Below are 46,135 nucleotides of genomic sequence, written 5' to 3'. Positions count from 1 at the left end.
ACCGTTGCCGATTGGCATACTTACTTCGTCAAGGGCAGTCAGGCGGAAACGGAAGGGGTTTGGGTTCATAATTCTTGTCCGCCCAAAAGAGCTCCCGAATACCATGCAGGAACTGTATCTGAATCTAATTTTTTAAATGCAGCTGAGAAATGGCTAGGGGAAAACTATAAGTCATATCCAAATGGTCGATATGTATCACAAGATGGAATGCGACAGGTACGATATGGTCATCATGAAACAAATTCATCTACGCATCATGGTCATTTTGAATCATATGACAAACCCAATGGACGTGTAATAGAAAATAGTGTAGTAACAATTATTCAGGATTAGAAAATTATGAGTGTAAAAGAATTATTCAAAGTTATCTTAGATAAAAATAAAGATTTTCCTATTAGAACGATTCATCGCACTCCAATGGGGATACTTCCCAAACCTGTTGCTTTAAGTATTGGTCAATATGAAGATGACCAAGGATTTTATTTATTTTATTTGGATGAGACCGGTCAGGAACAAACGGATACTTATCATGACACATTAGATTCGGCATTTGAACAGGCGGAGTTTGAATTTGGAATCAGCAAAGAAGAATGGATGCAAAGTCCTTAGACGGCAAAATCAAGATGCCGCTTTATTTTTCAGACGGCATTTCCGTCAATAAAAAAGTCGGTATTGGAGTCCAAACCAGCCTATGCCTTGCCGGAATAGGGATGAAAGGTTTAAGAAAAAATGATTACAGTCGAACATTTAGAGCATTATTTGGGTGAAATCGAAAGCGGTATAAAATGCTTGGATCGACGTTATCATCTCAGCGTTTCCGTCTTCCCATCACAACCATATAAAGGGGTAACTACTTTTTCTACTTTAGGCTTGAATCGATATGACTTGAACTATAAGAGTAGGTTTGAATTAATTTTTACCTGTTCTGAAGAATGGAATAAAGAAAATATTGCAGCTTTTCTATCAGGAGTGGCTGAATATTTGATTGACAATAGACAACCTATTTTAAGAGGTGAAATTATTCAATTACCCAGAGTAATTATCGAAGGTAGCAAAATGGATGCACTGTATGTTTCCGCCCCATTTTATTTCGACAATGATTTTCAGGTCTGTTATGGCGAACACTACAATATCGTTTTCCCTTTGCTTGTCCCGTTGTATAAACAGGAAGCAGAATTGGTGGAAAAAAAGGGTTGGAATGCTTTTGAGCAGTTCTTGTTGGATAATGAAGTTGGCAACCTTTCGGATATGAATCGGAAACCGTTTGTTTGGTAAATACCTTCTTCAGACGACCTTTGAAAACAGGCTAAAAAGCATGGACTATAACCAAACTGTTTTATCTCACTTGCAAAAATTTTGGAAACATCATGATATTAAAGGATTTACTTGGACTTTAGGAAGGATTGTTGAAGAACTTCCCGATTTCCAAGTTTTCCAAGTGATTCCTAATCATGCAGATGAGCCCTGGGTTTATGTCAGCTCTGGGATAGGTTCATTTTTAGGACGGGAGTTTTTTATCGTCAGCCCATTTGAAACACCTGAACATATTGAGACCTTGGCAATGCTGGCATCGGCAAGTATGCATTATCCTGATCAATTCCAATTAGGAAAAACGGTCAATATCGGCAGACCGTGGGTTGAGCAATCATCCTTCTGGCATTTTCTGATTTCTCTGCCTTATCCTTATGGGCAAGAGTTGGAATATATGGATAATGTCCGATTTTTCTGGTTATTGCCGATTACTCATCAAGAGAGGCTTTTTCTAGATACTCATTCGGTAGAAGAATTGGAAACGAAATTCGATGAAGCGGGTATTGATTATTTAGATATAAATCGTGTGAGTACTGTCTGGCAGGCCGGATAAAAAACCGGCAATCAAAATGCCGTCTGAAACAGGTTTGGGCTTTTCAGACGGCATTTTTGTATTTAAAGCCGGGTAACGCTCAATACGCCTTTGACATCGCCGAGGCCGGCGAGGACGCGGGGGAGGTCGTTGACTTGTTTGACTTCGAGCGTGAACCTCATGCTGGCTTCCAAGTCGCGGGACTGGGTTTGCACGGCAGTAACGTTGAGTTTGTGGCGGGCGAGTGCGTCGGATACGTCGCGTAAAAGCCCTGAGCGGTCTTGGGCGCGGATTTCGATATCGACGGCGAATACTTGTCCTTCCTGCAACGCCGCCCAGCTTGCGTCCAACACTTTTTCAGGCGCGTGTTCGGCGAGGTGTCGGAAAGAGGGGCAGGTTTTGCGGTGCACTGAAATGCCGCGCTCGCGGGTAACGAAGCCGACAATATCATCAGGCGGCGCGGGTTTGCAGCATTTGGCAAGCGTGGTCATCAAGCCGTCTTCACCGTCGATGAGAACGCCGGTTTTGCCGCCTTTTTTGATTTTGGACTGTTTGACGATGGTGGTTGCGCTGACGGGTATGGGCGGCGGTTCGTTCAGCGTGCCGCAGGCTTTTTGGATGGCGCGGTTGGAAATTTCGCCCTGTCCGACGGCGGTGTAGAGGTCTTCGGGCTTTTTGTAGCCGAGGTTTTCGGCAAGCTCTTGCAGGTTGGGCTTGGGCGTGAGTTTGGCAAGCTGTTTGTCGAGTTGGACGCGGCCTTCTTCGCGCACGGTGTCGGCGTTTTGCTGGCGGATGTAGGCGCGGATTTTGCCGATGGCCTTGCCGGATTTGACCCAGCCTTCGTAAAGCCAGTTAACGGAAGGATGCCCTTCTTTGGCGGTAATGATTTCGACGCGCTGTCCGTTTTCAAGCTGGGTGGACAGCGGCACAATCTGCCCTTCGACTTTCGCCCCCCGGCAACGGTCGCCGATGCTGCTGTGTAAGGCGTAGGCGAAGTCGATGGGGGTCGCGCCTGTGGGCAGGGAAAGGACTTTGCCGTGCGGGGTCAAAACGTAAATCGTGTCGTTGAACAGCTCGGTTTTGAAGGCGGCGGCGAGGTCTTCCTTGCCGCTTTCCGCCATGTTTTCGCGCCAGTCCAAGAGTTGGCGCAACCAGGCGATTTTCTGTTCGTAGGCTGAATCGCCTTTGCCGCCCTCTTTGTAACGCCAGTGGGCGGCGACACCGAATTCGTTGAATTGGTGCATATCGAAGGTGCGGATTTGCACTTCCACGCCTTTGTCTTCGGGGCCGACAATGACGGTGTGCAAACTTTTATAGCCGTTGCCTTTCGGGTTGGCGATGTAGTCGTCGAACTCGCCGGGGATGGGCTGCCAGAGGCTGTGGACAATGCCCAGCGTGGTGTAACACTCGGGGACGGTATCGACCAGAATCCGCACGGCGCGGATGTCGAACAAGCCGTCGAAAGTGAGCTTTTTCTTCACCATTTTTTTGTAAATGGAGTAGATGTGTTTCGGACGGCCGGCGACTTCGAAGTGGATATTGTATTTTTTGAGTTCCGTACGCAGGATATTGAGGAAGTTTTCGATGTATTCGAGGCGTTCGGTGCGTTTTTCGTCCAAAAGCAGGGCAATTTCGCGGTATTTTTCGGGTTCTTGATGGCGGAAGCCCAAATCTTCGAGCTGCCATTTGAGCTGCCACACGCCCAAACGGTTGGCGAGCGGGGCGAAGATGTCGAGGGTTTCTTTGGCGACGGCGCGTTTTTCGGGGCTGTCGGGGGCGTTGCTTAAAAATTGCAGGGTGCGCGTACGCATCGCCAGTTTGATTAACACGACGCGGATGTCGGTAACCATCGCCAGCAGCATTTTCCGCATGGTTTCCGCTTGCTGGGCGCGTTCTTCCGGCGTGGCGAGGCTGTCCACCCGGGCGAAGTGGGTGAGTTTCTGCACTTCGTCCACACCTTTGACCAGCTCGGCGACGGTGCTGTTGCAGCGTTCGGAAACCAATAGATTCCAATCGGGGACGTAGCGTCCGATGTCGGCAAGCAGGGTGGCGGCGACGGCATCGGGCAGCAGGTCGAGTTCGTCGACCATTTGTGCCGCGCCGAGGAAGTGGTCGGACAACGGCTCGCCATACGGCGTGACGGCATCGGCGGGGTAATGTTCCTGCGCCAGTGAACGGGCGGCTAAGACAAGTTTTTTATCGTTGTCCGGCAGCGCGGCGCAGTAGCTGTCGAACCATTCGCGCAATTCTTGCGGGGTCGCGCTTTGCGTGTCTTGAATCGGGCTGATGGCGGTCATGATGGGGTCTTCCGTTCCGATAAAAACGAGTTTATTGTAACAGCTTATTTATTTACGGTGCATAGGCGGGAAGATAAACTTGTTTCGGGCGGCGCGGGGTGTTAAGGTAGCCGGTACCGACAGGTTGACGAGGAATATTTTGATGAAACTGTATATTTACGACCATTGCCCGTTTTGCGTGCGTGCGCGGATGGCTGCCGGTCTGTTTGGTGCTGACGTTGAAGAAGCCGTGCTGGCAAACGACGACGAGGCAACGCCGATTGGCATGATTGGCGCGAAACAAGTGCCCATCCTGCAAAAAGAGGACGGTTCGTTTATGGGCGAGAGTTTGGACATTGTGCGGCATTTCGACCGCGAAGGCCGTCTGAAAGACGAAGTCCGCCCCGAAATACAGGTTTGGATGGACAAAGTCGGCAGTTACAACAACAAGTTGGTTCAGCCGCGTACTGTTAAAATCGGTCTGCCCGAATTTGCAACGCCGGAAGCGGTGAAATATTTCACAGACAAAAAAGAGAAAAGCATCGGCAGCTTTTCCGCCAATTTGAATAAAACCGCCCGATACCTCGAACGGATAAACGCAGATTTGCAAGAGTTGGAGAATTTGATGGACGGTACTTCAGACGGCATCAACGGCGGAATCGGCATGGAGGATATTTTGGTTTTCCCCGTTTTAAGGAATCTGACCGTGGTGCGCGGAATCGAATGGCCTCAAAAGGTGATGGGTTATCTGATGACGATGAGTGAAAAATCAGGCGTGCCGCTTTATTTTGACAGGGCATTGTAAAACAGGAAAACGCAGCAGGCAGGGAAGCCTTGCTGCGTTTTCCTGTGGTTGGCAAATACGGCGGTAGTGCCCGAAAACCGCCAATTCAAATAAACCATCCGATGAGGGATTGAACCAGTATCATAACCAGCTGTACGACAGGGGTGACAAACATACCCAAACCCCCGGTCAGCAGAAGCAGCAGGATAATCCACGTCCCATAGGGTTCGATTTTGCGGAATAAGACAGAATATTTCGCCGGCAGGAAGGTGTCGATGAAAATGCCGCCGTCACCAGGCAGGATGGGAATGATGCTGATTGCAAACAGAATGGCGTTAATCAGGATGCCGTAATTTGCCATTTTTGCCAGCGGCATTTGGTATGCGTCGTCGATGAATGGGGCCAATACCCAAATCAGCCCCCACAAAAAGGCCATCGCCAGATTTGCCAGCGGACCGGATGCGGCAACATAACGCCAGGCAAGGCGCGGGTTGCGGAAGTTGCGCGAATCGATAGGGATAGGACGTGCCCAACCAAATAGAAACGGTGTGAACATCAAAGTAAATAGCGGCATGATGATTGTGCCGACCGGATCGATATGGGGCAGAGGGTTCAGCGTCAGCCTGCCGTATTGTTCGGCAGTGTTGTCTCCCCAGTAGCGCGCCGTATAGCCGCGTACCACCTCCCTGACGGTAATGGCAAGCAGTACGGGCAGGACGGCAAGCAAGAATACGCCCAAGTCAAAATTCCGAAACATGATTTTCCTTTAAAACAGGTGGTACGCAGCCGTAACCGGCTGCCGGATGAAAGCGGCAATATATCATTTAACCCGATTTTGTTGGAATGGGAAAACAGGTAGATCCGCTCCGTTTGTCTGCCGGCATCTGATAATTTGTCATAACATATTGTTTTAATATGGATTTTAATAATATGAAAACAGTATTCAGATAAAGGTAAATAATAAAAATAGGTTGCAAATAGGAATTGTTGCTATTATTATGCCCGAATTATGGATAAAGAACGAATTTTAACCCCCGCAGTCGTGTTTTCCGTCGCACTGCTGCATTTGGCAATGGTGGCATTGCTCTGGCAGGCGCACAAGCTGCCCGTGATAGAGTCAGGCAATGTTATTGAATTTGTCGATTTGGGCGACTTTGGCGGAGGGGACGGCGCACCCGAAGGCGCAGGCGCGCCTGCCGCGCCCGAACCGCAACCCGAGCCTGAGCAGCCCAAACCTGTCGAGCCGCCCAAACCGGTTTTGAAGCCGGTGGTTACAAAAAAGGCGGATGCAGATATTCAGCAGCCCAAGGAAAAGCCGAAACCCGAAGAAAAACCGAAGCCCGAACCCAAACCGGAAGCGAAGCCTGCCCCGAAACCGGCGGAAAAACCGGCAGAAAAGCCGTCTGAAAAACCTGCCGAACATTCCGGCAATGCTTCTGCCAAAGCCGGCAGCGAGCAGGGCAATGGGGAAGGTAAGGGAACCGGTACCAAAGGCGACGGAACAGGGCGCGGAGAAGGCAGCGGTAAAGGCAGCGGCGGAGCCAAAGGCGAACACGGGGAAGGAAGCGGCGGCAGCGGCGGCGGAACAGGAGCCGGCAGCAGCAAAGGCAACCCTTTACGCGCCAACGGCAGCATCCCGCGCCCGGCCTATCCCGCGCTTTCTATGGAAAATGACGAGCAGGGCACGGTTGTTTTGAGCGTTTTGGTTTCTCCGGGCGGTCATGTCGAGTCCGTCAAAGTGGTGAAAAGCAGCGGTTTTTCCCGTTTGGACAATGCGGCACGCAAGGCGGCGCAAAACGGGCATTTTCAAGCCAATGCCTGGACGGAGTTTAAAGTCCCCGTCAAGTTTGAATTGAATTAGGCGGTTGCCGCAGCGGTTTGCGGCAACTTGGATGTTTGATTGGTTTTTTCAGTGTTGGAATCATTATGAATTTGAAATTAGTGTTTGAATCGGGCGATCCCGTCCTGATCGGTGTGTTTGTGTTGATGCTGCTGATGAGTATCGTAACGTGGTGTCTGGTTGTCTTGCGCTGTATCAAGCTGTATCGGGCGCGCAAAGGGAATGCCGCCGTCAAACGGCATATGCGCGATACTTTGTCGCTGAACGACGCGGTCGAAAAAGTGCGCGCCGTCGATGCGCCTTTGTCCAAACTGGCGCAAGAGGCGTTGCAGTCTTACCGCAACTACCGCCGGAGCGAAGCGTCCGAACTGGCGCAGGCTCTGCCGTTGAACGAGTATTTGGTCATTCAAATCCGCAACAGTATGGCGCAGATTATGCGCCGGTTTGATTACGGGATGACCGCGCTTGCCTCCATTGGCGCGACCGCGCCGTTTATCGGGCTGTTCGGCACGGTTTGGGGGATTTACCACGCCCTGATCAATATCGGGCAAAGCGGGCAGATGAGCATTGCGGCGGTTGCCGGCCCGATTGGCGAGGCACTGGTGGCGACGGCGGCTGGCCTGTTCGTGGCGATTCCGGCGGTGTTGGCATACAACTTCCTCAATCGCGGCACGAAAATACTGGCTCAGGATTTGGATGCGATGGCGCACGATTTGCACGTCCGCCTGCTTAATCAAAAGGATAGCTGATTATGGCATTTGGTTCGATGAATTCCGGCGACGATTCTCCGATGTCCGACATCAACGTTACGCCGCTGGTGGACGTGATGCTGGTGTTGCTGATTGTGTTTATGATTACTATGCCGGTGCTGACGCATTCCATCCCTTTGGAACTGCCGACCGCGTCCGAGCAGGCAAACAAGCAGGACAAACAGCCTAAAGACCCCCTGCGCCTGACGATTGATGCGAACGGCGGCTATTATGTCGGCGGGGATTCTGCAAGCAAAGTGGAAATCGGGGAAGTGGAAAGCCGTCTGAAAGCCGCCAAGGATCAGAATGAAAACGTGATTGTGGCAATTGCGGCAGATAAGGCGGTGGAATACGATTATGTGAACAAAGCGTTGGAGGCTGCCCGTCAGGCAGGGATTACCAAAATCGGTTTTGTAACCGAAACCAAGGCGCAATAAAGTTTGACGTTTGAACGAATGCCGTCTGAAAGCCTTTCAGACGGCATTTTTGTATCGGCCGGTTTTATGGTTTGGCGGCTGCTTCTTCCAAACGGCTGCGGAAGTTTTCCAAATTTACGCCTGCCGCTTGGGCGCGGCGGATGATTTCGTCAACCGGCATACCTTCTGCCGCCCGGCGGAAGCCCCACAGCAGGGAGCAGCGCGTACCGGTCCGGCAATAGGCAAGGACGGGATATTCGGCTTGTCCGATGAGTTGTCGGAAGGTTTCGACATCGTGTTTTTGGATGTCGCGTGCGGTAACGGGTTGGTGATGGAATCCGGTAACTCCTGCTTGTTCCAACCACTGTTTGATTTGGGCGAAGTCGGGTTGCGATTCTTCTTCGCGGTCGGGGCGGTTGCAGACGACGGTTTTGATACCCAGTTGCGCGATTTGTTCCGCATCGGCTTTGGTCAGTTGAGGAGAAATATAGAGATGTTCGTCAAGTTTCAGAATGGCCATTTTGTTTCCTTTGCTTTGCGGTTGTTTTTCAGACGGCATTTTGTGTGCAATGCCGTCTGAAAGTTTAACCGAACAACCAGTTTTCCAACAGGTTCCGGTCTGTGATATGTAGGATGGCAGTATCCGCCGCCGCTGCCTGAACCGTCAAGACGGTTTGACGCAATATGCCGGCACGGAAGAAGTGGATATTGATTTTTGCATTGACGTAGTATCGGGCCCATTGTGCGGCAAAGTCGGTGCAGGCATAACCGTCTAAAGCAATGATTTTGTCTTGCGGGCATAGTGCCGCAGATTCCGCGCTGCCGCCGTTAAAGACATGGGTCAGGACGATGTGGTCGGCGTTTTGTTTGAAACGTGCGCCGAAATCGCCTGCCGGCGGGACGGGGCAGATGTGTTCCGCATATCCGCCGCCGTGTTGTCGGGGAAGCGGCAGGAAGGTCAGTCCCACGCCTGCGGTAGACAGGCATTCGGCAAGCGGCAAATCTTCGGTGCTGTATAACGCTTTTTGGAAAAAATCTTCCAAATCCAAGCCGGTTATTTCCTGACAGCGGATTTGCCAGTGTTTTTCCGGAATGCCTGCGTGCGTATCCCTCCACTCCCGATAGAGTTTGTCCATTACCGTATCGAGAGAATGTCTGCCGTTGCTTCGGTTGCGTATTATCAGATCAAGGCACAATGCGGCAAGCGCGCCTTTCTGGTAGTAGCTGACGATGGTGTTGGGGCTGTTTTCATCCGGTTTGTAAAATTTGTTCCACGCGGTAAAACTCGATTCTGCCAAGGTCTGCCTCAAATGGCCGCGGGTTTGTTGTACGCGCGTAATACCTTGTGCCAGCAGGTTTAAATAAGATTCGGGCGAGATAGTGTGGCTGCGTGCCAAAAACAAATCGTCGTAATAGGATGTAATGCCTTCGAATGCCCATAGTTGTTCGGTATAGTTTTCTTTGTCGAGGTCATAAGGGATGAACGCGGCAGGTTTGATGGATTTGACGTTCCATGCATGGAAATATTCGTGGGAAAAAAGTCCGAGCAATGTGGTGTAGGCATCGTCGGCATCGGTCATATCGAACAGCGGAAGGCTGTGGCGGTCGGCGAGCAGGGCGGTGCTGTCGGCGTGTTCCAAACCGCCGTAAATATGGTCGCCGACGTGGAGCAGGAACAAATATTTTTGAAACGGGGCAGGGGAGGAAAACACTGCCAGTTCGGTTTCGCAGATTTTTTTGATGTCCGAAACCAGCCTGTTGCGGTCGAAATCGGGATAGATGCCGCTTAAGGCAATCGTGTGCGGAATGCCTGCCGCTTCAAAATCTAAAAATTCAATCAAGCCCATCTCGACAGGTCGGTCAATCAATTCGGCATAAGATGCCGTCTGAAAGACAAACCTCCCTGTCTCCGGCAGTGTTGTGGCAATACGCCATTCGGGTGGAATGCCTGTCAATTCCAAGCGGTGCGGCAGCGTTTCCGCTCCTTCGACTTTCAAAAACAGGCACGCTCCGTCAAAAAAACCGCGTTCTGTTGTCAGGAAAGAACCTCGAACCGACAAATCGAATGCATATACGGTGTAGCGGATTTGCCACTCGCCGCGTACGGCGGCAGCGTGCCAGCGGTTTTTTGCAATTTGTTCGAGCGGCATGGACGTGCCGTTACAGGATGCATGGATAGAAGTGATGTGGCGGGAAAAATCCCGAATCAGATAGCTGCCCGGAACCCAGTTTGGCAGGCTTATTTCTATAGGAAAATCATCATTTTGTGTGAATGTCAGTAAGATGTGCCACTCATGGTCTAGAGGGGAGGGGGCAATTTCATAATTAATCATGGCTATTAAATATATCGTTAAATATTATTGATAAAATGTCTTTAAAATGCAGCTTAATCTACATCAATAAAGTGTTATAAAAAAGGAGGCTTGAAAAACAAAGCAATGTCAAACTGGTTGCAATTTATTATAACAATATGATTTATATATAATAAGAATGAATTTAAGAAAAATTTTCCTTTATGTTGCAAATGTAATTCCGCTTGGCGTAATAAGGCAGATATGTTAAATTTAGAAAAAATTACGCTTGCCCAAGTTGTACCTTAAGAGGTCGCAAAGGTGGGCAGGATAAAAAATTTTTATTCCCATAATTCATGGAGACTCTCATGGACACACAAACTTACAACTACAAAGTGGTGCGCCAGTTCGCCATCATGACTGTAGTTTGGGGTATCGTGGGCATGTTGGTCGGCGTTATCGTCGCAGCCCAACTGTTTGCTCCCGCCCTCGATTTGTCTAATATCGGACCTTGGTTCCACTTCGGCCGCCTGCGTCCGCTGCACACTAATGCGGTTATTTTCGCATTTGGCGGCTGCGGCCTGATCGGCACATCATACTACGTTGTCCAACGTACTTGTAATACCCGTCTTTTCGGCGGCTGGCTGCCGGCATTTACCTTTTGGGGTTGGCAGGCGGTAATCGTTGCTGCTGCCGTCAGCTTCCCTATGGGTTGGACCCAAGGTAAGGAATATGCCGAACTGGAATGGCCGATCGACATTCTGATTACTTTGGTTTGGGTTGCATACGCCATCGTATTCTTCGGTACGATTGCCAAACGCAAGGTGAAACACATTTACGTTGCCAACTGGTTCTACGGCGGTTTTATTTTGGCGGTCGCACTTTTGCACATCGTCAACAATATCAGCATCCCGGCAGGGTTGATGAAGTCATACCCTGTCTATTCCGGTGCGATTGATGCTATGGTTCAATGGTGGTACGGGCATAACGCCGTGGGCTTCTTCCTGACTGCCGGCTTCTTGGGTATGATGTACTATTTTGTCCCCAAACAAGCAGGCCGCCCTGTTTACTCCTACCGCCTGTCCGTCGTTCACTTTTGGGCGTTGATTTTCACCTATATGTGGGCGGGTCCGCACCATCTTCACTACACTGCGCTGCCTGACTGGACTCAATCTTTGGGTATGGTTCTGTCTTTGATTTTGTTCGCACCCTCTTGGGGCGGTATGATTAACGGCATCATGACCTTGTCCGGCGCGTGGGACAAACTGCGTACTGACCCGATTCTGAAATTCCTGATTGTATCCCTGTCCTTCTACGGTATGTCTACCTTTGAAGGCCCGATGATGTCGATTAAAACGGTCAACGCATTGAGCCACTATACAGACTGGACCGTTGCACACGTTCACGCCGGTGCTTTGGGTTGGGTAGGCTTTGTAACCATCGGTTCCGTCTATTACATGATTCCCCGTCTGTTCGGCAAAGAACAGATGCACAGCACCAAACTGGTAGAGGCGCATTTTTGGATTGCGACCATCGGCGTGGTTCTGTATATCGCCGCGATGTGGATTGCCGGTGTGATGCAGGGTTTGATGTGGGGCTCTTTGAACGATGACGGTACGCTGACCTACTCGTTTGTCGAATCCGTAAAACGCACTATGCCTTATTACATGATCCGTTTTGCAGGTGGTTTGCTGTATCTGAGCGGTATGTGCATTATGGCGTACAACGTGTACCGCACAGCCATCAGCGGTAAGGCGGTCGATGCTGAAATCCCTGCGGTTTCCCAAACACAGCATCACTAAAATACTAAGGAAGATAGGCTACCAAAATGAAATTACAACAATTGGCCGAAGAAAAAATCGGCATCCTGATTGTGTTTACCCTGCTTGTAGTCAGTGTCGGTCTGTTGATTGAAGTTGTGCCCTTAGCCTTTACTAAGGCGGCAACGCAGCCGGCACCGGGTGTGAAACCTTACAATGCCCTGCAGGTTGCAGGACGCGATATTTATATACGCGAAGGTTGTTATAACTGCCACTCGCAAATGATTCGCCCGTTCCGTGCGGAAACCGAACGTTATGGACACTACTCTGTTGCCGGGGAATCGGTTTACGATCACCCGTTCCAATGGGGTTCCAAACGTACCGGTCCTGATTTGGCCCGTGTGGGCGGCCGTTATTCCGACGAATGGCACCGCATCCACCTGCTGAATCCGCGTGATGTCGTACCCGAATCCAATATGCCGGCATTCCCGTGGCTTGCACGCAATAAAGTCGATGTCGATGCAACCGTTGCCAACATGAAGGCTTTGCGTAAGGTAGGGACTCCTTACAGTGATGAGGAAATTGCGAAAGCGCCCGAAGCCTTGGCAAACAAATCTGAGCTGGATGCTGTAGTCGCCTATCTGCAAGGATTGGGTCTGGCTTTGAAAAACGTAAGGTAACATCATGGATATTAACGGTATTCGCGCTCTTTTCACGGTATGGATCTTTATCTGCTTCCTGTTGGTACTCTATATCGTCTTCAACAGGCGGAATAAGAAAAATTACGATGATGCCGCAAACAGCATTTTTGATGAAAACCAAGATGCGCAAGATAAGAAAAGCGAAAACCGTTAATATTGTGATAACGGAGCAAAACAATGAACACAACATCCCAATTTACCAGTAACTTCTGGAATATATATATTGCAGTTATTGTCTTACTGAGCTTTATCGCTTTGGCTTGGCTGCTGCTGTCTCAAAATGTTGTCAAACGCCCGAAGAAGGGCGAAGAAGTACAAACTACAGGCCATGAGTGGGACGGTATTGCCGAATACGACAACCCGCTGCCGCGCTGGTGGTTTTGGCTGTATGTTTTGACATGGCTGTTCGGTATCGGTTATCTGGTTATGTATCCGGGTGTCGGCGACTACAAAGGCCTGCTGAAATGGACCAGCCACAACCAATATGAAAAAGAGGTCAAAAAAGCCGATGAGCAATACGGCAAACTGTATGCCAAGTTTGCGGATATGCCGATTGAAAAAGTGGCAAAAGACCCACAGGCCAAGCAAATCGCCCAAAACCTGTTCAATACCTACTGTATCCAGTGCCACGGCTCTGATGCCAAAGGTTCTAAAGGTTTTCCGAATCTGACCGACAGCGATTGGTTGTGGGGCGGCGATCCCGATAAAATCCACGAGACCATTGAAAAAGGCCGTGTTGCGACTATGCCTGCTTGGGGTCCTGCTTTGGGTGAGGAAGGCGTAAAAGACGTTGCGCATTATGTGATGTCTCTTTCAAAACCCAAAGGCCAGTATGATGAGGAACGTGCCGCACGCGGACAAGCCTTATTCAGCGGTCCGCCTGCCAACTGTTTCACTTGCCACGGCGATAAGGGACAAGGTATCCAAGGTTTGGGTCCGAACCTGACTGATGACGTGTGGTTGTGGGGCGGTACGCAAAAATCCATTATTGAAACCATTACCAACGGCCGTAGCAGCCAAATGCCCGCGTGGGGACATTTCTTGGATAAAGACAAACTGCATATTATGACTGCTTATGTATGGGGTCTTTCCAATAAAGACGGTAAAGCTCTGGTGAAAAAAGCCGAGCCTGCACCGACTCCCGCACCGGCGGCAGAACCCGCAGCATCTGCTCCTGCAGAAGCAGCACAAGCCGCTTCTGAAGCCAAACCTGCCGCAGCAGAACCTAAAGCCGAGGAAAAAGCCGCACCTGCTGCCAAAGTGGACGGCAAACAGGTTTATGAAACCGTTTGTGCCGCCTGCCATGGCAATGCGATTCCGGGTATTCCCCACGTCGGCACCAAAGCCGATTGGGCCGACCGCATCAAAAAAGGTAAGGACACATTGCACAAACACGCAATCGAAGGTTTCAATACGATGCCCGCAAAAGGCGGTCGCGGCGATTTGAGCGATGATGAGGTCAAAGCTGCAGTTGACTATATGGTCAACCAGTCAGGCGGCAAATTCTAACCGTTGTTTTCCGACTTTGTCGGATGCAGAAATCCGGATTCATATCGAATCCGGATTTTTTATTTTGAATGGAAATCCTGTTTTTGATTTATGCCGTCTGAAAGTGGGGATTTTGATGCTTAAACGGTCAGACCGACTGATATTTTTGTATGGTTTAAAGAATGGTGCAGTTGGGTGTCGGACAGCATTGTTTGATGCTTTCAGACGGCATATAGGTTTGTTTCTTCAAAATGGAATCTTTTTTCATATGTTGCAAAAAATATTGATTTTAGTCATAAAGAATTAGTCTTTATTATTTATAATCGCGCATCATCACGATAACTCTAATTTCAAAAGGACGATTAATGGATACACAAATCAAAACTGAAGCCGGCAATCAGACCAACCGGCGTTATCTGACCGTTTGGAGATGGCATTTTTATGCCGGTTTGCTGGTTATGCCCTTCTTGACCCTGCTTGCCGTTACGGGTTTGGGTATGCTGCTGTTTGCCAATATTACCGGCAAGGAGGGCGAGCGGATTCATGTTGTGCCGCAGGCAACGGTACAACCTCTGTCTGTTCAGGCGGAAGCGGCACGCAGCGCCGTTAATCCGGACACTTCGTCCGTCGTTCAGTATATTGCACCGCGCGCCGATGATATGGTTGCCGTGTTCCGTGTCAACAATGAGGGTAAGGCAACCATGGTTGCGGTCGATCCTTATACGGCAAAAGTGGTCAGCACCATGCCGCGCAATCAGGGTTGGTATCACACGATGGATGAAATCCACGGCGATATGATGCTTGGTGCGGCAGGCGATTATCTTTTGGAAACGGCTGCATCGCTGACGATTATTATGATAATCAGCGGCTTGTACCTTTGGTGGGCGAAACGGCGCGGCATCAAGGCGATGCTGCTGCCGCCAAAAGGCAGGGCACGTTCTTGGTGGCGGAATCTGCATGGTTCGTTTGGAACTTGGGTGTCGCTGATTTTACTGTTGTTCTGTCTGTCCGGAATTGCTTGGGCAGGTATTTGGGGCGGCAAGTTCGTGCAGGCTTGGAGTCAGTTCCCGGCCGGCAAATGGGGTGTCGAACCGAACCCTGTTTCAGTCGTGCCGACCCACGGCGAGGTATTGAATGACGGCAAGGTTAAGGAAGTGCCGTGGATTTTGGAGCTTACGCCTATGCCTGTTTCAGGGACGACTGTGGGTAAAGACGGCATTAACCCCGACGAGCCGATGACATTGGAAACCGTTGACCGTTTCGCGCGGGAAATCGGTTTCAAAGGGCGTTATCAGCTGAATTTGCCCAAAGGCGAGGACGGCGTATGGACTTTGTCGCAAGACTCTATGAGTTACGATATGATTAGTCCGTTTGCCGACCGCACAGTGCATATCGACCAGTACAGCGGAAAAATCCTTGCCGATATCCGTTTTGCCGATTACAACCCGTTCGGCAAATTTATGGCGGCAAGCATTGCGCTGCATATGGGTACTCTGGGCTGGTGGAGCGTACTGGCGAACGTCGTGTTCTGCCTTGCCGTGATTTTTATCGGCATCAGCGGCTGCGTGATGTGGTGGAAACGCCGTCCGTCCGGCGCGGCGGGCATGGTTCCTCCGGCGCAGAAAATCAAGCTGCCGGTTTGGTGGATGATGGCATTGCCGCTATTGGCAATAGCATTGATCTTCCCGACCGCGCTGCTTGCCATTGCCGTGATTTGGCTGTTGGATACCTTGCTGCTGTCGCGGATTCCTGTTTTGAGGAAATGGTTTAAATGACCAAATGCCGTCTGAAGCGTTCAGACGGCATTTTGTTTGAAGTCGGGCGGGGGAAAGGCTATATAATCCCGAATACTTTTCCGCAACTTTTGTCGAAATCATGTTTTATCTGTATCAATCCAACCGTCTTGAAACGCTGGCGGCATTGTTTGCCCGCATTCAAAAAGTCAAACCGCTGAAATCGGCTTTACAGCCCGAACAGATTGTTGTGCAGAGTCAGGGGATGCGCCGCTACCTCGACACCTGCCTCGCCCGCGATTTGGGCGTGGCGGCGAATTTGTCGTTCAGCCTGCCCGCCGGTCTGACGTGGAAGCTGATGAAAAAACTGATTCACGGCATTCCGGAACTCAGCCCGTTTGCGCCCGAAGTGATGCGCTGGCGGCTGCTGGATTTGTTCCGCAGCGCAGAGTTTCAAAACGGAGCGGAATTTGAAGACCTAAGGCGTGTGCTGCAAAACTATTTGGGCAGCGGAGAATCGGCGGATTACCAGCTTGCGGGACAGCTTGCGGACATATTCGACCAATACCTCGTCTATCGTCCGCAGTGGATAGACGCTTGGCAGCAGGGCAGGATACTCGGTTTGGGCGACGATGAAATCTGGCAGTCCAAACTGTGGCGTTACCTCGACGACGGCAGGCAGAGCGCGCCGCACCGTGTCGCGTTGTGGGAAAAACTGCTTGCCGCGTTGGACAAGGATAAGCTGCCCGAGCGTTATTTCGTGTTCGGCATTTCCACGATGGCGCCGATGTATCTTCAGCTTTTGCACAAGCTGTCCGAACATTGCGATGTGTTCGTGTTCGCACTCAATCCGAGTGGGATGTATTGGGGCAATGTCATCGAAGCGGCGCAAATCCTTAAAGGCGGCGGCGATCCCGATTTGACTCAGGCGGGGCATCCGCTGCTCGCCTCATTGGGCAAGCAGGGGCGCGACTTTTTCGACTTTTTGAACGAAATGGAAATAGAAGGGGAAACGCCGGTATTTGAAGAAGGCGGGCGCGATACGCTTTTGCACGCCCTGCAAACCGATATTCAAAACCTGAAAATGCCGTCTGAAACGGCGGGAAGCGTCAACACGGACGACGGCTCGATACGCATCGTATCGGCACACAGCCCTTTGCGCGAATTGCAGATACTCAAAGACAAACTGTTGAAAATTCTGCATGAACATCCCGATTGGCAGCCGCACGACATCGCCGTATTAACCCCGAACATCGAACCCTATACGCCTTTTATCGAAGCCGTGTTCGGACAGGCGCAGCCCGGCGCGCAGGCATTGCCGTATTCCGTGTCGGACGTGAAAATCAGCCGCCGCCAACCGTTTTTTTATGCATTGGAATGCCTGTCCGACTTGTTGGAAAGCCGATTTGAAGTCGATAAAGTGCTCGCGCTTTTGGAAACCGCGCCCGTATTGCGCCGTTTCGGACTGACTGAGGACGATTTGCCGCTTTTGCACGATATGGTTGCCGATTTGAACGTTCACTGGGGTTTGGACGGAGAAATGCGCGGCGGCACGGATCGGCTGTTTACCTGGAAGCAGGCGGTGGAACGCATGATATTGGGCTGGATGCTGCCCGAAGGTGGCAATCCGATGTGGCAGGATGTCAGCGCGTGGTATGCCGACGTGAACCAAACCGACCTGTTCGGACGTTTTGCCGCCTTTATCGAGACCCTGTCGGATATTGCCCGGATATGGCGGCAGCCCGCGACGGTCGGCGAATGGGTGGCGCGTTGCCGGGATTTGCTTGAAACATTGTTCCAAGTCGAAGGCGATGACCAAAAGGCAGTCCAAAGCCTTGAAAACGAATGGGTCAAATGGCAGGCGGAAACCGAATTGGCGCAATTTTCCGGACAGTTGCCGCCGCACACCGTCATCCGCCACATCCGCCGCTTCCTCGACAGCGAAAGCGAGGCAGGCTTTTTACGCGGCGGCATCACCTTTTGCAGTATGGTGCCGATGCGGAGCCTGCCCTTTAAAGTCATCTGCCTGCTGGGTTTGAACGACGGAGATTTTCCCCGCAATACCAAAGCCGCCGTATTCGACCTGATTGCCAAACATCCCGCCAAAGGCGACCGCGCCCGCCGCGACGACGACCGCTACCTCTTCCTCGAAGCCCTCATCAGCGCGCGCGAAATCCTCTACCTGTCCTACATCGGGCGCGACATCCGCAAAGACGAAGAGCTTGCCCCGTCTTCCCTGTTGGGCGAACTCATCGACACAGTTGCCGCCATGACCGGCACAAACAGCCGCCAACTTGCACAAAATTGGATAGAACAGCATCCGCTGCAAGCCTTCTCACGCCGATATTTCCAAGAAGGCGGACGTTCGGACGGCATATTCGGCACGCGTACCGACTACGCCGCCGCGCTCGGACAAACGCCCGAACCGCCACAACCCTTTTTCGACCAATCCGTAGAAAACGCCGAACCCGTTGCCGAAATCGGACAGGACGAATTTATCCGCTTCTGGCGCAACCCCGTCAAAGCATGGCTTCAGCAGCAGCTTGCGTGGAGCGAACCCCATATCGGCGAAGCGTGGGAGCCTGCCGAACCCTTCGAGCCGCAACACGCGGAGCAAATCGCCGAAGCCTACATCGAAGCGCGCCGCGAAGGACAAGATTTTTCCCAAACCGCCGCCCGTATTGCGGCGGAAAGCCTGCTGCCGTCGGGAGAATTGGGCAGACTTTGGCAGCAGTCTTTCCAACTTGCCGCCAAACAAATCGACACGGCGGTTTTAAACAGCCCCAAACTGCCCCCGTTTCCATACGCCATACCGTCGGAAGGGCAAATCCTGACCGGTAGTTTGAGCAATTTATACCAATGCGGACAAGTGTTTTACGCCTACGGCAAACCCAATGCGCCGCAACGTGTGGCTTTTTTGTTGGAACACCTGATATTTTGCGCCGTTATGCCGTCTGAAACCGAAATGCGGCAAACCTTTATCGTCCAATCCGGAGAAACCGAAATATTGGCGGAAATCGCGCAAGACAGGGCATTGCAGCTATTGTCGGAATGGATGGCATTTTTCAATATCGGGCAAAACCGCCCGCTGCCGTTTTTTGCCAAAACCTCGCTTGCCGCCGCCGAAGCATTTGCCCAAAAACAAGATTGGGAAGCTGCCCTGAAAAAAGCCCAAACCGCCTACCACGGCAACAAAGTCAGCAAAGGGCAGAAAGACTATACCGAAGTCGCCCTCGTTTTCGGCGAAGGGGAAGAACCACTCGAACAGCCCCTGTTTGAAAACCTCGTCCGCCTGCTTGCCGACACGCTTGCCGCAGCGGAAAAAAAGGAAGAGGCCGGAGCAGCATAGAAAAAGCATAACAGGATGAAAAGGCAAATGCCGTCTGAAAACAGCAAAAAGGTTTTCAGACGGCATTTTTACCAAGGCTTGATTATTTCCGGCGCAGGCAGGGATGGCTTTCCAAGTTGTCCATCATTATTCCGATGATGCGTGGGGCGGTTTTGCCCAAATCGAAATTTTCTCCGGAAGAGAGCCAACGCCAAATCAGCCCGTCCAAGGTCGACTTGATGAAGATGACCGCCGTTTCTTTGTCCAAATCGTCTGCCAAATCCTGATTTTCCACCGCTTCGGTCAAAACGGCGGTAATTTTCTCGCGCCAGATTGCCTGATGCTTGCGGGCAATGGCGATAACGGCGGCGTTTTGCTCCGTGTGTTCGCATTTTAAAAACAGGATGTTGTGGAATTTGTAGTGGATGTCGTTGCTTTGCAGCCGCTCGAAAAAGTGCAGCAGCGTGTGGCGGAATACCGTCCAAGATTCTCCTTCGGCATTTGCGGCATCTTGCGCGATGCAGTTTTCGATATCGTCGCAGATACGTTGGAACAATGCGTCGAACAAGTCTTCTTTATTTTTGAAATGCCAATAGAGCGCGCCGCGCGTTACGCCGGCGGCTTGGGCGATTTCGTTGAGCGAGGTGCGCGCAATCCCTTTGCGGTAAAAGGTTTCCAAGGCGGCAAGCATCAGGTGTTCTTTGGTTTTTAAGGCTTCGGTTTTGGTTTTTCTCATAATGGCGTTTTTGTTCCGTCGCGGTTTGACGGTTGGGATTATAAAAAAGACTTTGTATCCGTGCAATCGTGTATGTATAATAACGCCCCTGAAATTGAGACAGTTTCCCAGTGCCGAAGTGCCGAACCCACCTGCTTTGCAACCCGTTTGAATACAGGGATGCCGAAGCAGGCGGTTTTGTATTTTGAAACGGGAATTTCTGTTAAATCTAAAATCCTTTAATAAAATCATATAGATAGGATAAATAATGGCTTTTTATGCTTCTAAGGCGATGCGTGCGGCTGCGTTGGCTGCCTCTGTCGCGTTGGCACTGTCATCTTGCGGCAAAGCAGATGAAGCGGCACAGGGCGGGCAGCCTGCGGGTCGGGAAGCCCCGGCCCCCGTCGTCGGTGTCGTAACCGTCCATCCGCAAACCGTTGCGTTGACCGTCGAGTTGCCGGGACGTTTGGAATCGCTGCGTACCGCCGATGTCCGTGCGCAAGTTGGCGGCATTATCCAAAAACGCCTGTTCCAAGAAGGCAGTTATGTCCGTGCCGGACAGCCGCTGTATCAGATAGACAGTTCCACTTATGAAGCAAGTCTGGAAAGCGCGCGCGCGCAACTGGCAACGGCACAGGCAACGCTTGCCAAAGCGGATGCGGATTTGGCGCGATACAAGCCTTTGGTTGCCGCCGAAGCCGTCAGCCGGCAGGAATATGATGCTGCGGTAACGGCGAAACGTTCTGCCGAAGCAGGCGTTAAAGCGGCGCAGGCGGCGATCAAATCTGCCGGCATCAGCCTGAACCGTTCGCGCATTACCGCACCGATTTCGGGCTTTATCGGCCAGTCCAAAGTTTCCGAAGGTACGCTGTTGAATGCGGGCGATACGACCGTGCTGGCAACCATTCGCCAAACCAATCCGATGTATGTGAACGTTACCCAGTCTGCATCGGAAGTGATGAAACTGCGTCGGCAGATAGCCGAGGGCAAGCTGCTGGCGGCGGATGGTGCGGTAGCGGTCGGCATCAAATTTGACGACGGCACGGTTTATCCTGAAAAAGGCCGCCTGCTGTTTGCCGATCCGACCGTTGACGAATCGACCGGTCAGATTACCCTGCGTGCCGCCGTGCCGAACGATCAAAATATCCTGATGCCCGGCCTGTATGTGCGCGTGCTGATGGACCAAGTGGCGGTGGATAATGCATTCATCGTTCCGCAGCAGGCGGTAACGCGCGGTACGAAAGATACCGTGATGATTGTGAACGCCCAAGGCGGTATGGAACCCCGCGAGGTAACGGTCGCGCAACAGCAGGGCGCGAATTGGATTGTTACGTCCGGTCTGAAGGACGGGGATAAGGTGGTTGTGGAAGGCATCAGTATCGCCGGTATAACGGGTGCGAAAAAGGTAACGCCCAAAGAATGGGCGCCGTCTGAAAACCAAGCCGCCGCGCCTCAATCCGGCGTTCAGACGGCATCTGAAGCCAAACCTGCTTCTGAAGCGAAATAAGGAAGGCATCGATGGCTAAATTTTTTATCGACCGCCCCATTTTCGCGTGGGTTATTTCGATTTTCATTATTGCGGCGGGTATTTTCGGCATTAGAAGCCTGCCGGTTTCGCAATATCCGTCTGTTGCCGCACCGAATATTACCCTGAGGGCTACTTATCCGGGTGCATCCGCACAAGTGATGGAAGACAGCGTACTTTCCGTTATCGAGCGGAATATGAACGGCGTGGAAGGTTTGGACTATATGACCACTTCCGCCGATTCGAGCGGCAGCGGCAGCGTGAGCCTGACCTTTACGCCTGAAACCAATGAAGATTTGGCTCAGGTGGAGGTGCAAAACAAGCTTTCCGAAGTATTGAGCATGTTGCCGGCAACCGTTCAACAGTACGGCGTTACCGTATCCAAAGCGCGTTCCAATTTCCTGATGATTGTGATGCTGTCGTCAGACGTACAGTCAACCGAAGAGATGAACGACTACGCGCAGCGTAATATCGTTCCCGAGTTGCAGCGTATCGAAGGCGTGGGGCAGGTACGCCTGTTCGGCGCGCAACGCGCGATGCGGATTTGGGTCGATCCTAAGAAACTGCAAAACTACAATTTGTCGTTTGCCGATATCGGCAGTGCGCTGTCGGCACAGAATATTCAAATTTCCGCAGGTTCCATCGGTTCGCTTCCCGCTGTGCGCGGACAGACTGTTACGGCTACCGTAACGGCGCAAGGGCAGTTGAGTACGGCCGAAGAATTCGGCAACGTCATCCTCCGCGCCAATACTGATGGTTCTAATGTTTACCTGAAGGATGTGGCGAAAGTCGGATTGGGTATGGAAGACTATTCTTCCTCAACCCGTCTGAACGGGGTAAATACCACCGGTATGGCGGTGATGCTGTCCAATAGCGGTAATGCGATGGCGACGGCAAAGGCGGTTAAAGAACGCATGGCGACGTTGGAAAAATACTTTCCTCAGGGTATGAGCTGGAAAACCCCTTACGATACTTCCAAATTCGTTGAAATTTCGATTGAAAAAGTGATTCACACTTTAATCGAAGCGATGGTGCTGGTGTTTGTCGTGATGTACCTCTTCCTGCAAAACATCCGTTATACGCTGATTCCGACCATCGTCGTACCGATTTCGCTGTTGGGCGGTTTCGCCTTCATCTCTTATATGGGTATGTCGATTAATGTATTGACGATGTTTGCGATGGTATTGGTCATCGGTATCGTGGTCGATGACGCGATTGTGGTGGTTGAAAACGTCGAGCGCATTATGGCGGGTGAAGGCCTGCCGCCTAAGGCTGCAACCAAAAAAGCAATGGGTCAGATTTCCGGTGCGGTGGTCGGTATTACCGCCGTGTTGATGTCGGTATTTGTGCCGCTGGCAACGTTCAGCGGGGCGACGGGCAATATTTACAAACAGTTCGCCCTGACGATGGCGGCATCTATCGGCTTTTCCGCCTTCCTCGCGCTGACGCTCACACCTGCTTTGTGCGCCACGATGCTGAAGGCAATCCCCAAAGGGCATCACGAAGAGAAAAAAGGCTTTTTCGCTTGGTTCAACAAGAAATTCGACAGTTGGACGAACGGCTACGAAGGCTGGGTAGCCAAAGTGTTGCGTAAGGCTTTCCGTATGATGGTTGCCTATGCCGGTTTGGCGGTTGTCGGCGTATTCCTGTTTATGCGCCTGCCGACTTCTTTCTTGCCGACCGAAGACCAAGGCTTCGTCATGGTCAGCGTGCAACTGCCTGCGGGTGCGACCAAAGAGCGTACCGATGCGACGCTGGCGCAAGTTACACAATTGGCAAAAAGCATTCCTGAAATTGAAAACATCATTACCGTTTCCGGCTTCAGCTTTTCGGGCAGCGGCCAGAATATGGCGATGGGTTTTGCGATGCTTAAGGATTGGGACGAACGTAAAACCTCCGGCAGCGATGCCGTTGCGGTTGCCGGCAAGCTGACGGGTATGATGATGGGGACGCTTAAAGACGGTTTCGGCATCGCCATCGTTCCGCCTCCGATTATGGAGTTGGGCAACGGTTCGGGTCTGACCATCAACCTGCAAGACCGCAACAATACCGGTCATACCGCATTGCTGGCGAAACGCAACGAGCTGATTCAAAAAATGCGTACCAGCGGACTGTTTAATCCCAGTACCGTCCGTGCCGGCGGTTTGGAAGATGCGCCGCAGTTGAAAATCGACATCAACCGTGCCGCAGCGGCGGCGCAAGGCGTTTCGTTTGCCGACATCCGCACCGCATTGGCAAGCGCGCTGAGTTCGTCTTATGTCAGCGACTTCCCGAACCAAGGCCGTCTGCAGCGCGTGATGGTGCAGGCAGACGGGGATGCCCGTATGCAGCCTGCCGATATTTTGAACCTGACCGTGCCGAACAAATCCGGTATGTCTGTGCCGCTTTCCACCATTGCCACTGTTTCTTGGGAAAACGGTACGGAACAGAGCGTCCGTTTCAACGGTTATCCCTCGATGGAGCTGTCCGCTTCGCCCGCAACCGGCGTTTCCACCGGCCAGGCCATGGCGGCGGTTCAAAAAATGGTTGACGAATTGGGCGGCGGTTACAGCCTCGAATGGGGCGGACAGTCGCGCGAAGAGGCAAAAGGCGGTTCGCAAACCCTGATTTTGTACGGTTTGGCGGTTGCAGCCGTATTTTTGGTACTTGCCGCGCTTTATGAAAGCTGGTCGATTCCGCTGGCGGTCATCCTTGTGATTCCGTTGGGTTTGATCGGTGCGGCTGCGGGCGTAACCGGGCGCAATTTGTTTGAAGGATTGTTGGGCAGCGTTCCCTCGTTTGCCAACGACATCTACTTCCAAGTCGGTTTCGTTACCGTGATGGGTTTGAGTGCGAAAAATGCGATTTTGATTATCGAGTTTGCCAAAGACCTTCAAGCACAAGGGAAAAGCGCGGTCGAAGCCGCTTTGGAAGCAGCCCGCCTGCGTTTCCGTCCGATTATTATGACTTCGTTCGCCTTTATTTTGGGCGTGGTTCCCCTGTATATTGCCGGCGGTGCAAGTTCTGCCAGCCAGCGCGCCATCGGCACGACCGTATTCTGGGGGATGTTGGTCGGCACGCTTTTGTCCGTGTTCCTTGTTCCGCTTTTCTATGTGGTGGTGCGCAAATTCTTCAAAGAAACTGCACACGAGCATGAAATGGCGGTCAGACATGCATCAGAAGCGGGTATAACCGGTTCGGACGATAAACAATATTAAGCAAAATACCGTCTGAAAACCGCCGATTTTCAGACGGCATCGGGACTTTTTTATGAATACTACATTGAAAACCACCTTGACTTCTGTTGCAGCAGCCTTTGCATTGTCTGCCTGTACCATGATTCCCAAATACGAGCAGCCTAAAGTCGAAGTTGCGGAAACGTTTAAAAACGATACTGCCGACAGCGGCATCCGTGCCGTCGATTTGGGTTGGCATGACTATTTTGCCGACCCGCGCCTGCAAAAGCTGATCGACATCGCACTCGAACGCAATACCAGTTTGCGTACAGCCGTATTGAACAGCGAAATCTACCGCAAACAATACATGATCGAGCGCAACAACCTTCTGCCCACGCTTGCCGCCAATGCGAACGGCTCGCGCCAAGGCAGTTTGAGCGGCGGCAATGTCAGCAGCAGCTACAATGTCGGACTGGGCGCGGCATCCTACGAACTCGACCTGTTCGGACGCGTCCGCAGCAGCAGCGAAGCAGCACTGCAAGGCTATTTTGCCAGTGTCGCCAACCGCGATGCGGCACATTTGAGCCTGATTGCCACTGTTGCCAAAGCCTATTTCAACGAGCGTTATGCCGAAGAAGCGATGTCTTTGGCGCAGCGTGTTCTGAAAACGCGCGAAGCAACCTACAAGCTGTCCGAATTGCGGTACAAGGCAGGCGTAATTTCCGCCGTCGCCCTACGTCAGCAGGAAGCCTTAATCGAATCCGCCAAAGCCGATTATGCCCATGCCGCGCGCAGCCGCGAACAGGCGCGCAATGCCTTGGCAACCCTGATTAACCAACCGATACCCGACAACCTGCCCGCCGGTTTGCCGTTGGACAAGCAGTTTTTTGTTGAGAAGCTGCCGGCCGGTTTGAGTTCCGAAGTATTGCTCGACCGTCCCGACATCCGTGCCGCCGAACATGCGCTTAAACAGGCAAACGCCAATATCGGTGCGGCACGCGCCGCCTTTTTCCCATCCATCCGCCTGACCGGAAGCGTCGGTACGGGTTCTGCCGAATTGGGCGGGCTGTTCAAAAGCGGCACGGGCGTTTGGTCGTTCGCGCCGTCTATTACCCTGCCGATTTTTACCTGGGGTACGAACAAAGCCAACCTTGATGTAGCCAAGCTGCGCCAACAGGCACAAATCGTTGCCTATGAATCCGCCGTCCAATCCGCCTTTCAAGACGTGGCAAACGCATTGGCGGCGCGAGAGCAGCTGGATAAAGCCTATGCCGCTTTAAGCAAACAAAGCCGTGCCTCTAAAGAAGCGTTGCGCTTGGTCGGCCTGCGTTACAAACACGGCGTATCCGGCGCGCTCGACTTGCTCGATGCGGAACGCAGCAGCTATTCGACGGAGGGTGCGGCTTTGTCGGCACAACTGACCCGCGCCGAAAACCTTGCCGATTTGTACAAGGCGCTCGGCGGAGGATTGAAACGGGATACCCAAACCGACAAATAACCGCCCGGGCAACCAAATGCCGTCTGAAACGATAAGGTTTCAGACGGCATTTCTTTCTTTAAAACGGTTTCCGGTGCCTGCCTTTCAAGACGGCAGGCCGTATCCGTTTAGAAAGTATGTTTGACGGTTGCGGTCAGGCTGCGCGGCGTGCCGTAAACATGGATGTCGGGCATGGTGCGGTAGCGTTTGTTGAACACGTTTTCAAAGTCCAAACCGATGCGGGTGGATTTGCCGATTTTGTAATGCGCGGTCAAATCCAGCGTGGCGTAGGGGCGTTGGGTCAATGCGGCTGCGGTGGCAGGGTTGATGTCTGCAGGGTATTCATCCAGCGTGTGGCTGCGGCTTTGCCAGTTGACGTTTGCGCCCAGGTTCAAACGGTCGGTTACGTCATATGCGGTAAAGAGTTTGAACAAATGAACCGGATAAGACGGATGCAGTTGAACTCCTTCGCTGTTTTTGATTTTGGAACGTGCATAAGACGCATTCAGCAGCCATTTATCACTTAGGCGGCCGCCGACAGAGAGTTCCACGCCTTTTGTCGTGGTGTTGTTGACTGCACGGTAGTATTCATCGCCATTCGCGAATTCACCTTCAACCACGCCCAAGTGGTCGCGTTTGTTCATAAACACAGACGCGGAAGCATTCAGACGGCCTTCAAACCACGAAGCTTTCAAACCGGTCTCGTAGGTTTTGCCGCGTTGCGGTTCGAGCGGTTTGCCGTCTTTGGTCAGGTTGCGCACTTGTGGGCGGAAGATGGTGGTGTAGGACGCATAGGCAGTCAGGTTGTCGTCTAGATCATAAGTTACACCCAAATAAGGAATGAAAACGTTTTGTTTGTGGCTGCTGTAAGCGAATTTGTTACGGTCAGTGCTGTAACGGTACCGCCAATCTACAAAACGTCCGCCGCCTATCAATGCCAGCTTGTCGGTCAGTTTGAAACGGGTCGAGCCGTAAACCGACAGGTTTTTCATATCGGTAAAACCATCGCGCGAATACGGCATATCGGGTTTGGCGATGTTGCCGTCAAATTTACGCAAATCGGGAATCGTCGATTCGCCTTCTTCATAGAAAGACAGGTTTTCTTTGTTGTCCTGATAGCTGATGCCTGCATTAAATTCATGCGAGCGGCCCAGTGCCGGATAATCGCCGTCCAAAATCAGGGAAAAATTTTGGTCGCGGTATTTGCTGCGGTCGCGGTCTGAAGTGAAAAGCGCGGAGTAGTTGGTATTGATTTTGTATGTACCGGCAATGCCTGAAACGATGTCGCTTTTACCTGTCAGATAGCTGTAATTGCCTGTCAGTTTCCAGCCGTTGTCAAACTCATGGCTGAGAGACGTGAATACTTCGGCACTGGTGTCTTTGCCGTAAGCCCATTTTGCCGAGGAATTGCTGCGCGGCGAAGCCTCAAACGGTATGAAACCGTCTGTCTTATTGCCTGCTGCCGTCAGGTAGCTGAAACGCGAGCTGCCCTTATTGCGGAAACGGTGTATTTCCGTACCGATATTCCATTGAGTCTGAGGGGCAATGTCGTAGGACAGAATGCCGTAGAACGTATGATTGTGGCGCGAAGTGTTCGGCAGGTAATCGCCGCCGTGGTCGCTGACCAAAATAGTGCGGCCGCGCAAGGTATTGTCTGCATTCAAAGGCTGATTGGCATCAAGGACGAAGCGGTAGTGCTTCCACGAACCGACACCGGCTTCGACGCTGACGGCAGGTTTGGCAGTCGGTTTTTTACGTTCCAAAGCAACCGTACCGCCCGGCTCGCCCATACCGCCGTTGGACAAACCGCTTGCGCCGCGTACGACGACGACTTGGTCATACAATTCGCTGTCCAGATTGTTGGTGCCGCGGCGGATGGCTTTGCCGTCGTAAAGGAATTTGGGCGCGCCGTCCACGGAAATGCTGTCAATCGCCTGACTGCGCGAAATAAATTGGCTATGGCCGGATACGTTGTTGCCCATTTTGCTGTGGAATACGCCCGGTGTTTGTTTCAATACGTCCTGCAGACTGTCCAAGCCTTGGTCTTCGATTTGTTTTGCCGTTATGACAGACAGGGATTGCGGTGTTTCACGCTGGGTCAGCTTGATGCCTGTGGCGGCGGAAGAAGCGGGGATGGTGTAGTTGGAAGCCGTTTGTTTTCCCAGTTCTTTGACGTGTATTTCCGGAAGGGCGGCAATATCTGCGGCGGAGACGTGCGCGGCGCATAACAGCATGAGTGCGGATGATACGGCAAGCGCAGTGCGTGAATGGCGGGGGGGGGTATGCATGATTTTTCCTTTTAGTGGTTTGGGCGGCGGGATTTTAGCAAAATGTTGTAATTATACTAGTTAGTGTAAATATTATTTAGGATTAGTTTGACTGTTGTCAAAATATATCTATTTATCTAGTTATAAAGATTTATATTAAACCGTGATATGAGGGGAAAAAGGCAATGCTAGCGGAACGACGGATTGTCGCACCTTGCAAAAAATGCCGTCTGAAACGATAAGGTTTCAGACGGCATTTTAAAATGCAGGCGTTTAGAACTTGGCTTGCAGCCTTAACCAAGCGGTGCGGCCGGGTTCGTTGACGCGGGTGGTTTTGATGCCGGCGGCAGGATCGACAAATCCTCCGCTTCTGCTGACGAATTCGGCATAGGTTTTGTTAAAGACGTTGTCCACGCCGCCTTGCAGGGTGGCGTATTTGTTGAATTTCCAACCTGCATTGACGGAAAGTACGCCAAAGCCTGCGGATGCGCCGATGTCCTGACCGATGATGTTGCCCTGTCCTTTGGCGTAGCGGTTTTGTTTGGCAACCAGTTTCCACAGTGCGCCCGCGCTGAATTTGCCGTTGTCGAAGGCAAGGGTGTTGTTCCATTCGAGCGGCGGGGTTTGTGCCAACGGTTTGCCGTCGGTACGGTTTTTACCGTAGGTATAGGCTAGGTTGCTGGCTATGCTCCAATTAGGAGCGAATTCCCATTTCACTTCAATTTCGCCGCCTAGACGGATGGCATCGATATTGCGTGCGCTCAAGTCTGCACCATGATGATGGCTGGCGTGTCCGCCTGCTGCCGGTGTCGTCGGAGTATGGCTGCCGGCGGGCACGCCTGTTGCCGGTGCCGTCGGAGTGGGTCCTGTGTGGTGGTGTCCCATGTGATGGCTAGGTGCCGACGCGCTGCCGGCGGTATGATGCGTCATCGGTTTTGGTTCGACTATGATGAAATCGTCAACCTTGCCTGCAAATACAGAGGCGGAGACGTGCCAATTTCCGCTGTTCCAAATCAGCCCTGCATCAAGTTGGCGGTTGGTTTCTTTTCGGAGTCGGAGGTTTTCCGATTTTTTGCGTTCCCAGTAGTCGGGCGCACGCTGGGCGATGCCTAAACCTGCGTAGTATTTGGTATTGCCCGCAGTTTGCTCGAAACGGAAGAAGCCGGAAGTCAAAGGATATTTGGTTTTTTTGAGGGGATCGGAGTCTGCCTTGGTTTCGTATGTGCCTGTTACTTGGTCATGACGGAAGCCGGCAATCAATTTTTGTGCATCGTTACGTTGCCAAGCCGCCTCGGCAAAGCCGCCCAGTTGGTCAAAACTTTGGGTAGGCTTGAAAGGAATCGAAGCGTAGTTTTCATCGCCTTTGCGTTCGGTATGGCGGTCGCGCATATAGTCGATGCCGGTTTGAAGGTTGACGTTGTCCCAATCGAAAGTGGCTTTGAGGTTGCCGGTATCGGTGCGGCGTTTGGGATTCATAGCGCGTTTGCCCATCATACCGACGGGACGCAGGCTGTAGGTGTCCATAACGTGGTCGATTTCGCTGGATCCGTAGCGTGCTTCGATTTCGCTTAACCAAGGTGTGATATTGCGTTGGCTGATGCGGACATTCCACGCGTCGCGGTCGAATTTGCTGCCGTCCATCATGCGGTCGGCGTAGGCTGCTTTACCGCGGCTGCGTTCGTATGTGCCGGCGATGGTGGTGTTTTCGGTCGGGGTAACGCCCAACTGAACCATTTGGCTGTCGCGTTTGAAGTTGGAATGTACGCGGTTGCCTGCTCCGTCTTTATAGTCGTCAGATTCGTTGTGTGAGACGTTGAGGCGGACATAACCGTATTTGCCACCCGCACCTGCTTCAAATGCGGCATCGCGTCTGCCGCTGCTGCCTAATGTGGTACTGCCGTTGAAGGAGTAGGGTTGTTCGTGGAAGGTCGGATCTTTACGGACGAAATGAACGGAACCGCTGATCAAACCCATCCCTTGGGTAACGGTTTGCGGGCCTTTGGTTACGATAACTTCGTCAAACGTGCTGGGGTGGATGTAGGAAGTGGGCGGGTCCATGCGGTTGGAACAGCCGCCGTAAACGAACTGGTCGTCTGCGTTGATGGCAAGGCGTGAGCCGCCCAAACCGCGGAACAATGGATCGCCCGAGCTGCCGCCTTTGCGAATGATGCTCATATTGGGGACGGATTGCAGCAAATCCGCGCCATCCCCTGCCGGTAGGGGCTGGAGGGTGGCTTTAGGATTGAATTTGACTGTATTGGCTTTTTGCTGCTGTGTCCCGGTAACGGTAACGGGAGAGAGTTCGGCGGTTTCTTCCGCAACAGGGGCTGCCCATGTTTGGCTTAGCGCGGCTGCGAGGGGAAGGAGTAGGAAGTGGGTAGTTTTCATATCAGTTTCTCTATATAGAAGGTTTTACGTTAATACTACTTAGGTAGTATATAGGACTAGTTTGTATGTTAAAAGGGGAATGATATTTTTTTTAACATATATCAATAAGAAAGATATGGGCTGCACAAAAGAAATGCCGTCTGAAACATGACCTGTTTCAGACGGCATTTTTACGGATGTTTTATTTGTTAAAGAAAATCAGTGTCCACGGCAAAACATATGCCTGCAGGAGGGTCAGGAGACCGACAAAGCTACAGAAAATCAGGCTGTGTTTCACGGTGAAGCGGAACAGGTTGGATTCCTTGCCCTCTAAGCCTACTGCCGCACATGCGATGGCAATGGATTGAGGGGAGATCATTTTGCCTGTTACGCCGCCGGTCGTATTGGCGGCAACGGTCAGCTCGGGGGTAACACCGATTTGATGCGCGGTGCTGGCTTGCAGTGAACCGAAGAGCGCGTTGGCGGAGGTGTCCGAACCGGTCAGGAATACGCCCAGCCAGCCGAGGAACGGCGAGAAGAAGGGGAACACGGCACCGGTAGCGGCAAGGACGAGTGCCAATGTAGACGACAGTCCTGAATAGTTTGCCACGAATGCAAAACCGAGTACCAAACCGATGGACAGGATGGACAGGCGCAGTTCTTTGAGCGTTTCAAAGAACGTGCCGACGGCTTCGGAAGGCTTCATTTTCAGTAAAACGGCGGAAACGATGGAAGCAAACAGGATTGCCGTACCGACTGCGCCGAGGAAGTCGATTTTGAACACGGCGGCGTATGGTGTCGGTTCGCTGACGATGGGCGCGGCTTTTTGTACCAAGTTGTGCAGCATCGGCCAGTCGAATTTGATGGTAGCAACGCCCAAAGCCTCTTTAACGCCTTTAATCGTCCACACGCTGACGAAAACGGTCAGAATGGCAAAGGGAGACCATGCTTTGATGATTTGTCCGGCAGTGTATTCGCCCGCTTTGCGTTCGGACGGTTTTTTCATGCCGTTGAACGTGAAGATTTCTTTAGGCTGCCATTTTTTCAGGAAGGCGGACAGGCAAATCAGGCTGACCAGTGCGGAGGTTACGTCGGGCAATTCCGGGCCGATGAAGTTGGCGGTAATGAATTGGGTAACGGCGAAAGACACGCCCGCCACCAATACGGCGGGCCAAGTTTGGCGTATGCCGCGCATACCGTCCATCATGGCGACCAGCCAGAAGGGTACGATGACTGACAGGATAGGAAGTTGGCGGCCTGCTACCTGACCGATATGGTAAGGGTCGAGATTGGACACTTGACCGGCAACCAAGATGGGAATACCCATCGCGCCGAAAGCCACGGGCGCGGTGTTGGCAATCAAACACAAACCGGCGGCGTAGAGCGGATTGAAGCCCAAGCCCACCAGCAAAGCGGCGGTAATCGCCACCGGCGCGCCGAAGCCTGCCGCGCCTTCGAGGAATGCGCCGAAGGAGAAGCCGACCAGCAGCATTTGCAGGCGTTGGTCTTCGGTAATCGAAATCACGGAAGCGCGGATGATGTCGAACTGCCCTGTTTTTACGGTAATTTTATACAGGAACACGGCGGTAACGATAATCCAGGCAATCGGCCACAATCCGTAAGCGAAGCCGTACAGCGCGGAAGAAACCGCCATACCCGCAGGCATCCCGAAGCCGAATACGGCAACGGCAAGCGCAATCAGCAGCGTATAAAGCCCCGCCTGATAGCCTTTGAGCTTCAGGACGGTCAGCGCGGCAAAGAAAAAGACGATGGGTAAGAGTGCGGCGGCGGCAGTCAGATACAGGCTGCCGCCGATTGCCGTGTAGTTTTGAACCCAAGTTTCCATAATTGAACATCTCCGAAAATATTTTTCTAATCGTCGGCAATAGTGGTCAAACCAATTAAAGCAACGTTGCATTACTTTACGAAACTTTAATATTCAGGTCAATATATTTTTGGGCGGTTCGGCAGATTTGAATCGGAGCTTTCGTTTAAATACTGTTAAAACAAATATTTGCATGAACAAAAATTGTAGTTTGGTGTAGTTTTTTCTTATGTTTCGGGGCGGTGCGAGGTAAATGCCGTTGACGGAGGGAACGGCGTGTCATTAGAATCCGCCCTGATTGGTCAGTCCAATTTGATATTTGATGTATTTCGGAAGGGTTCTGCAGGGAATCTTTATAAAGGAGGGGTAATGAAACTGGTAAGGCCTCAGAAAATCAGCGATCAGGTATTGTCGGTATTGGAAGGCCGCATTGCGGAAGGCGTTTACGCGGAAGGGGGCAAGATTCCGCCCGAACGCGTTTTGGCGGAAGAGTTCGGCGTTTCGCGCCCGTCGGTCAGGTCGGCATTGAATGTTTTGGTTGCCCGTCAGGTTTTGGAAGCAAGACAGGGAGACGGTTATTATGTTTCGGTCAAGCCACAGCAGGATTTTTTGCAAAGTTGGCAGGAGCTTTTGGGCAAACATTCCAATTGGGAACAGGATGTTTTTGATTTCAGCTGCCACATCGAGGGCTGTATGGCGGCATTGGCAGCAGAACGCCGGACGGATGCCGATTTGAAGCGGATTCGGTTTTGGCTTGAAAAGTTTGAGGAAGCGTGCGGAAGCGGCAATTTGGAACATCAGAGCGAAGCCGATGTCAGCTTTCATCAGACGATTGCCGATGCGGCGCACAATTTGTTGTTCAGCCATTTGTCGGGCGGTTTGTTGAAAATGCTGTACCGGCAGACGCGCAGCAGCCTTATTTATCTGAATCAGGAAGAAGATCCGCGTCCGAAACTGATGGCGCAGCACCGCGTGCTGTATGAGGCGATATCGAACCGCCGGCCGGGCGAGGCTTCGGAGGCGGCAAAGGCACATTTGAATTATGTGGCAAGCAGCATCATGAAAGATAGGGAATATCAGAGCCGTAACCGCCACGCGGATACTTTGGCGCAAAACGATTTGAAGCGCGTGCAGGATTGGGCGGTGTGAATGCCGTTCAGACGGCATAGCGCACCAACAATCGGACAGCCTTTATTCAATGGAACCGGTTTGCGCCCAAACGGAAATAAGCGACTTTTCACTTGTAAACGGATGGAATCGGCCGGGTATCCAAACACAGGAAAAAAGGTTTGAAATGCCCGGATAAGGAAATGCCGTCTGAACAGCGTTTGCGGTTCAGACGGCATTTTGTTTGCGGGTCGGCGGCGTTTGCTTAGAAGCCTTGCGCCAGCATCGCATCGGCAACTTTGACGAAGCCGGCGATGTTCGCACCATTGACGTAGTTTACTTTGTCGCCGACTTTGCCGTATTTCAGGCAGGATTCGTGGATGCTTTGCATAATCTCAAATAAGCGGTTGTCCACTTCTTCGCGCGTCCAAGACAGGCGGATGGCGTTTTGGCTCATTTCCAAACCTGAAGTTGCCACGCCGCCGGCGTTGGAGGCTTTGCCCGGGGCGTAGAGGATGCCGGCTTTGATAAATTGCTCGACCGCGCCCAAAGTCGACGGCATATTCGCACCTTCCGCAACAACGTAGCAGCCGTTTGCCAACAGGGTTTTGGCGGCTTCTTCGTCCAATTCGTTTTGGGTCGCGCAGGGCAGGGCGACTTCGGCGGCAACGTTCCACGGTTTTTGGTTTTCAAAGTATTGCAAACCTTGCTCTTTGGCATAAGTGGCAACCCGTTCGCGGCGGACTTCCTTCAGTTCGATAAGCGCGGCGAGTTGCGCTTCGGTCATACCGCTGTCGGGGAAGAGGACGAAGCCGTTGGAGTCGGAAACGGTCAGCACTTTCGCGCCCAGTTGGATGGCTTTTTCGGCAGCGTATTGCGCCACGTTGCCGGAGCCGGAAATCAGTACGCGTTTGCCTTCAAAACTATCGTTGCGGGTTTGCAGCATCGCTTGGGCGAAATAGACGCAGCCGTAGCCGGTCGCTTCGGGGCGGATGAGGCTGCCGCCCCATTCCAAACCTTTGCCGGTCAGGACGGAAGAAAACTCGTTGCGGATTTTTTTGTATTGTCCGAACAGGTAGCCGATTTCGCGCCCGCCTACGCCGATGTCGCCGGCCGGAACATCGGTGTCCGCGCCGATGTGGCGGTAGAGTTCGGTCATAAAGGCTTGGCAGAAGCGCATCACTTCGGCATCGGATTTGCCTTTGGGGTCGAAATCCGAACCGCCTTTGCCGCCGCCCATAGGCAGGGTGGTCAGCGCGTTTTTGAAGACTTGTTCAAAAGCGAGGAATTTCAACACGCCCAAATCGACGGTCGGATGGAAGCGCAGGCCGCCTTTGTAAGGACCGATGGCGGAACTCATTTGCACGCGGTAGCCACGGTTGACTTGGACTTGACCTTTATCGTCCTGCCAGGTTACGCGGAACATCACGACGCGTTCGGGTTCGACGATGCGTTCCAGCAGGCTTTGCTGGGTGTATTTCGGATTTTGTGCCAAAAACGGATCGAGGCTCATGAAGACTTCTTCAACCGCCTGATGGAACGGCTCTTGATTGGGGTTGCGTTGTTTGAGGTTGGCAAACAGGGTGTTCAAGTCAGTCATTCGGATACTCCTTTTGATTGATGTTGTACTAATGGGAAAACGAATTTGTAGTTGGCAATATAAACCTATTTTTTTCTGATGCCAAGTCTGATTTTGCACAAATTGTTGACATTATTTTTTCCATATTTTTGATATTTGATGTTTATTGCCAACAATAAATCAATAATCATAAATTAATTTTGAAAATAAAAATATTATTGGAATTTTATTTCAAGTAATTAAACTGGATTTTTTGATTCCAATCAAGGTAATTTTGTTTTCACGCCTGCTTTTACTGTGGAAAAGGATTGAGATTGTCAACAATCCTGCCTGCCTGAATCTGTGTTTTGGGCATTATCCGGAAATGTTATAATATGCTCTGTTTAATTTGATGAAAGATGATGATGAAGGCCTATTTGGACTTGATGCGCCACGTCCTCGACAACGGTACGGACAAATCAGACCGCACCGGTACGGGTACGCGCTCCGTATTCGGTTATCAGATGCGTTTTGACTTGGGCAGGGGCTTTCCGCTGCTGACGACCAAAAAGCTGCATTTGCGCTCGATAATCCACGAGCTGCTTTGGTTTCTCAAAGGCGATACCAATATCAAATACCTGAAAGACAATAATGTTTCCATTTGGGACGAGTGGGCGGACGAAAACGGCGATTTGGGCCCGGTTTACGGCTACCAATGGCGCAGTTGGCCCGCACCTGACGGCAGGCATATCGATCAAATCGCCAATGTGGTGGAACAAATCAAGAAAAACCCCGATTCGCGCCGCCTGATTGTGTCGGCATGGAATCCGGCTTTGGTCGATGAGATGGCCTTGCCGCCTTGCCACGCGCTGTTTCAGTTTTACGTTGCCGACGGCAAACTGTCCTGCCAGCTTTACCAACGCAGCGCCGATATTTTCCTTGGCGTACCGTTCAACATCGCCAGCTACGCATTGTTGACCATGATGATGGCGCAAGTATGCGGACTGGAAGCAGGTGAGTTTATCCATACGTTTGGCGATGCGCATTTGTACCGCAACCATTTCGAGCAGGCCGCATTGCAGTTGGAACGCGAACCGCGCGCCTTGCCTGTGATGAAAATCAATCCTGAAGTCAAAGATTTGTTTGCCTTCAAATTTGAAGATTTCGAGTTGGAAGGTTACGACCCTCATCCGCATATCAGGGCGGCAGTATCGGTTTAGGAGGCGGTATGGGCAGGCATTTCGGGCGCAGGCGTTTTTTGACGGTTGCCGCCGTTGCGGCGGCGGGTGTGGCGGTTTCTTTCCTGCCGAATCCTTTTGCCGCCGATGATGAAAAACGCAACGGGGATGAAAAACGCGATGAAAATGTGTTTTTCTGGAAAGGTGTCGCGCTGGGTTCCGGCGCGGAGCTGCGCCTGTTCGGTGTGGACGACAGACAGGCGGCGGATTTGGTCAACAAGGTTTTGGCGGAAGTGGCGCGTTTGGAAAAAATGTTCAGCCTTTACCGTGAAGACAGTCTGATCAGCCGCTTGAACAGGGACGGTTACCTGACTTCGCCTCCGGCGGATTTCTTGGAACTGTTGAGCCTGTGCCGCGATATTCACGCGCTGACGGAAGGCGCGTTCGATCCGACGGTTCAGGTTTTGTGGAAACTGTATGCCGATTATTTTTCCGCCCATCCCGATGCGGAAACGCCGCCGCCTCAAAACAGCGTGGATGAAGCCCTGAAGCGGGTCGGCTTCGGCAAAGTCTCGTTTGACGACCGTGAAATCCGTTTTGCCGAAAAGGGTATGGGTTTGTCCTTGAACGGCATCGCGCAAGGCTATATCACGGACAAGGTTGTTGCGCTGCTTAAAGCAAACGGCGTGCCTGCCGCGCTGGTCGATATGGGCGAAATCAGGGGATTTGATACAAACGGCAGGCGGACTTGGAATGTCGGCATCCGCAATCCGGACGATGAAGAAGGCGTGTTGGCAAATATCACGATGAAAGACAAGGCGTTTGCCACTTCGGGCGGCTATGGGACGGTGATGGACAAAGCGGGCAGGTTTACCCATTTGTTCGATCCGCGAACCGGCGTGAGTACGCCGCGTTATAAAAGCATCAGCGTAATGGCGGATGATGCGGCGGTTGCCGATGCCTTGTCGACGGCGTTTTCCATTATGGATTTGCCCTTGATACGGTCGGTTGCCGAAAGCAGGCGGCTTAAAGTTTGGCTGCTGATGCCGGACAATACTTTGAACGAAATAGGTTGAACCTGAAGCAAAATGCCGTCTGAAAGGCTTTCAGACGGCATTTTGCCGTTGGGCGGGATTTTTAAAGGATGCCCAAAGAATTGACGAAAACGATAATAATGGCAATCGGGGCGAGGTAGCGCAAGGTATTCAGCCACAGCAGCAGCACTGCTCGGGGTACGGTGCTGCCCGCGCCGGTATCTTTTAACACAGACTGCTTGTCCTGAATCCAGGCGGTAAAGATGGAAACACTCAAAGCACCAATCGGCATAATGACGGCGGAAATAACATAGTCCCACAAATCAAAAATGGTTTTGCCGAAAACCTTAAACTCACCCCATACGCCGAAAGACAGCGCGGACGGGATGCCGACAATGAAAATAGCCGTGCCGATAAGCCAAGTGTGCTTTTTGCGTTTGCGCTCGTCTTGGCGGATGGTTGAGGCAATGACCGTTTCCAACATCGAAAACGCCGAAGTCAGCGTGGCGAAAACAACCAAGAGCATAAATACCGCAAACAAAACCGTACCGAACGGCATCTTCATAAACACCGACGGCAATACGATAAAAATCAATCCCGGCCCTTGGCTGGGTTCAAAACCGAAGGCGAATACCGCCGGAAAAATCACCAAACCTGCCAACAGCGAAACCAAGAGGTTCATCCACATAATCGTATGGCCGGAACGGAACATATCCTGATCTTTTCCCAAATACGAAGCATAGGTAATCATAGCGGAAACGCCGATGCTCAAGGCAAAAAACGCCTGTCCCAAAGCCGTAATCATCGTATCGGCTTTAAAGTACGTCCAATTCGGTTTGAGCAGGAAAGACACGCCCTCCATTGCACCCGGCAGCGTCAGCGAACGGATTGCAAGCGCAATAAAGAGGATAAACAGCCCCGGCATCAGATAACGGTTTGCCTTTTCAATGCCGTCTGAAATCCCGCCTTTGACCACCCAAACCGTAATCAGCATAAACAGTGCCTGATAGGACAGCGAACCTGCCGGATTGGAAATCGTTGTGCCGAACAGGGCTTCAAAGTCCGCTCCGGTATGAACCGCCCCCGTAAAACTGTGGACGACATAATTCAATACCCATCCGCCGACCACGCTGTAAAACGACAGCAAAATAAAGCAGGCGGCAACGCCCATACGCCCGACCCAAAGCCATTGCGTGCCCGGACGCAGAACCCTGAAGGAATCGACGGCATTTTTACCGCCCGTGCGCCCGATATAAAATTCGGCAAGCTGAACGGGTAGGGCGACCAAGATAGTAAATATCAAAAACAGCAGGAAAAACACCGCGCCGCCGTTGGTGCCTGCCGTATAAGGAAATTTCCAAATCGCGCCCAAACCGATGGCCGAACCTGCCGCAGCAAGCACGAAACCGATTTTGGACGACCAAGAAGTATGGTTACTCATAAAATTTATTAAGAAATGTGAAAGTAGTATAGTGGATTAACAAAAATCAGGACAAGGCGACGAAGCCGCAGACAGTACAGATAGTACGGAACCGATTCACTTGGTGCTTGAGCACCTTAGAGAATCGTTCTCTTTGAGCTAAGGCGAGGCAACGCTGTACTGGTTTAAATTTAGTCCACTATACATTGTAACAAAGCACTTGATGCGGCAGCACAAGCCGGGGAAGACGCTGCAAAACTTTGCCAATAGGCTGCGTAATATCGGGGGATATTGGGATTTTCTTATTTTGAAGGATGGATTTGGGGTGTTTCTTTCCAATGAACGAATATAATTTGGTGGTTTGTTGCATCAAAGGCTTTCAGACGGCATAGGCCGTCTGAAGTTTTTATTGTGGATTAAATAGAGAATACGCATATCGTCATTTTCGCGAGAGTGGGGATACGGAATTTTAACGCTACGGTGATTTATCCGAAACAACGACCGTCTTTTCGTCGTCATTCCCACACAAGTGGGAATCCGGTAACGAAAAATCATAGGAAGTTATCCGAAACACAAAAACTGAAACCGAACGGACTGGATTCCCGCTTTCGCGGGAATGACGAGATTAAAGTTTCAGGATTTATTTAAAATAACCGAAATTCAAAAAACCGGATTCTTGCCTGTGCGGGAGTGATGGTAGAAATAAGGATATAGGTGCTGTTATGGTAAGAAGCGGTCCAAACCGTCTTCGCAGCGGATTTTTTGTTCGGACAGCGTGGCTTTGAGCAATGCATCGTTTTGCGGTAAGGCATTGCGTTCGGCTTCATTGTGCCAAAGATGGTAGGCAATGCCGGCAAATTTAAGGTTGTGGCGTTTTATGCCGTTATGGAAGAGGCGGGCGACGAACTCGCTGTCTTCGCGCCCCCAGCCGACAAAGCGGTTGTCGAAGCCGTTTACAGCCAGCGCATCGCTGCGGAAAAAGCCCATATTGCAGGTTTTGATGCCTTTGTGTTTGCGGCTGCTTTGTCTGCCGATCAGGGCGGACAGGCTGCGGCAGCGCAGGGCGGACAGGCGTTTTTCTATGCCTTGGCTGAACGCGGACAAATCGGGCAATTCGCCGGAGGCTAAAATTTCTTGGGTGCGCCCTTGGGTCAGGATAACGCGTGAACCCTGTATCAGCCTGCCTTTGCGTGCGGGTTTGAGGTGGTCGGCGATGAAGGACGGGTCGAGTATCATATCGCCGTCGATAAGGATGATGTAGTCGCTTTTTGCCTGCGCCAGTGCGCGGTTACGCGATTCGGCGGCGCGGAAACCGTCGTCCGGCCGCCAAGAATGTTTGATGGGGATGTCGGTATGGCTGCGGATGAACTCGACGACTGCGGCAGTGTCTTGGCGCGAACCGTCGTCCGCGACGATGATTTCGTCGGGCAGGCGGGTTTGCGCGAGCGCGGATTTTAAAACCGGCTCCAGCGCGTCGGGACGGTTGTAGGTGGTTACAATCAGGGCGACGCTGATATTGCGGTTGCGCTCGTAAAGTTTGACATATTTGTAGTACGAACCTTGCGCGTTGGCGATGGAAATGGTCAGACCGTCCGCGCCGTAGGCGAAACCGCGTTTGAGCAGGTAGTTTTTGACAAACGATACGCTGCCGTGCAACAGGGCTTTGAAGGGTGAGCTGTCTTTTTTGTAGCGGTTTTCTTCGGCGTAGAGCGAGCTGTATTGCTGCATTTTCTGAATCAGCCCTTCGGCATTTTCGAAGGAATAGTGTTTCAGATGACCTTCGAGCGGACGGACGTTTGCATCGGGCGGCAAAATCAGCGATTCATGCACCTGACGGTCGGAAAAACGGGTAAACCGGCGGTGGTAAAGACGTGGGATAATGTCGGGATACCAGCCGCAGGCTTTGATCAGGCGGGCGTTGTAATGGTTCAGGCGAGAGAGGGAGAAGATGTTTTGTTCTTTGTTTTCCGCCACGGCTTTGCGGATGGCGGCAATCAGTTCTCTATCTGCCACTTCGTCGCTGTCTATGCTGAATATCCAATCATTTCGCGCAAGTTTTGCGGCAAGGTTTTTCATCGGGCCGAAGCCGATGAAGTTATGTTTGTGATAACTGATGTTGGTGAAGCGTTCGGCGATTTCAAAGGTGCGGTCGGTCGAGCCGTTGTCGAGCAGCAAAACTTCATCGAAGTCTTGAAGCGCGGTCAATATTTCGTGCAGATAGCGTTCCGAGTTTTTAACCAATATAGCCGCTGTGGCGGGAATTTTCGGGTTCATAATGAGATCGTCCGACAAAAGGTAGATGCAGGGAAAAGCCGTGTTGCCTGTCCGGTCTAAATGTGCCGCCATAAATGGCAAAAAAGCCCAAACATACGTCCGGGCTTGGGAATTGGTGGGTCCGGTGGGGTTCGAACCCACGACCAAGGGATTATGAGTCCCCTGCTCTAACCCCTGAGCTACAGACCCGTCAAGAGTAGGCGCGTATTGTATAGCATAGCGGTGGGATTGACAAACTTATTTCATCCGATGAGTAAAACGCAGTTGCTTCCCCCGAAGGCAAATGACGAGCTGGCGGCAATGCGTTTTTCGGTTTCCCAGCGGCTGCCGCTGCCGGTCAGGTTAATGGCGGGCAGGTCGGGGTCGTTCTGCCCGTCCCAAAGCTGGGGCGGAAGTTTTCCTTCGGGATTGCTTTGCCGGTCGGCAATGCCCCACGCGAACGCGGCTTCGATTGCGCCCGCCGCGCCCAGCGTGTGTCCGGTTTGCGGTTTGGTGGACGTGCAGGGCGTATTGTTGCCGAAAACCGCTGCAACGGCACGGCTTTCCATACTGTCGTTGTGGTGCGTCCCGGTGCCGTGCAGGTTAATCCAGCCGATGTCTTCGGACGCAAGGTTTGCGTGTTGCAATGCCGTCTGAAAGGCAAGAATTGCGCCTTGAGCGTCGGGGCGCGGCGTGGAAATATGGTAGGCATCGCTGCTTGCGCCGTAACCCAGAAGCCGCATACTGCCGGAAAAATCCGCATCGCGCGTCATGATGAATACGGCTGCGCCTTCGCCGATATTGATGCCGTCGCGGTTGGCGGAGAAAGGGTTGGCAATGTTTGGGGACAAGACTTCCAGTGAGGCGAATCCGTTGACGGTCAGCGGCGAGAGTGTGTCCGCGCCGCCGCAGATGACGGCATCGCACATACCGGCGCGAAGCAGGCGTGCGGCACTGATTAATGCGCGCGCGCCGGAAGTGCAGGCGGTGGAAACGACGTAACGCAGGCCGTTCAGCCCGTAAGCATCGGCAATGAAATCGGCAGGCGCGTTCATAAGGTGTTGGCATTGGTTGAACGTGAGGTCTTGCCAGGCTTTTCCCTGTACTGCCTGTCGGAACATCGGGATGTTTTCGTCCGCGCCGCCGGTGGATGTGCCGATGACGACGGCAATCCGGTTTGCGCCGTATCGTTGTATGGCGGCGTGGATTTGCGGTTCGATTTGTTCGAGCGTGTGCCAAAGCAGCCGGTTGGTGCGGCTGCGGCAGTGTGCGGGCGTGCCGTCTGAAAAGGGGCGCAGGGTTTCTTTTACCATACCGAAGGCAAGGTTTTTGCCGTCAACCCAATCGGATGAAAATGTCAGTGCCGGTTTGGAAGAAGGGGACAGCAGGGCATCGATGTGGGTGTGCAGTCCGCTACCCAATGCGCTGGTGAGTGCAGGGCTTCCGAGGTAAACAGGTATGTTCATAATGGTTCAATCGGTGTAACCGACCAGCTGGTTTGGTCGGGTAGGGTAATCAAAAATTGCCCGCCGGTATGGTTGACGCACCATATGTCCCGATTGCGGTAGCGGAACAATGTTCCTTCTTTGCAGAAGGATGCGCCGCCGCCTGCCTGTTTGAGGCCGGGATAAGGGGGCGCGGCATTTTCGGCGGTTATCAGCGGGAGCAGTGCGGCAAACAGGCGACGAGACGGCATATTGGGCATCACGAACCCGTCATTTTGCCAGCCTCCGCTGTTGATAGTCTGGCGTGAAACCGGTGCGCCCAATATGTCGGTTTGTACAAACCGGATGCCGTCTTCAAGCTGTTCGGCCGCCAGTATGCCGGTTTGCACGGGTTCTTGCCCCTTATTGTAGCGTTCCCATTTGAACCATTGTACGTCTTCGACAAGACGTGGTTGGGTTTGGGGGACGGGTAGGGTGTATGGGGCGCAGGCGGCGAGCAGTTTTGCGGTCAATATGGCAAGCAGGGTCGTGGTCGGGCGCATAAGTTCCTTTCAAAAATGCCGTCTGAAGCGGAAACGGCGGCAGGGCGGTTAACGGTGTGGATGTTGCGTATCCGGGACCGAGTACATCAGCCGTGCCGCCAGCCACAGGTTCAATATGACCCCGATGCCGACGGTTATGCCGAATGCGGCGACGGCCGGTGTGCTGCTGAAGGCAAGTATGGCGAAGGAGATGCCGGTCGTGAGCGCGGCAAGCAGCATACCGCCCAGCCGCGCATCGGTGCTGTGTCCGGCATTGAGCGCGTAAACGGCATAATCGATGCCGATGGCGGAAACCAGCAGCAATCCGAACATGGCAAACAGGCTGACGGGAATGCCCAGCCAACCCAATACGGCAACAGTGCCGATGGCGGCAGCGACGGGTACGGCGAGGATTTTTCCGCCCTGCCGCGCGCCAAACAGCCGCCACAGCAGCAGCCATGCCAACAGGTAAGACGACAATTTCAGCCAAGCCGCCTGATTGCGTGTATGGCGGAACAGGTCGTTGAGCCTGCCGCGCTTGTCCGCCCATTTGATTCCCGGGACGGTTTCCGCCGTTTTGCGGACGGTTTCCGGTTCGGTCATGCCGTTCAGGCGGATAACCGAGGCATAACGATGCGGTTCGACTTGGCCGAGATACAGGGGTTTCCAAGCTTGTGCCAGAGGCAGGGCGATGCCGTCTGAAAGCGTGATGGCGGGCGTGTCGGCCGCTTGCAGCAGGGCGGATTTCAGCGTGTCTTCGGGAATGCCCAGTTCGTGCAGGGCGCGGTAGTTGCCGGGTTTGTCTGCAATCGCTCGCAAATGTTGTTTCAGGCGGTTTTGTTCGGCTGCCGGCAGGATGAACTGATCCAGCGATTGGATACCGTTCAGTTTGCCTTGTCGAATCAGGGGGGCGAGGGCGCGGCGCAACTCGGCATTTTTTAACAGCAGCGCGTCTTCGCTTGCGGCTTCGGCAACCAGATATTGACCGCTGAAATCGGTTCCGCCCAATGTGCCGATTTTTTGTATTTGCGACAACAGTCCGGGCGGCATATTCACCCATTGGCGGATGTCGTCGTGCCAGTTGCTGCGCCACAGTCCGACGGCGGCGAAAACCATCAGGAAAACTGCTGCGGGATAAGTGAAGGACGGGGGAAGTTGTTTTTGGATGTGTTTGCCGAGCGCGGCACTTAAGGCGGCAAAAGGTACGGGTTTTGCCTGATAACGGGCAAACAGGGGCGGTAGCCAGCAGATGGTCGCGCCGAATGCGCCCAGCAGCGAAAAGCCGGAGAAAACGGCGGTTTGCTGTAAAACCGGCAAAGGTGTGAACCAAAGCAGCGCGTATCCCGAAACGGTAATCAGCAGACTGACGGCAAAGGTGGGCAATACCTGTTTCATCGCCGGTTTCGCCTGCCATGATGAGAATACCGACGGGGTCAGCCAGTGCAGCGGGAAATCGACCAGCATCCCGATCAGGCTCGTACCGATAACCAGCGTCAGGGCGTGAATATGTCCGAATACCGCCAGAGCTGCCGCCAAGCCCGCCAGCATGCCTGCGGCAGACGGCAGCAGCAGCCAAAAAGTGCGTGCGCTGCGGAAAACCCACAATATGAGGGTTACGGTCAGGGTTATGCCGGCAAAACCCATTATCCGGCTTTCTTTTTCGGCATCGGCTTTGGCGGCTGCTGCAAAAAGTGCGCCGCCCCCGGTCAGGATTTCGGCGTGCCTGCCGGATGCCAATGTCTGTGTTTTTTGGAACAAATGACCCAAGGCATCTTGAGGCAGGGCGTTGTCGGGCAGCTTGGCGCGTATCCAAACCCAGGTTTTTCCGTTGTCTTCGTTGAACAGCATACCGTTTTCGGGATGCCATTGCAGACGGGTTTGGGGATTGATTTTGCCGGCAACGAAACGCCCGAAACCCAGCCAGTCCTCATCTAAGGGCAGGGGGGATACGGCAAACGGGTTGGCGGCATCTTCGGCGCGTTGGCGGAAATAATCGGCGGGTTTTTCGGTCAGCAAACGCCGTTGGGCTTCGGGCAGGACGGCCAAGCTGATTCTGCCGATGTCTTGGCGGATTTGTGCAAGATCGGGGCTGATTTGGCTGTTTACTTCGGAAAATATCCCGCTTTGCTGCCATAAGGAGGCGATTTCCGATGCCGTCTGAAATGCGGTTTCGGGTCGGGGGCTGCCCGCCAGCAGGATGATTTGACTGTTGATTTGTGCGTCGCTGGCGCGTTCCGCCGCCTGCAAAATGGTATTCTGGCTGCTTTGGGGCAGCAGTTCGGTCAGGTCGGTCTGCAGCCAGGCGCGCGTTGTCATGCTGTAACAGACAAAGACGGCAAGTGCAGACATCAGCAGGGTGTAAATCAGGCGGATCATGGCGGTTCGGACGGTGTCAGAGTGATTGTTTGGCAAATTCGTCCAGAGGGTTGCCGACGCTTATGCCGTTAAACTGCATATCGGTTTTATCGCCTTGTTTTTCGTGCAGTTCGATACGGCGGACGACGCTGTCCCCGCTGATGTCGATATGCTTGAAGATTTGTTTCATCAGCAGGGTTTTCGGTGTGAGTTGCAGCGTCCATTTTTGTGCCGAACCTTCGAGTTTCAGATCGAACTGTTTTTCCAGCCCTTGCGTATCGCCGCCGAGCAGGTCGAGAAAGAGTTTGATTTGCCTGCTTTGCCCGGAAAATTTTCCGGTGTCGGGCATTATCCAGCCTTTACCGTTCCATTGGCTGATGCCGTCTGAACGGACGCGGAGGACGGCGGCAAACGGTTTCTGCATCTGCCAGAGCAGCCCGCGTTTGGGCATCAGTACGAATTTTCCGGTTGTAGCCATCGGTTTGGATAGGGATTTCAGATGGCGGTATTGGATAAAACTGCCTTGGATGTTGTCGGGTTTTTGCAGTATCCGGGTCAGTTCGACGGTGGAAAATGCCGAGGCGGAAAGGGCGGTTGCGGCAAGGAGTGCGGCAAGCAGGTATTTTTTCATGGTTGTCTGTCGGTGTGGCAATAATGGGTAAAAATGCCGTCTGAAAACGGACGGTGGCTTATGCGGCTTGAAAAGTCGGATGACTTCGTATGG

General features: G+C 52.4%; 36 protein-coding genes and 1 tRNA gene (1 of these 37 only partly in view). 20 read left to right on the top strand and 17 right to left on the bottom strand.

What is annotated here, in order from left to right; genetic code table 11:
* The 4 genes from Q3O12_RS07740 to Q3O12_RS07725 form a co-directional block, all read left to right on the top strand.
* Positions 1 to 333: polymorphic toxin-type HINT domain-containing protein (locus tag Q3O12_RS07740; protein ID WP_301669952.1), on the top strand; the 333-nt coding region annotated here is incomplete at its 5' end.
* A gap of 6 nt (positions 334 to 339) precedes the next feature.
* The gene (locus Q3O12_RS07735; RefSeq protein ID WP_301669951.1) at positions 340 to 609 is read left to right on the top strand and encodes a hypothetical protein; all 270 of its coding nucleotides are present in this window, start codon (positions 340 to 342) and stop codon (positions 607 to 609) included.
* A gap of 120 nt (positions 610 to 729) precedes the next feature.
* Positions 730 to 1,275 (top strand): suppressor of fused domain protein, encoded by a 546-nt coding sequence (locus Q3O12_RS07730; protein WP_301669950.1) that lies wholly within the window; start codon positions 730 to 732, stop codon positions 1,273 to 1,275.
* A gap of 40 nt (positions 1,276 to 1,315) precedes the next feature.
* Positions 1,316 to 1,864, top strand: a complete 549-nt coding sequence (locus tag Q3O12_RS07725; RefSeq protein WP_301669949.1) for a suppressor of fused domain protein — start codon at positions 1,316 to 1,318, stop codon at positions 1,862 to 1,864.
* 62 nt (positions 1,865 to 1,926) lie between these two features.
* On the opposite strand, the gene Q3O12_RS07720 is transcribed toward Q3O12_RS07725, so the two are convergent.
* Positions 1,927 to 4,140 carry a RelA/SpoT family protein gene (locus Q3O12_RS07720; RefSeq protein ID WP_301669948.1) on the bottom strand — a complete coding sequence of 738 codons (2,214 nt, stop codon included), beginning with the start codon at positions 4,138 to 4,140 and terminating at the stop codon, positions 1,927 to 1,929.
* Between the two features lie 142 nt (positions 4,141 to 4,282).
* Here Q3O12_RS07720 and Q3O12_RS07715 point away from each other — a divergent pair, with 142 nt between their 5' ends.
* A complete protein-coding gene (locus tag Q3O12_RS07715) occupies positions 4,283 to 4,924 on the top strand; it encodes a GrxB family glutaredoxin (RefSeq protein WP_301669947.1) in 642 nt (213 codons plus the stop codon).
* Between the two features lie 85 nt (positions 4,925 to 5,009).
* On the opposite strand, the gene Q3O12_RS07710 is transcribed toward Q3O12_RS07715, so the two are convergent.
* Positions 5,010 to 5,660, bottom strand: coding sequence for a site-2 protease family protein (locus Q3O12_RS07710; protein ID WP_301669946.1), 651 nt, complete (start codon positions 5,658 to 5,660; stop codon positions 5,010 to 5,012).
* Between the two features lie 252 nt (positions 5,661 to 5,912).
* Between Q3O12_RS07710 and Q3O12_RS07705 the strand changes: the two genes are divergently transcribed.
* From Q3O12_RS07705 to Q3O12_RS07695, 3 genes are all read left to right on the top strand, one after another.
* Positions 5,913 to 6,764 carry an energy transducer TonB gene (locus Q3O12_RS07705; RefSeq protein WP_301669945.1) on the top strand — a complete coding sequence of 284 codons (852 nt, stop codon included), beginning with the start codon at positions 5,913 to 5,915 and terminating at the stop codon, positions 6,762 to 6,764.
* 65 nt (positions 6,765 to 6,829) lie between these two features.
* Positions 6,830 to 7,492: a TonB-system energizer ExbB gene (gene exbB / locus Q3O12_RS07700; protein ID WP_118811836.1), complete on the top strand. Its 663-nt coding sequence runs from the start codon at positions 6,830 to 6,832 to the stop codon at positions 7,490 to 7,492.
* A 2-nt stretch (positions 7,493 to 7,494) separates the two neighbouring features.
* Positions 7,495 to 7,929 carry an ExbD/TolR family protein gene (locus Q3O12_RS07695; RefSeq protein ID WP_107860225.1) on the top strand — a complete coding sequence of 145 codons (435 nt, stop codon included), beginning with the start codon at positions 7,495 to 7,497 and terminating at the stop codon, positions 7,927 to 7,929.
* A gap of 64 nt (positions 7,930 to 7,993) precedes the next feature.
* Here Q3O12_RS07695 and Q3O12_RS07690 read toward each other — a convergent pair whose 3' ends face one another.
* Together Q3O12_RS07690 and Q3O12_RS07685 are read right to left on the bottom strand one after the other, a co-directional pair.
* On the bottom strand, positions 7,994 to 8,428 hold the full coding sequence (locus Q3O12_RS07690) for a TIGR01244 family sulfur transferase (protein ID WP_301669956.1): 435 nt from the start codon (positions 8,426 to 8,428) through the stop codon (positions 7,994 to 7,996).
* 64 nt (positions 8,429 to 8,492) lie between these two features.
* Entirely contained in the window at positions 8,493 to 10,241 is a 1,749-nt protein-coding gene (locus Q3O12_RS07685) for a M61 family metallopeptidase (RefSeq protein WP_301669944.1), read from the bottom strand.
* Positions 10,242 to 10,567: 326 nt separating this feature from the next.
* Between Q3O12_RS07685 and ccoN the strand changes: the two genes are divergently transcribed.
* The 6 genes from ccoN (at position 10,568) to recC (ending at position 19,230) form a co-directional block, all read left to right on the top strand.
* The gene (ccoN, locus tag Q3O12_RS07680) at positions 10,568 to 12,001 is read left to right on the top strand and encodes a cytochrome-c oxidase, cbb3-type subunit I (RefSeq protein WP_025457570.1); all 1,434 of its coding nucleotides are present in this window, start codon (positions 10,568 to 10,570) and stop codon (positions 11,999 to 12,001) included.
* Between the two features lie 26 nt (positions 12,002 to 12,027).
* Entirely contained in the window at positions 12,028 to 12,639 is a 612-nt protein-coding gene (gene ccoO, locus Q3O12_RS07675; protein ID WP_301669943.1) for a cytochrome-c oxidase, cbb3-type subunit II, read from the top strand.
* Between the two features lie 4 nt (positions 12,640 to 12,643).
* Positions 12,644 to 12,814 carry a CcoQ/FixQ family Cbb3-type cytochrome c oxidase assembly chaperone gene (locus Q3O12_RS07670; RefSeq protein ID WP_003752303.1) on the top strand — a complete coding sequence of 57 codons (171 nt, stop codon included), beginning with the start codon at positions 12,644 to 12,646 and terminating at the stop codon, positions 12,812 to 12,814.
* Positions 12,815 to 12,837: 23 nt separating this feature from the next.
* On the top strand, positions 12,838 to 14,169 hold the full coding sequence (ccoP, locus tag Q3O12_RS07665) for a cytochrome-c oxidase, cbb3-type subunit III (RefSeq protein WP_301669942.1): 1,332 nt from the start codon (positions 12,838 to 12,840) through the stop codon (positions 14,167 to 14,169).
* 344 nt (positions 14,170 to 14,513) lie between these two features.
* Positions 14,514 to 15,923: a PepSY-associated TM helix domain-containing protein gene (locus Q3O12_RS07660; RefSeq protein ID WP_301669941.1), complete on the top strand. Its 1,410-nt coding sequence runs from the start codon at positions 14,514 to 14,516 to the stop codon at positions 15,921 to 15,923.
* 100 nt (positions 15,924 to 16,023) lie between these two features.
* Complete coding sequence (gene recC / locus Q3O12_RS07655) at positions 16,024 to 19,230, top strand: exodeoxyribonuclease V subunit gamma (protein ID WP_301669940.1); 3,207 nt, start codon at positions 16,024 to 16,026, stop codon at positions 19,228 to 19,230.
* 82 nt (positions 19,231 to 19,312) lie between these two features.
* Here the strand turns inward: recC and mtrR are convergent, their stop codons facing one another.
* A complete protein-coding gene (mtrR, locus tag Q3O12_RS07650) occupies positions 19,313 to 19,945 on the bottom strand; it encodes a multidrug efflux system transcriptional repressor MtrR (protein WP_107863027.1) in 633 nt (210 codons plus the stop codon).
* A 247-nt stretch (positions 19,946 to 20,192) separates the two neighbouring features.
* Here mtrR and mtrC point away from each other — a divergent pair, with 247 nt between their 5' ends.
* Genes mtrC through mtrE form a run of 3 tightly spaced genes read left to right on the top strand, consistent with a single transcriptional unit; the run spans position 20,193 to position 26,102 of the window.
* Positions 20,193 to 21,431 carry a multidrug efflux RND transporter periplasmic adaptor subunit MtrC gene (mtrC, locus tag Q3O12_RS07645; RefSeq protein ID WP_301669939.1) on the top strand — a complete coding sequence of 413 codons (1,239 nt, stop codon included), beginning with the start codon at positions 20,193 to 20,195 and terminating at the stop codon, positions 21,429 to 21,431.
* Positions 21,432 to 21,442: 11 nt separating this feature from the next.
* Positions 21,443 to 24,646 carry a multidrug efflux RND transporter permease subunit MtrD gene (gene mtrD, locus Q3O12_RS07640; RefSeq protein WP_301669938.1) on the top strand — a complete coding sequence of 1,068 codons (3,204 nt, stop codon included), beginning with the start codon at positions 21,443 to 21,445 and terminating at the stop codon, positions 24,644 to 24,646.
* A gap of 52 nt (positions 24,647 to 24,698) precedes the next feature.
* Positions 24,699 to 26,102: a multidrug efflux transporter outer membrane subunit MtrE gene (mtrE, locus tag Q3O12_RS07635; RefSeq protein ID WP_301669937.1), complete on the top strand. Its 1,404-nt coding sequence runs from the start codon at positions 24,699 to 24,701 to the stop codon at positions 26,100 to 26,102.
* Positions 26,103 to 26,209: 107 nt separating this feature from the next.
* Here the strand turns inward: mtrE and Q3O12_RS07630 are convergent, their stop codons facing one another.
* The 3 genes from Q3O12_RS07630 to Q3O12_RS07620 all read right to left on the bottom strand — a co-directional run bounded on the left by Q3O12_RS07630 (position 26,210) and on the right by Q3O12_RS07620 (position 32,561).
* Positions 26,210 to 28,369 (bottom strand): TonB-dependent siderophore receptor, encoded by a 2,160-nt coding sequence (locus Q3O12_RS07630; protein WP_301669936.1) that lies wholly within the window; start codon positions 28,367 to 28,369, stop codon positions 26,210 to 26,212.
* A gap of 252 nt (positions 28,370 to 28,621) precedes the next feature.
* A complete protein-coding gene (locus tag Q3O12_RS07625; RefSeq protein WP_301669935.1) occupies positions 28,622 to 30,736 on the bottom strand; it encodes a TonB-dependent receptor domain-containing protein in 2,115 nt (704 codons plus the stop codon).
* 181 nt (positions 30,737 to 30,917) lie between these two features.
* Positions 30,918 to 32,561, bottom strand: a complete 1,644-nt coding sequence (locus Q3O12_RS07620) for a lactate permease LctP family transporter (RefSeq protein WP_301669933.1) — start codon at positions 32,559 to 32,561, stop codon at positions 30,918 to 30,920.
* A 348-nt stretch (positions 32,562 to 32,909) separates the two neighbouring features.
* Here Q3O12_RS07620 and Q3O12_RS07615 point away from each other — a divergent pair, with 348 nt between their 5' ends.
* A complete protein-coding gene (locus tag Q3O12_RS07615) occupies positions 32,910 to 33,689 on the top strand; it encodes a FadR/GntR family transcriptional regulator (protein ID WP_301669932.1) in 780 nt (259 codons plus the stop codon).
* Between the two features lie 223 nt (positions 33,690 to 33,912).
* On the opposite strand, the gene gdhA is transcribed toward Q3O12_RS07615, so the two are convergent.
* On the bottom strand, positions 33,913 to 35,247 hold the full coding sequence (gene gdhA / locus Q3O12_RS07610) for an NADP-specific glutamate dehydrogenase (RefSeq protein ID WP_301669931.1): 1,335 nt from the start codon (positions 35,245 to 35,247) through the stop codon (positions 33,913 to 33,915).
* Positions 35,248 to 35,630: 383 nt separating this feature from the next.
* Between gdhA and Q3O12_RS07605 the strand changes: the two genes are divergently transcribed.
* Positions 35,631 to 36,425: a thymidylate synthase gene (locus Q3O12_RS07605; protein ID WP_301669955.1), complete on the top strand. Its 795-nt coding sequence runs from the start codon at positions 35,631 to 35,633 to the stop codon at positions 36,423 to 36,425.
* A gap of 8 nt (positions 36,426 to 36,433) precedes the next feature.
* Positions 36,434 to 37,459: an FAD:protein FMN transferase gene (locus Q3O12_RS07600; protein WP_301669930.1), complete on the top strand. Its 1,026-nt coding sequence runs from the start codon at positions 36,434 to 36,436 to the stop codon at positions 37,457 to 37,459.
* Positions 37,460 to 37,520: 61 nt separating this feature from the next.
* On the opposite strand, the gene Q3O12_RS07595 is transcribed toward Q3O12_RS07600, so the two are convergent.
* From Q3O12_RS07595 to Q3O12_RS07560, 8 genes are all read right to left on the bottom strand, one after another.
* Entirely contained in the window at positions 37,521 to 38,858 is a 1,338-nt protein-coding gene (locus Q3O12_RS07595; protein WP_301669929.1) for a sodium-dependent transporter, read from the bottom strand.
* A 699-nt stretch (positions 38,859 to 39,557) separates the two neighbouring features.
* Positions 39,558 to 41,111, bottom strand: coding sequence for a glycosyltransferase family 2 protein (locus Q3O12_RS07590; RefSeq protein ID WP_301669928.1), 1,554 nt, complete (start codon positions 41,109 to 41,111; stop codon positions 39,558 to 39,560).
* Positions 41,112 to 41,224: 113 nt separating this feature from the next.
* Positions 41,225 to 41,300, bottom strand: a tRNA-Ile gene (locus Q3O12_RS07585).
* Positions 41,301 to 41,353: 53 nt separating this feature from the next.
* Positions 41,354 to 42,556 carry a beta-ketoacyl-ACP synthase gene (locus tag Q3O12_RS07580; RefSeq protein WP_301669927.1) on the bottom strand — a complete coding sequence of 401 codons (1,203 nt, stop codon included), beginning with the start codon at positions 42,554 to 42,556 and terminating at the stop codon, positions 41,354 to 41,356.
* A complete protein-coding gene (locus Q3O12_RS07575; RefSeq protein WP_301669926.1) occupies positions 42,553 to 43,077 on the bottom strand; it encodes a hypothetical protein in 525 nt (174 codons plus the stop codon). The genes Q3O12_RS07580 and Q3O12_RS07575 overlap by 4 nt, the downstream gene beginning before the upstream one ends.
* A gap of 48 nt (positions 43,078 to 43,125) precedes the next feature.
* Entirely contained in the window at positions 43,126 to 45,432 is a 2,307-nt protein-coding gene (locus Q3O12_RS07570) for an MMPL family transporter (RefSeq protein ID WP_301669925.1), read from the bottom strand.
* 16 nt (positions 45,433 to 45,448) lie between these two features.
* The gene (locus Q3O12_RS07565; protein WP_003750020.1) at positions 45,449 to 46,042 is read right to left on the bottom strand and encodes an outer membrane lipoprotein carrier protein LolA; all 594 of its coding nucleotides are present in this window, start codon (positions 46,040 to 46,042) and stop codon (positions 45,449 to 45,451) included.
* Between the two features lie 58 nt (positions 46,043 to 46,100).
* Positions 46,101 to 46,135, bottom strand: partial view of an acyl-CoA thioesterase gene (locus tag Q3O12_RS07560; RefSeq protein ID WP_003750022.1) — the 3' portion only. Its footprint extends 406 nt past the window's final position; only the last 35 of its 441 coding nucleotides appear in the window; its start codon lies beyond the right edge, outside the window — the gene reads right to left on this strand; its stop codon occupies positions 46,101 to 46,103.

The organism is Neisseria benedictiae (assembly GCF_958267435.1).
GTDB lineage: Bacteria > Pseudomonadota > Gammaproteobacteria > Burkholderiales > Neisseriaceae > Neisseria > Neisseria bergeri.
Note: the sequence above shows the minus strand (reverse complement) of the source record. Positions and strands in the feature narration are given on the sequence as shown.

Excerpts from the sequence above, each read along its gene's own strand:
- ccoO (WP_301669943.1), top strand. The coding sequence starts at position 12,028 with ATGAAATTACAACAATTGGCCGAAGAAAAAATCGGCATCCTGATTGTG.
- Q3O12_RS07590 (WP_301669928.1), bottom strand. The coding sequence starts at position 41,111 with ATGAACCCGAAAATTCCCGCCACAGCGGCTATATTGGTTAAAAACTCG.
- Q3O12_RS07690 (WP_301669956.1), bottom strand. The coding sequence starts at position 8,428 with ATGGCCATTCTGAAACTTGACGAACATCTCTATATTTCTCCTCAACTG.
- Q3O12_RS07615 (WP_301669932.1), top strand. The coding sequence starts at position 32,910 with ATGAAACTGGTAAGGCCTCAGAAAATCAGCGATCAGGTATTGTCGGTA.
- Q3O12_RS07735 (WP_301669951.1), top strand. The coding sequence starts at position 340 with ATGAGTGTAAAAGAATTATTCAAAGTTATCTTAGATAAAAATAAAGAT.
- mtrC (WP_301669939.1), top strand. The coding sequence starts at position 20,193 with ATGGCTTTTTATGCTTCTAAGGCGATGCGTGCGGCTGCGTTGGCTGCC.
- mtrE (WP_301669937.1), top strand. The coding sequence starts at position 24,699 with ATGAATACTACATTGAAAACCACCTTGACTTCTGTTGCAGCAGCCTTT.
- Q3O12_RS07705 (WP_301669945.1), top strand. The coding sequence starts at position 5,913 with ATGGATAAAGAACGAATTTTAACCCCCGCAGTCGTGTTTTCCGTCGCA.
- ccoP (WP_301669942.1), top strand. The coding sequence starts at position 12,838 with ATGAACACAACATCCCAATTTACCAGTAACTTCTGGAATATATATATT.
- Q3O12_RS07725 (WP_301669949.1), top strand. The coding sequence starts at position 1,316 with ATGGACTATAACCAAACTGTTTTATCTCACTTGCAAAAATTTTGGAAA.
- Q3O12_RS07595 (WP_301669929.1), bottom strand. The coding sequence starts at position 38,858 with ATGAGTAACCATACTTCTTGGTCGTCCAAAATCGGTTTCGTGCTTGCT.
- Q3O12_RS07630 (WP_301669936.1), bottom strand. The coding sequence starts at position 28,369 with ATGCATACCCCCCCCCGCCATTCACGCACTGCGCTTGCCGTATCATCC.
- Q3O12_RS07710 (WP_301669946.1), bottom strand. The coding sequence starts at position 5,660 with ATGTTTCGGAATTTTGACTTGGGCGTATTCTTGCTTGCCGTCCTGCCC.
- Q3O12_RS07660 (WP_301669941.1), top strand. The coding sequence starts at position 14,514 with ATGGATACACAAATCAAAACTGAAGCCGGCAATCAGACCAACCGGCGT.
- Q3O12_RS07695 (WP_107860225.1), top strand. The coding sequence starts at position 7,495 with ATGGCATTTGGTTCGATGAATTCCGGCGACGATTCTCCGATGTCCGAC.
- Q3O12_RS07565 (WP_003750020.1), bottom strand. The coding sequence starts at position 46,042 with ATGAAAAAATACCTGCTTGCCGCACTCCTTGCCGCAACCGCCCTTTCC.
- mtrR (WP_107863027.1), bottom strand. The coding sequence starts at position 19,945 with ATGAGAAAAACCAAAACCGAAGCCTTAAAAACCAAAGAACACCTGATG.
- Q3O12_RS07620 (WP_301669933.1), bottom strand. The coding sequence starts at position 32,561 with ATGGAAACTTGGGTTCAAAACTACACGGCAATCGGCGGCAGCCTGTAT.
- Q3O12_RS07575 (WP_301669926.1), bottom strand. The coding sequence starts at position 43,077 with ATGCGCCCGACCACGACCCTGCTTGCCATATTGACCGCAAAACTGCTC.
- exbB (WP_118811836.1), top strand. The coding sequence starts at position 6,830 with ATGAATTTGAAATTAGTGTTTGAATCGGGCGATCCCGTCCTGATCGGT.
- Q3O12_RS07720 (WP_301669948.1), bottom strand. The coding sequence starts at position 4,140 with ATGACCGCCATCAGCCCGATTCAAGACACGCAAAGCGCGACCCCGCAA.
- Q3O12_RS07625 (WP_301669935.1), bottom strand. The coding sequence starts at position 30,736 with ATGAAAACTACCCACTTCCTACTCCTTCCCCTCGCAGCCGCGCTAAGC.
- gdhA (WP_301669931.1), bottom strand. The coding sequence starts at position 35,247 with ATGACTGACTTGAACACCCTGTTTGCCAACCTCAAACAACGCAACCCC.
- Q3O12_RS07685 (WP_301669944.1), bottom strand. The coding sequence starts at position 10,241 with ATGATTAATTATGAAATTGCCCCCTCCCCTCTAGACCATGAGTGGCAC.
- mtrD (WP_301669938.1), top strand. The coding sequence starts at position 21,443 with ATGGCTAAATTTTTTATCGACCGCCCCATTTTCGCGTGGGTTATTTCG.
- Q3O12_RS07730 (WP_301669950.1), top strand. The coding sequence starts at position 730 with ATGATTACAGTCGAACATTTAGAGCATTATTTGGGTGAAATCGAAAGC.
- Q3O12_RS07580 (WP_301669927.1), bottom strand. The coding sequence starts at position 42,556 with ATGAACATACCTGTTTACCTCGGAAGCCCTGCACTCACCAGCGCATTG.
- Q3O12_RS07670 (WP_003752303.1), top strand. The coding sequence starts at position 12,644 with ATGGATATTAACGGTATTCGCGCTCTTTTCACGGTATGGATCTTTATC.
- Q3O12_RS07715 (WP_301669947.1), top strand. The coding sequence starts at position 4,283 with ATGAAACTGTATATTTACGACCATTGCCCGTTTTGCGTGCGTGCGCGG.
- ccoN (WP_025457570.1), top strand. The coding sequence starts at position 10,568 with ATGGACACACAAACTTACAACTACAAAGTGGTGCGCCAGTTCGCCATC.
- Q3O12_RS07600 (WP_301669930.1), top strand. The coding sequence starts at position 36,434 with ATGGGCAGGCATTTCGGGCGCAGGCGTTTTTTGACGGTTGCCGCCGTT.
- Q3O12_RS07570 (WP_301669925.1), bottom strand. The coding sequence starts at position 45,432 with ATGATCCGCCTGATTTACACCCTGCTGATGTCTGCACTTGCCGTCTTT.
- recC (WP_301669940.1), top strand. The coding sequence starts at position 16,024 with ATGTTTTATCTGTATCAATCCAACCGTCTTGAAACGCTGGCGGCATTG.
- Q3O12_RS07605 (WP_301669955.1), top strand. The coding sequence starts at position 35,631 with ATGAAGGCCTATTTGGACTTGATGCGCCACGTCCTCGACAACGGTACG.